The organism is Lactobacillus laiwuensis (genome assembly GCF_019972835.1).
In the GTDB taxonomy this organism is placed as follows: Bacteria; Bacillota; Bacilli; order Lactobacillales; family Lactobacillaceae; genus Lactobacillus; species Lactobacillus laiwuensis.
Genome location: NZ_BPPB01000003.1, coordinates 57,672 through 100,757 on the forward strand (window position 1 = coordinate 57,672; position 43,086 = coordinate 100,757).

37 protein-coding genes and 2 tRNA genes (1 of these 39 cut by a window edge) are annotated in these 43,086 nt (G+C 34.7%); 15 read left to right on the forward strand and 24 right to left on the reverse strand.

The window, feature by feature from the left end:
• Window positions 1–815 carry the 5' portion of a helix-turn-helix domain-containing protein gene (locus LDM92_RS02455; protein ID WP_223901904.1) on the reverse strand. Its footprint begins 256 nt before the window's first position, so 815 of the gene's 1,071 nt are visible here — the first part of the coding sequence; the start codon lies at window positions 813–815; its stop codon lies beyond the left edge, outside the window.
• A 125-nt stretch (window positions 816–940) separates the two neighbouring features.
• Between LDM92_RS02455 and LDM92_RS02460 the strand changes: the two genes are divergently transcribed.
• The 8 genes from LDM92_RS02460 to LDM92_RS02495 all read left to right on the forward strand — a co-directional run bounded on the left by LDM92_RS02460 (window position 941) and on the right by LDM92_RS02495 (window position 5,853).
• On the forward strand, window positions 941–1,120 hold the full coding sequence (locus LDM92_RS02460; RefSeq protein ID WP_223901905.1) for a helix-turn-helix domain-containing protein: 180 nt from the start codon (window positions 941–943) through the stop codon (window positions 1,118–1,120).
• A gap of 14 nt (window positions 1,121–1,134) precedes the next feature.
• The gene (locus LDM92_RS02465) at window positions 1,135–1,386 is read left to right on the forward strand and encodes a hypothetical protein (RefSeq protein ID WP_223901906.1); all 252 of its coding nucleotides are present in this window, start codon (window positions 1,135–1,137) and stop codon (window positions 1,384–1,386) included.
• Between the two features lie 5 nt (window positions 1,387–1,391).
• A complete protein-coding gene (locus tag LDM92_RS02470; protein WP_198213827.1) occupies window positions 1,392–1,643 on the forward strand; it encodes a hypothetical protein in 252 nt (83 codons plus the stop codon).
• Window positions 1,644–1,648: 5 nt separating this feature from the next.
• Entirely contained in the window at window positions 1,649–1,891 is a 243-nt protein-coding gene (locus tag LDM92_RS02475; protein WP_223901907.1) for a terminase small subunit, read from the forward strand.
• A 126-nt stretch (window positions 1,892–2,017) separates the two neighbouring features.
• Window positions 2,018–2,785 carry a bifunctional DNA primase/polymerase gene (locus tag LDM92_RS02480; RefSeq protein ID WP_223901908.1) on the forward strand — a complete coding sequence of 256 codons (768 nt, stop codon included), beginning with the start codon at window positions 2,018–2,020 and terminating at the stop codon, window positions 2,783–2,785.
• On the forward strand, window positions 2,785–4,221 hold the full coding sequence (locus LDM92_RS02485; RefSeq protein WP_223901909.1) for a DNA primase family protein: 1,437 nt from the start codon (window positions 2,785–2,787) through the stop codon (window positions 4,219–4,221). The genes LDM92_RS02480 and LDM92_RS02485 overlap by 1 nt, the downstream gene beginning before the upstream one ends.
• A gap of 380 nt (window positions 4,222–4,601) precedes the next feature.
• Complete coding sequence (locus LDM92_RS02490; RefSeq protein WP_223901910.1) at window positions 4,602–4,907, forward strand: hypothetical protein; 306 nt, start codon at window positions 4,602–4,604, stop codon at window positions 4,905–4,907.
• A gap of 124 nt (window positions 4,908–5,031) precedes the next feature.
• Window positions 5,032–5,853, forward strand: coding sequence for a hypothetical protein (locus tag LDM92_RS02495; protein WP_223901911.1), 822 nt, complete (start codon window positions 5,032–5,034; stop codon window positions 5,851–5,853).
• A 1,475-nt stretch (window positions 5,854–7,328) separates the two neighbouring features.
• Here LDM92_RS02495 and LDM92_RS02500 read toward each other — a convergent pair.
• From LDM92_RS02500 to LDM92_RS02525, 6 genes are all read right to left on the reverse strand, one after another.
• Window positions 7,329–7,721: a hypothetical protein gene (locus LDM92_RS02500; protein WP_223901912.1), complete on the reverse strand. Its 393-nt coding sequence runs from the start codon at window positions 7,719–7,721 to the stop codon at window positions 7,329–7,331.
• A gap of 386 nt (window positions 7,722–8,107) precedes the next feature.
• Window positions 8,108–8,179: transfer RNA gene (locus tag LDM92_RS02505), tRNA-Gln, on the reverse strand.
• An 8-nt stretch (window positions 8,180–8,187) separates the two neighbouring features.
• Window positions 8,188–8,259 (reverse strand) — tRNA-Glu (locus tag LDM92_RS02510).
• A gap of 158 nt (window positions 8,260–8,417) precedes the next feature.
• Window positions 8,418–9,269 (reverse strand): PRD domain-containing protein, encoded by an 852-nt coding sequence (locus tag LDM92_RS02515; protein ID WP_223901913.1) that lies wholly within the window; start codon window positions 9,267–9,269, stop codon window positions 8,418–8,420.
• 29 nt (window positions 9,270–9,298) lie between these two features.
• Entirely contained in the window at window positions 9,299–10,705 is a 1,407-nt protein-coding gene (locus LDM92_RS02520) for a glycoside hydrolase family 1 protein (protein WP_223901914.1), read from the reverse strand.
• Between the two features lie 39 nt (window positions 10,706–10,744).
• On the reverse strand, window positions 10,745–12,673 hold the full coding sequence (locus tag LDM92_RS02525; protein ID WP_223901915.1) for a beta-glucoside-specific PTS transporter subunit IIABC: 1,929 nt from the start codon (window positions 12,671–12,673) through the stop codon (window positions 10,745–10,747).
• Window positions 12,674–12,971: 298 nt separating this feature from the next.
• Between LDM92_RS02525 and LDM92_RS02530 the strand changes: the two genes are divergently transcribed.
• Window positions 12,972–13,982: a serine hydrolase domain-containing protein gene (locus tag LDM92_RS02530; protein WP_223901916.1), complete on the forward strand. Its 1,011-nt coding sequence runs from the start codon at window positions 12,972–12,974 to the stop codon at window positions 13,980–13,982.
• A gap of 41 nt (window positions 13,983–14,023) precedes the next feature.
• Here LDM92_RS02530 and LDM92_RS02535 read toward each other — a convergent pair whose 3' ends face one another.
• The 4 genes from LDM92_RS02535 to LDM92_RS02550 all read right to left on the reverse strand — a co-directional run bounded on the left by LDM92_RS02535 (window position 14,024) and on the right by LDM92_RS02550 (window position 18,387).
• Entirely contained in the window at window positions 14,024–14,191 is a 168-nt protein-coding gene (locus LDM92_RS02535) for a hypothetical protein (protein ID WP_223901917.1), read from the reverse strand.
• A 369-nt stretch (window positions 14,192–14,560) separates the two neighbouring features.
• Window positions 14,561–15,979: a glycoside hydrolase family 1 protein gene (locus tag LDM92_RS02540; RefSeq protein ID WP_223901918.1), complete on the reverse strand. Its 1,419-nt coding sequence runs from the start codon at window positions 15,977–15,979 to the stop codon at window positions 14,561–14,563.
• 2 nt (window positions 15,980–15,981) lie between these two features.
• Window positions 15,982–17,256 carry a PTS sugar transporter subunit IIC gene (locus LDM92_RS02545; protein WP_223901919.1) on the reverse strand — a complete coding sequence of 425 codons (1,275 nt, stop codon included), beginning with the start codon at window positions 17,254–17,256 and terminating at the stop codon, window positions 15,982–15,984.
• A 141-nt stretch (window positions 17,257–17,397) separates the two neighbouring features.
• Window positions 17,398–18,387, reverse strand: coding sequence for an AraC family transcriptional regulator (locus LDM92_RS02550; protein WP_223901920.1), 990 nt, complete (start codon window positions 18,385–18,387; stop codon window positions 17,398–17,400).
• Between the two features lie 155 nt (window positions 18,388–18,542).
• On the opposite strand from LDM92_RS02550, the gene LDM92_RS02555 reads away from it, so the two are divergent.
• The 3 genes from LDM92_RS02555 to pgmB are packed head-to-tail and all read left to right on the forward strand — an operon-like array spanning window position 18,543 to window position 23,724.
• Window positions 18,543–20,246, forward strand: coding sequence for a glycoside hydrolase family 3 protein (locus tag LDM92_RS02555; protein ID WP_223901921.1), 1,704 nt, complete (start codon window positions 18,543–18,545; stop codon window positions 20,244–20,246).
• A 12-nt stretch (window positions 20,247–20,258) separates the two neighbouring features.
• Window positions 20,259–23,078 carry an alpha-L-rhamnosidase gene (locus LDM92_RS02560; RefSeq protein WP_223901922.1) on the forward strand — a complete coding sequence of 940 codons (2,820 nt, stop codon included), beginning with the start codon at window positions 20,259–20,261 and terminating at the stop codon, window positions 23,076–23,078.
• A complete protein-coding gene (gene pgmB, locus LDM92_RS02565; protein WP_223901923.1) occupies window positions 23,059–23,724 on the forward strand; it encodes a beta-phosphoglucomutase in 666 nt (221 codons plus the stop codon). The genes LDM92_RS02560 and pgmB overlap by 20 nt, the downstream gene beginning before the upstream one ends.
• A gap of 124 nt (window positions 23,725–23,848) precedes the next feature.
• Here the strand turns inward: pgmB and LDM92_RS02570 are convergent, their stop codons facing one another.
• The 4 genes from LDM92_RS02570 to LDM92_RS02585 form a co-directional block, all read right to left on the reverse strand.
• Window positions 23,849–24,937, reverse strand: coding sequence for a PTS sugar transporter subunit IIC (locus LDM92_RS02570; RefSeq protein ID WP_223901924.1), 1,089 nt, complete (start codon window positions 24,935–24,937; stop codon window positions 23,849–23,851).
• Between the two features lie 357 nt (window positions 24,938–25,294).
• Window positions 25,295–26,683, reverse strand: a complete 1,389-nt coding sequence (locus tag LDM92_RS02575; protein WP_223901925.1) for an MFS transporter — start codon at window positions 26,681–26,683, stop codon at window positions 25,295–25,297.
• Window positions 26,684–26,865: 182 nt separating this feature from the next.
• Window positions 26,866–28,215, reverse strand: a complete 1,350-nt coding sequence (locus tag LDM92_RS02580) for a glucose-6-phosphate isomerase (protein WP_223901926.1) — start codon at window positions 28,213–28,215, stop codon at window positions 26,866–26,868.
• A 79-nt stretch (window positions 28,216–28,294) separates the two neighbouring features.
• On the reverse strand, window positions 28,295–28,921 hold the full coding sequence (locus LDM92_RS02585) for a VanZ family protein (protein WP_187154381.1): 627 nt from the start codon (window positions 28,919–28,921) through the stop codon (window positions 28,295–28,297).
• A 142-nt stretch (window positions 28,922–29,063) separates the two neighbouring features.
• Here LDM92_RS02585 and LDM92_RS02590 point away from each other — a divergent pair, with 142 nt between their 5' ends.
• Together LDM92_RS02590 and LDM92_RS02595 are read left to right on the forward strand one after the other, a co-directional pair.
• A complete protein-coding gene (locus LDM92_RS02590) occupies window positions 29,064–31,253 on the forward strand; it encodes an LTA synthase family protein (RefSeq protein ID WP_223901927.1) in 2,190 nt (729 codons plus the stop codon).
• Between the two features lie 35 nt (window positions 31,254–31,288).
• Window positions 31,289–32,155, forward strand: a complete 867-nt coding sequence (locus LDM92_RS02595; protein ID WP_223901928.1) for an SPFH domain-containing protein — start codon at window positions 31,289–31,291, stop codon at window positions 32,153–32,155.
• A 44-nt stretch (window positions 32,156–32,199) separates the two neighbouring features.
• Here the strand turns inward: LDM92_RS02595 and LDM92_RS02600 are convergent, their stop codons facing one another.
• The 6 genes from LDM92_RS02600 to glpK form a co-directional block, all read right to left on the reverse strand.
• Window positions 32,200–33,651 (reverse strand): sensor histidine kinase, encoded by a 1,452-nt coding sequence (locus tag LDM92_RS02600; protein ID WP_223901929.1) that lies wholly within the window; start codon window positions 33,649–33,651, stop codon window positions 32,200–32,202.
• Between the two features lie 8 nt (window positions 33,652–33,659).
• Window positions 33,660–34,379, reverse strand: a complete 720-nt coding sequence (locus LDM92_RS02605) for a response regulator transcription factor (RefSeq protein WP_198179474.1) — start codon at window positions 34,377–34,379, stop codon at window positions 33,660–33,662.
• A complete protein-coding gene (locus LDM92_RS02610; protein WP_223901930.1) occupies window positions 34,376–34,771 on the reverse strand; it encodes an SdpI family protein in 396 nt (131 codons plus the stop codon). The genes LDM92_RS02605 and LDM92_RS02610 overlap by 4 nt, the downstream gene beginning before the upstream one ends.
• Before the next feature lie 32 nt (window positions 34,772–34,803).
• The gene (manA, locus tag LDM92_RS02615) at window positions 34,804–35,772 is read right to left on the reverse strand and encodes a mannose-6-phosphate isomerase, class I (protein WP_223901931.1); all 969 of its coding nucleotides are present in this window, start codon (window positions 35,770–35,772) and stop codon (window positions 34,804–34,806) included.
• Between the two features lie 234 nt (window positions 35,773–36,006).
• Window positions 36,007–37,752 carry an FAD-dependent oxidoreductase gene (locus tag LDM92_RS02620; protein WP_223901932.1) on the reverse strand — a complete coding sequence of 582 codons (1,746 nt, stop codon included), beginning with the start codon at window positions 37,750–37,752 and terminating at the stop codon, window positions 36,007–36,009.
• A gap of 31 nt (window positions 37,753–37,783) precedes the next feature.
• Window positions 37,784–39,301, reverse strand: coding sequence for a glycerol kinase GlpK (glpK, locus tag LDM92_RS02625; RefSeq protein ID WP_046331936.1), 1,518 nt, complete (start codon window positions 39,299–39,301; stop codon window positions 37,784–37,786).
• A 145-nt stretch (window positions 39,302–39,446) separates the two neighbouring features.
• Between glpK and LDM92_RS02630 the strand changes: the two genes are divergently transcribed.
• Window positions 39,447–40,325, forward strand: a complete 879-nt coding sequence (locus LDM92_RS02630; protein WP_223901933.1) for a LysR family transcriptional regulator — start codon at window positions 39,447–39,449, stop codon at window positions 40,323–40,325.
• A gap of 21 nt (window positions 40,326–40,346) precedes the next feature.
• On the opposite strand, the gene LDM92_RS02635 is transcribed toward LDM92_RS02630, so the two are convergent.
• The 3 genes from LDM92_RS02635 to LDM92_RS02645 form a co-directional block, all read right to left on the reverse strand.
• Window positions 40,347–40,712 (reverse strand): hypothetical protein, encoded by a 366-nt coding sequence (locus LDM92_RS02635; RefSeq protein ID WP_223901934.1) that lies wholly within the window; start codon window positions 40,710–40,712, stop codon window positions 40,347–40,349.
• A gap of 53 nt (window positions 40,713–40,765) precedes the next feature.
• Window positions 40,766–41,539, reverse strand: coding sequence for an MFS transporter (locus LDM92_RS02640; RefSeq protein ID WP_223901935.1), 774 nt, complete (start codon window positions 41,537–41,539; stop codon window positions 40,766–40,768).
• 705 nt (window positions 41,540–42,244) lie between these two features.
• Window positions 42,245–42,460 carry a hypothetical protein gene (locus LDM92_RS02645; protein ID WP_223901936.1) on the reverse strand — a complete coding sequence of 72 codons (216 nt, stop codon included), beginning with the start codon at window positions 42,458–42,460 and terminating at the stop codon, window positions 42,245–42,247.
• Between the last annotated feature and the right edge of the window lie 626 nt (window positions 42,461–43,086).

Below are 43,086 nucleotides of genomic sequence, written 5' to 3' on the forward strand. Positions count from 1 at the left end.
GAAAATTCATTAATTTCGTATTTGTCCGGTTCATATATAGAATATATTGTTTCTTTAACATAATTTGCAAATTGTTTATTATAATCTTTTTCTTCAAAAGTATCTTTTTTAAAAGTATTTACTTGTTTCTGTAATTTCTTTAGTAGATCCACATATTGATTAATTGCTAATCTAGCAGAAGATAAATCAAGATATTTTATTTTATCGATTGCCTCTTTATGTAAATCTTTTTCTTTATCAAAATTCTCCATATAAAATTTGCCTAAAGACGTAAGATTATGGGGTGACTCAGGATAAAATATTTTATTTTTAATTATCTCATGTAAATTAAAAATAATTTTATATTTATCGCCTTTGTTAATATTTTTAAATTTTTCACCATTAAGTATTTGTTTGAAATGTGTTAACCAATAGTCCTTAACTTTTTGTGTTAATAAAAATGTTTTATCATCCCTTTTGTAAAGCTCTCTAGGTATAACATCTCTACTTGTCAACTTAATATAAATATTTACCTTATTAGAAAAATCATCATAAACTGAAAAAGCCATTTTAGGATCATAACCAGTAAAATAAAATTCATGAATTACTTTTATCATTTCAGACGTTGTGTAAGTCATTCCTTGAATATATGGAACAGATACTTTGAAAAAATCAGCTAATTTTTGCCATGTTTCAATTTTGGGTTCTCTATCCCCTCTTTCATATTTAGAAAGAGTATCTGAGGTTATAGAAATTAAGCCTCTGCTTTTAAGCTCTGTTACAGTTTCTTTTAAAGTTAATTTTTTTTTATATCTTTCTTCTCTTATCCTATTCATTGTGTATCTCCTCTTAGATAAATAATACCATTTTTTCCTAAATAATTATACATATTGTATTGAAATTAAAAAATACATATTGTATAATTTCGTAAAATACAAATTGTATAAACGAGGTGAGAAATGTGACAGAGTATTTTTCATACAAGCAAGCTATGAATTATTTGGGGTTTAATTCTTATAAAACCTTAAAGCAGTTAGTTACAGCAGGCTTACCAATTATTCAAGTTGGTAAAACAAAAAAAATTAGCAAGAGTGCAATAGATGAATTCATGAGAGATCATCAACAGACTTTTATTGATTAGAAAGGAAGATTAACATGCCACAAACAGCTACTATACCAAATTATCTTGACAATAAATTTATTCAAATGGCTTCAGAAAGTAGTACTTTAAATGAATGCTTAAGTTTACTCACAGACAAAATAGATGAAATTATAAGTCCTAGTGACTTAACGTTGGATAAATTGAATAAAATATCAGCTTTGGCCAAGTTAATTGAAAGTTATGCAGATAAACATAATAACTTGGTAAACCAAACTTATATGTTGGTTACTTGCGGAAAGGATTAACAAAAATGAAAACATTTGTTAAAAATACTAAAGCATTGAATACTGGCTTAATAGCTGCATCCCTTCAAAGCGAAAACATGTTAAGAGCTGCGGAAATAATGCTTGAAAAACTACATAGTATACAGGGTCCTGAAGACATGACGCTAGATGATTATGAACAGCTTTATGCGTTAACAGACTTAATGAAAGTTTACGCAAAATACCAGCGAGATGAAATATCACATACACAAATGCTAATTGAGTTTAAAGAGGAGTAAAACTTATGGAAGAAAAAGAGATTAAGACTGTTATTGTTAATACAATTAAAGAAACTCTTAGCAAACCCAAACCATATTTAAATCGCCGTGAAATTGCAAAATATTTTGGTGTAGCTGACTCAACTATTAGCAATTGGGCTTCTTTAGGGATGCCGGTAGCTGTTATCGATGGGCGCAAAATGTATGGCAAGGAAAGTATAACCAACTGGTTAAAGTCAAAAGAGCAAACAAAAAAAGCCCGTTACTAACCAACAGTAACGAGCAACAAGCAAAATAATCCATTAATAAAAATTAAAACCACAATAGGCAATGGTGGATTAATCAAAGTATTCTAAATGAAATATTTTCTTAATTATAAATAAAACGAGGTATTTATGCTAGTAGATTATGCTATTAAATATTCTGAACATGGTTTTTCAGTAATTCCAATTGGTCAAAATAAGCGACCATTAATTAAATTTGCTGATAGACCATCCTTAACAGTAAAACAAATTAAACAAATATGGGCTAAATATCCGAATGCCAATATTGCGATTAAGACCGAACAATTTTTTGTCATTGACGTTGATCGTCACGGTAATAACGTAGATGGCTTAAATTCCATTAGAGAACTCAATCATCCTGAGTGGTTTAGAAATACTTTAGCTGAGAAGACAGCACACAATGGCTTTCATTTCTTTTTTCAAAAGCCTATCAATGAAAAAATCACTCAAAACATTGGTTTCTTGCCTGGTGTTGATTTAAAAGCACATCCCAATAACTACATAGTTGTAGCACCTAGCCGAATTAACGGTAACCCTTATCAATGGCTTAATCATTGCCCTATTAAGACAGCACCACAAGGCTTAATTAATCTAATTAGGAGCAGACATCAAGCTAAAGACACCCTTTATAAAACTAACAGTAATAAAACCAAAACAGCACAGCTTTTTGAAATGATTACTACAGGTTTGGGGGAAGTTGGAAACCGCAATGATACCTTAACTAGCTTTATAGGTGGTTTGCTATTTCGTGGTGTTGACCCCTATTCAGTAGCAGAATTAGCACACATTGTTAATGAACACACTCCCGACCCTTTACCTGAAAAAGAAGTCATTAAGACTATTAATTCAGTAGCAAAGAAAGAAAACAGGAGGTGTTAATGTTAATGATCAAAGAAGAACTCGATACAGTAGAATTAGATAAAATTAAAGATCGGCAAAGTAATCCAACAATACCTTGGATTTATAGAGATGAACAAAGTGACAAACGCAAAGTTGACATCCCTAAACTAGGTAAAACTATCCTAGCTGAACATAACTGCTTAATCGTTGAAAACGGCAATAAAGAGGAGTTTTACGAATATAGCAAAAAATTGCATTATTGGGAACAACGCAATATTAAAAGCCTGAAAAGTGCTGTTACTAGACTATTAAATAGACAAGGAATGTGGAAAGATAAAACAGCTAGAGATGCCTTTCACTTTATCACTGACAGTATTAAGCGGGTTAAATGGGCTGATACACTTGGTAAAATTCAAGGCAACTACTTTAACTTTAAAAATGGGGTTTGGAATTGGGATGATTTCAAATTGCAAGAGCATTCGCCTAAATATTATTTCACTTCCTGCATAGATTATGACCTGGTGATTACTGATAAATATCCGAACGCACAAGCCGTTATAAATAGTTGGAAAAATAAAAATAGTTGGTTAGAAACAGAGAAATGGTTGGCACTTTCAGTAGGTGAAAACATGCAATCATTGATGGAATTCATAGGTTACATATTCTATCCCAGTTATGAACCAATTCAATTATTTGTTATCCTGTTAAGCCCAGGTGGTGACGGTAAAACCACCTTTATGAACCACCTTACCACCCTTGTAGGCAATGAAAATACTTCTTTTGTTTCTTTAATTGATTTAGCAGACAAGCGTCCTAATAATTTTAGTCATTCAGAATTATACAATAAGTATCTAAATGAATATGACGATATATCAAACGCGTACATCCCTGATACTACTGTTTTACAGAAGTTAACCGGTGGCAGTTCAATAACTGCACCAGTTAAAAATAGGCCAGGTATTACATTATTTAATTATGCTAAATTGCTATTTGCATCTAATGACTTGCCTAGTTTTAGCAATACAACCAATGCATTTTTACGCCGAATTAATGTAATTAAGTTCTTTAAGATAAATAATTTTGAACAGACTATAGATATGAAAAAAGTTAAAAAAGAACGTGGTGAGTTTGTTTATAAATGTATGGTCTTAGCCAGGGATGCAATGAAAAGAAAAGAAATCAAACAAACTGAGTCAATTATTGCACAGAGAAACAATTGGATAGAAGATAACGACCCCATAAAGCAATTTATTAATGAAGATTGTACCTTAGCTCCAACGGAAGAAGTTGATGAAAATGATTTATACGGTGCCTATAAAGTTTGGTGTATTAAATATAATTTCAAACCAGTTAGCAAAACAAAATTCAAGAAAGAGCTTGAGAACAAAGGAATTTTTAGAAGTGTTGAAAACAAGCGTATTGATGGAGAAAAACGAAAAAGGCGGTATTTTTATAAAGGTATCAGCTTAAATTAAAGACAGGTACAAACCACAGACTTTCAATAAACCCTTATGAGAGTAACCACGGTGCAAATGGAACTTTCAAGGTTCAGATAAAAAAATGCCTAACTCGTTGAGAGAGTAAGTAAGGTACTAGTGGTACACTCTTTTTTAAAATAAATAAAATAATATATATATATTGGACTACATACCCCTATATACAATCTCTATCAAGCTCAAAAAAAGTGTACATTTTGTGCCAAGCTTACAGGCTGTAGGTTAGAGGGGTATTTCCCGATTTGTACCAAATGTACCACATCCGCAAAAAAGTTGGTATACAAAGGATTTGTTGAATCAGTTATTTGTGCCCTGCCTTTGTACCGTATCACATGTATTAAGCAAAGGAATTAAATTATATGTATTACTCACTTGAAGATATAAACAACTTCGATAAATTAGATTTTGTTATGCAGATTGAAAGAAAGTCTGGTAAGCAAGCTGCAATTCATTTCTGCGATTGCATGACATTAATTTTAAATAAGGCAAAGCATAACGATTATTTTGATGAAATGAACGATGAGCTAACTTGGTCTAGGATAGCCGTTGAACATGATGGTACCCCTACACTATTCTGTGGTTCCTTTTCAACTAAGACATTTTATATTTATACCATAAAAGGTAATCAAATTAAACGTGAGATTAAGCAACTAGGAAACAATTAAGTACAGCTGTTGATGCTAACGTCGATATATATCGTTCTCATTTATATCCACTCAATATATTCATCTCAGAAAAACTAGCCTTAACAGCTAGTTTTTTGTATTATTGTGTTGAGGTGATTCTTGAATGAATAAAAAAATATTAGTATCAACTGAAAACGGAGAAAAGAGCTGTAGTAAATCTACACTCAATTTTATTTTATTTTATAAAAAGCATAAAGTAATAATAAATATTATGCTCTACCTTTTTGTTATGCTAGGCATACCTTTGATTCTTCAGTCGAATTTGGGAGGCCTAGGTGACAAATTAAAAAAGACCATTGGTATAGGTACACCTAGAGATTGGTTGGGCTTTTGGGGGACATATATAGGTACTATAATAACTATTATTTTCGCATATATAAGCACGATACATGAAGATAATAAAAGGAAACAAGAAACAAGGAAAACAGAAAATAAAGAAAATAAGAAGAATATTGATGAACTGCTTAAAAAAATAGACGTTTTAGTTGACGAGTTATATAAGAAAGCAGTTACAGGCAAAGAAATTAAAACTGCTATAAATGACTTAAAAAAAGAGAGACCATGCGCTAGAAAAAAAGTCTATAAAAAGTTACTTAGTTTTTTAAAAGAAAAAAATGCCCGAGTTGATAATTGTTATAATGAAATAAGTATTATTATGCCTTTTAAAAAGATAGATATACTAAGGAACTATAATTACTATGGTAAATTGGCAGAAATAAATAATAGCATAACAGATATTAATTTAAAAATTGATAATCTATCTTTAGTGGTATTTTTCGATAAAAAAATAACTGAAGAGGAAATAAATGGGCTTAATGAACTAATAGATATATTTAATGACTTAGCTAAAAATGTCACAACTTTAAAGAGACTTGTTAAAGTAGCAAAGAGTGCAAAAGAATTAGAAATTCTTACTGGTAATTAATTATTAAATTCTAAGCAACAAAGAAACAGATATGTCTTTTTGTTTACTCTATTTTAAATAGGTGCTGATTGCTTTAATGTCTAAGATTTATATTGATATTCAAATCAAATAGCTTGTGGCCATTCACGGCTGCAGTATTTAATCTTTGAGTAATTGGCAAGGACGGTGGTTTCTTTATCTCTATAATTATCAAAGTTATTGCCGATAGTTATCACGACATGCACTCCTTGGATTAGCAGTGATATACATGCTACCGTTCCCAACTCTGATAATAAATTGATCCCCGTCCCCAACTATCGTTAGGCAAGGAGCCGCAACATGTGGTGTTCGCTTGCGCGAGAGACTGAATTTTGAAATTTTTTTAATAAGGGGGGTAAAACACTGGCAAACATTGATTTAATAGCTTTTATGGTGCTTGAAACAGCAACTAAATGGCTTAATAATTACGGAAAACATGTAAAAAAACGAAGTTTTATTTGACGAAAAGTTCAGCCTTAAATGATTAAGCCCTTAGAGATTTTATAGATAAGTAGTTATGCTAACAACTGCTAACCATATTCATGATTTACTTAGCTGTGTAACCAAAACAGGTACACAGCTTATAGCATTACAAAGAATGATATAAAGAGAATGACAGACTTTTTCATACAATGAATAATACAAGTTATGAGTGTATTACCTGCAAAATTTTAGGGTGCGCTTTTGCACATCTTTTTATTTGTAATAATGCCTATACAATGGTACTGGTTGTGATTTCATTTGCACCCTAAATGTTGGAAAATGTTTGCTTTTTATTCAGAAGCAGTAACTAATTATTAATGTCAGGGATGCCAAAATGTCAAATTTTTGCTACAACTTTATGGTTATAGATATTTTTGGACGAAATGATAACGTTAAATTACACAAATATCTTAATAAATTTCGTATAACATTATTTCTAAAGAAAGTTTACATATATGAAGCTGTTCTCCAATCAAGACTGTAAATAACTCGGTTACTAAAAAGGGAGCCTTAACATGGGGCCCCCTTATTTATATTTAGTAATTAAAAAATGCTCTAAACAGTTTAATCACTTAAAACCAGTTTTGGCTTTAAAATATTTAGCAATCATGCTAATTTTTATGCCCAATCCACATTTGGTTTGGGGTGCAAAATAAGTTAAACAACCTAAATTTTATTTGAATTGCAATAACTACTGTGAAAGCACTAGGACAATCCAATTTTGGCTTTTCCTATTGATTAAAAAAGGAGTGTCCATTTCGTTCCCCCCTTTGAATAATTCATAAAAAGTGTGCAGTGACAAAATACGCTATATATCAGCATTTTTGACAGTTTTTGTTAAATAAATATCCTAGTAAATGCTAGTATTTGCTAGGATTAATTCTTTTTAACTAGTTGAAATAGACACATAATATTTAGATTAAAACCTGAAAAAACTTGAACATTTTTCTTAAAGCTACTGTGAAAATCGATCACTATTTTACTAGCTTAACGAAAGGTTCTATACCTATCTTCTTTTGATATGTAGCAAAGTTTTTCATAAATTCATTTATAGCTATCTGTTTCAGCTCCCAATACCTAGTTTTACCATAGCCCATTTTTTCCATGACTTCTTTATTAGTAAGGTCAAATAAATAAACACCAGTAAGAATTCTCTTTGATTTAATAGAACATTCCTGAATAGCTTTTCCCACACACCAAGTCACGTTCTCAGCAAATATTATTTCTTCAGTGGCTATTGCCTTATCCATTGTAGTAAGATTATCTATCTTATCAGCCGTTAAATCAGCTTTATGCCTACCTGAGTGCGCCACAAACATATCTAAATCTTGCTTAAGAAATACTTTTAGATTTTCCGTCACTTCCATAGGGATGGTTTCCTCCTTACATGTCCTTTTCTATCTCAAAAGATCTAATTTATTTACGCTAGTTGCAAAGTCAACTATTTATTCTACAAAAAATGAAAGTTTTGTATCGATTTTGCCGTTTTAAACAAAAAGAAAGTCCAAATAGACTTTCTTAAGGTAAATAAACTATAAATTATCAAAACTCTGAACACTTGATATTATAGCACTTTTCAGTATTCAACTATACCAATTTTAAGATATTTTGACTAATCCACCATTGCCAAAAATTTTGCACCGAATTTTGCACCTATTGGGCTAATTTCAGTTAATTTCAAAAAATGGCAAAAAATAAAAATGCCTTAGTACCAACACTTCAAGCTAGTTGAAACTAAGACAAATCATGAAAATTGGGATATCCGGGCTCGAACCGAAACATGCAGGAACCAGAAACCTGTGCCTTACCATTTGGCTATATCCCAGTGTTAAATCACCCGCACGAGAATTGAACTCGTAACTCCACCTTGAGAGGGTGGCGTCTTAACCATTTGACCAGCGGGCAAAATCAACAGTAATTATTATGCTTGAAGTGACAATTATTGTCAAGTACTTTCAGTCCAAAAACTAAATTTAACTAATGAGTATTTTTAACACAAAGAAAAACTTCCAGAATGCTATTCAATCTGAAAGTTTTTTATTATTGATCATATTTTTTACCAACTACACTTTTTTGCAGTTTTCTTCAACTACTTTGTGCAAATGAACAATTAGGTATATTTTCTCCTGTTTAGTAATTCTCAAGTTAATTTTTTTCCTAATAAACTCATCGAAAGCATTAATAATTTCAACTTCCTTAGGCATTTTTGCAGCCAGGTCTTGGTAAAGCCCCTCTTGATCTTCATCTGAAAACAGTTTGTTTTCATAAACTCTTTCACAAAAATAATTTAGATGAGTCAAAAAACGTGAATAAGTGAAAGTATTTTGGTCAATCTTGCCTCCGATAATCCTTTGAGCTATTTTTTCGAGACTACTTACCAAATCAGCTATTTCCCTGTTTTTCTGTTGGTCACCAACGTCAACTTCCGCATCCACAAAATGTAAACCAATGCCTGTTGCTTCGCTATTTGGTAACGAAACATGCATTTTTTTATTAATCAAATTAACTGCAAATAATCCTATCTGATATTCATTTCTATGGTGAAGTAAGACGTCAGGATAGTTGAAATTTTCACCAATATTTCCCTCTTTAACTCGCTTTACCACAAAAGAAATATGATCAGCTAACGATAAATAAAGGTAATCTTTAACTTTGATTTGATATTTTCTGGCGGCAAAATCTATTATCTCCCTAACCATATTTAGATAAGTTTCGTCTATTGCACCGGCTAGCTGAATAAAGTTTTTTAGCATTTTATTATCGGTTAAGACAAAAATCTTTTGAATTTCCTCTTTTTTAACAGGATAACCAATTGCTTTATGGTAGCCTAGACCCTTGCCCATTAGGATACACTCTGCACCTGATTTATCTAATGCCAAAATAAGCGAATTATTCAAAACTTTTAGCACTTTCATCAGCTCACCACCTAGTTGCATACAATTGCTTAGTTGACCAACCCATTATTTGCAATAACTTTTTGGTACCAGTAAAAACTGTCCTTGGGGATTCGACGTAAATCTTTTAGATCATTGTCAGTTCTATTGACGTAAATAAAACCATAACGTTTTTTAAATCCTTGATGTGAACTTAACAGATCCATAACCGACCAAGGACAATAACCGATTAGTTTTACCCCATCCTGAATTGCATCATAACAAGCCCGAATATGATCTGCAAGATATTTTATGCGGTATTGATCATGAATCTTGCCGTCCTTTGCCATAGTGTCTGGAGTACCTAAACCATTTTCGGTAATAATCATTGGCAAACGAAACTGACGATAATATTCATTTAGTACAATTCTCAAACCCATTGGATCGATTTGAGCACCATATTCCGTTGCGGACAAGTTAGTATTTTTTTCGATCTTAAAATAGCCATACAGATCAAAATCCACATCATTTTTCCTTGTACCAAATGGGTGCTTGGCATCGCTCGGCAAGTAACTGGCAACGAGCGTACGGTAATAATTGACTGCTATGAAGTCAGGCCGAGCATCCCGTAATACTTGCTCATCTTGATCCAGCATTGATGGCAAAATGCCAACTTTTTTAAGGTAATTGCTGTAGTACCCTGGATATTGACCATGACAATACATTTCTAGAGCATAATTAGTCTTAAAATTATCATTCATTTTAGCAGCCCAAACATCAAGTGGCTTAGTAGATGCCGGATAAGTCATGGTGGATGATATTGCTGGTCCTATTTTACCGTTTGGCACCATCTTATGACAATCTTGCATAACGTAGGCACTTGCTACAAACATATTGTAATCCATTTGTGCTCTGACACGTTCTTTATCCTTAGCTTCAACATTATACATGTTTAAGCGCTCGTCTACACGAACCATTAGGTTTTGTTCATTGATCACCTGCCAGTTTTTGACTCTGTCACCAAATTCTTTAAAACATATTTGGGCGTATCTTCTAAAAGCTGAAATGCAAGATCTGTTTTCCCAACCGTTGTATTTTTCTACCAAGGCTAGGGGCAAGTCAAAATGATATAAGGTAACAAACGGCTCAATCCCATTTTTGATTAGGCAGTCAATCACTTTATTGTAAAAGTCTATCCCCTTTTGGTTAACCTGACCATCACCATCAGGAATAATTCTCGCCCAGGCAATGGAAAAACGGTAAACTGTAAGACCTAATTCTTTCATTAAAGAAATATCTTCTCGATAATGATGATAAAAATCACTGGCTACCTTTGTATCAGCTAGTTCGGGACCAGCATGAACAAAAGAATTATAATCTGCTACTGATTCTCCCTTTCCATCTTCGTTCCAGCCGCCTTCAATTTGAAAGGCTGATGAGGACGCACCCCATAAAAAGTCTGAGTCAAATTTTTCCATATTTTACTCCTCTATTTAATCATTTTTTAGACTAAGATATTATGAATTTGATAACAAGTATAACAACTGGTCGTTATTAGTGACGTTATTCTTGTTCGTAGAACCAATCGCTGCATAGTTTTTCGAATTAGTTACAACAACTGTGGTGGTTAAGTCATAACCTGCCTGTTCAATCTTTTGCATGTCAAATGAAACTAACAGCTGACCCCTCTTGACATGGTCTCCATCCTGAACATGCTTTTCAAAATACTGTCCATTTAGTTTAACTGTGTCTATGCCAATATGGATCATCATTTCAATTCCATTGTCTAATATTAAACCAACTGCATGTAAAGTAGGATATATCATGCTGACTGTGGCGTCTGCAGGAGCCAAAATTTTTCCTGAAGTAGGTTGAACTGCAACGCCTTTACCCAAAACTCCGGATGCAAAAACTTCATCTGAAACCTGAGCTAGAGGTATCGTCTTACCTTCAACCGGAGAATTTACAGATAAATCACAGTCATCTGCAACTAAATCTTCATCAATGGTTTTAGCAGGATTTTCTTCCTGATCATCCTCAATCTGGTCAGTTTTTGAACTATTTTTTTCTGCAGGAGCTGCATCACTAGGTAAATCATTAAAACCTAATATAACTGTTAAAATGCAGGCGCCACCAAAGGCAATTAAACAACCCAAAATGTAACAAACGAAAGCCTTAGTCCCAGCAGAAGCATAAACAGGAATAGTTAAAACACCTTGATTGGCGAAAGCATTTCCGTAAGAGCCACCCCAGCCCATCAAAGCGCCACCTAAAGCACCACTAATTACCGCATAAACCATGGGCTTTTTCAAACGCAAGTTAGCACCATAAATAGCCGGCTCGGTAATACCAAACAATGCTGTCACTGTAGCTGAAGCTGCCACAGTTTTCAGATTTTTGTTTTTAGTTTTGAAGAAAACTCCCAAAGCTGCACCAGCTTGTGAAAAGTTTGCTGCACCGGCAAAAGCGAGCAGGTTTTGCCGTCCTGTTTTAGCAACATCGTTGATACCAATTGGAATGATTGCTCTGTGAGCACCAAAAATAACAAGCACACACCAAATACCACCAACAAAGGCACCCAACAAAATCGGACTTAAATTCATGATATAGTGATATGCCCAGTTAACAGCGTTACCAATATAAATACCAATTGGGCCGAAAATCATTAAGGTTGCAGGTACCATAATAAGTAAAGACAAAGTTGGTACCATAATAATTTTGAGCACATCCGGCATTATTTTTTTAACAAATTTTTCAACGTATGCCAGTACAAAAACCGCTATAATGATGGGAACAACCGAGGAAACATAATTTGCCTTGGTAATTCCGATCCCAAACAGCGTTACTGCTTTGTTTCCCGTCATCAACTCTACCAAAGTGGGATAACATAGCGTTGCTCCCAGAGTCATAGCTATGTATTCATTTGTTTTAAAAACTTTAGCAGCTGATCTTGCCAAAATCACTGGCATAAAATAGAATAGAGCATCTGACGCGGCATTCAAAATAATATAAGTATTAAATGTCTTTATATCAACGTGATAGAAATTTAAGCCAATTAATGCTGCAACAGCCAAAATGCCCTTTAACATTCCCGAAGCGGCAATCGCCGGAATAGTTGGCGTAAAAATAGCAGTTACAACATTTAAAATCTTTGTCCCAATACCAACTTTTTTGTCTTGCTTATCATTTTCGGTCTCAGTAGTTCCGAGCAGAGGCATGATTTCATCATAGATTGCTTCAACTTTATTACCTAAAACAACTTGAAATTGACCGCTGGCCTCTACGACCTGAATCACTCCCTCTATACTGGAAACTTTATCCGTACTAGCTTTACTTTCGTCTTTTAAAACAAATCTCAATCTGGTAAAACAATGAGTTAAACCAGAGACATTTTCTTTTCCACCTACACCATCTAAGATTCGTAGTGCGATTTTATGATTATCCATAATTTTCCTCTTTTATTTCAATAAAAAAGACCAAACATACGTAAATAAAACCGTTAATCTCGGTTATTAATTACATACATTTGATCTTGCCTGCATTACCAGTGACACGTCAAATAAAAGTTCTTTTATTTTACAAACTTAAATCTAACATTAGAATTCCATTTATGCAAGCGATTACATCAAATTTACCATTAAATCTGTTTTTTAACATTTAAAATTTCATTTGCACTTATTTGCAAAAATAAATCAATGAATTGTATATAATAGAGTAAGAAACTTTGAACAAAGGATAGTTTATATGATTGACTACTCAAACACCCAAAATTTAATTGAATCAATGGTTACGGAACGCATTGTACCGGGCGTTAACTATGCTTTTTTTAAAAATGACCAAGTTTTCACTTCAACTGTCGGCTTTGCAAGTACCTATCCGACAGTTACTCAACTTAGCCCTTTTGCTATTTATGATTTAGCCAGTCTGACCAAAGTAATTATTACTGAAAATATTTTTCTCAAATTATATCAAGATGGACAACTCAATTTTACTGAACCACTGCACGACTTTATTCCTGAATTTAAAGATGAACGTGTCCGCCTTTTTCATTTGCTTACCCATACCAGCGGAATCCGTGGCTGGATTGAAAAGCGCGATCAATTATCTCGCGACGAATTAATCAATGCCATCATTCATTTACCTGTCACAGACGAGTTTGAACATAAAATGCGCTATGCCGATACGAATTTTATCTTGTTGGGGTTGGTTGTTAAAAAAATATTTGGGCAACCAGTTCAAGAAGTTGGTCAAAAATTAATAATTGAGCCTTCGGGTTTAAAAAACACGACATTCAATCCTCCAAAGGACTTATGTGTGCCCACTGCTGTTTACCAAGGGAAAGTTTTGCAGGGTGAACCGCACGATCCTAAAGCACGCCAGCTGGGCAGTGATTGCGGTTCAGCAGGACTTTTCTCCACAATGAATGACTTGGTTAAATTAAGCAAAGGATACTTGGGCTTGGATAAACACATTCTGCCCTTCAGTCAAGAAATTGTCGCAATGTTATTCGATAATAAAAATCCAGCGGGTGTTAAGCCACGCTCATGGGGCTGGGACTTGCGCTTTGACCCTCAGTTGCACTATCCGCTGATTCTGCATACGGGCTTCACTGGTGTTCTGATGCTTCTTGACCGTGTGAAAAAGTCGGGCTTAATTCTTTTGACCAATCGGATCCACCCTACTGGCCATAATCAAGTCTTTCTAACTATGAGAGAAAGAATTATTCAGAGCTTTTTAAAAGAAAATGACGAGTAAAAAGCAGCTTCATATAATAGAAGCTGCTTTTCTAGCACTTTTTACGATTTTGGCCAAAAATGATAGACAAGGTCAACTACTGCTTGGGCCAGCATACCGCCTGCCATCCAGTACATCCCCATCATCATATTACCAGTAAAAGTAAAATAAGCGGTAATAGCATAAACGACTACCCACAAGATTTTAAAAAACAAATTATCACACATCATTTGTAAAAAAACTCCCTTCAATTCAATTCAAATTATACCTTGTTTTAGACAAAAATTGGGGCTTTTTTTAGTTATTTAATCCCTGAAAAGTCGAATTGCTAAAATTATTTACAATAATTGTTATTATATAAAAATGTTTACATTCGTAAGCGTTAATAAACTTTTTTAAAAATATTTTTTTGATGAAAGCATTTTACAACTTTTTATTTGTTATGTAATTTAATTGCTTTTCAAACTGAAAAAAAGGACTTTAATTTCATCATTTTAAAGTCCTTTTATTGTTATTAAAAATAATTAGATTGCTGTAGCTCTCTTTGACGCGATTTAAATATTGTTTTAAAAAGCTCCTTATCAAATTATAATCTATTTCTACTCATCAATTTCTATTTTAGTCACATTTTTTCCATTTGTAGCGATTACTTTTTGATAAAAGTAAAAACTATCCTTAGGATATCTCTTCATATCAAGCACTGAGTGATTATTTCTGTTGACATAAACCAACCCGTAGCGCTTGTCCATCCCATCGTTAACACTTAACAAATCTAAAAATGACCATGGATTAAAAGAAATAACATTAACTCCGTCTTTAATAGCTTCACGTAGTTCAAAAATGTGCCCATTGAGATACTTGATCCGTTTTGGGTCATGCACCTGACCGTTTTCAAGTTGATCACGTTCAGGCCAGCCGCATTCGGTAATAATAATGGGAATATTGGGATAACGATCATTGACTTTTTGCAGAGCAAAACGCAGACCAACAGGGTCATAAGAAAAGTCCCATTCTGAATTCATCAGACGGTCATCTGTTACTTTTTCCACATTGGAAATGACACCGGCAAGCATCTTGGGGCTTTCTTCATTGCTCAACCTAAATACTGACGTTGAGTACCAATTTAATCCCAAAAAATTAGCGCGACCGTTTTTTAAAATATCTGCATCCCCTTCATGGTAATCAAGAGTGATTTTGCTGTCTTCCAAGTAACGTAAATAATAGCTAGGCAGTTCTCCCCTTAGAGCCACATCCATATCAATAAATGAGATTAAGTCTTCCATGTTCTTACTTTTGAGAGCGTTTTTTGAAGTATGATCATAAGGAAAATTAGTCATATAAGAAACAGCTGGCCCAATCATCGAGTTAGGAAACAGATCGTGACAAAGCCGATATACTTTTGCCTGAGCTAAAAACATATTGTAATTAGAATTTTCACCCTTTTCCCTTAAACGGCGCAAATCCTCATCTTTAATACCATTCATCTCAGGGACATTTGCTAGCAGAGATTGTTCATTAATGGTTAACCAATATTTAACTCTATCTCCAAATTCATTAAAGAGCGTTTTGGCATAATTATAAAAATCACTAATGGCCTTGCGACTAGCCCAACCACCATACTGCTTCACTAAAGAAACGGGGCAATCAAAATGAAACATTGTTACAATGGGCTCAATTTGATTTTTGACTAGTAAATTGATCAGTTTATTATAAAAAGCAATTCCTTCTTGATTAGGTTCTTCATCATTGCCGTGAGGAAAAATCCGCGACCATGAGATTGAAAAACGATAACTTTTCAATCCCAATTTTGCCATTAAAGCGACGTCTTCTTCAACATGATGATAATGATCAACAGAAACTGAAGTATCCAAAAATTTACTTTTTTTAGATCTCAAATCAGCAACCGATTCTCCCTTGCCATCTTCATTTGCGGCGCCTTCAACCTGGAAAGCCGAAGTACTGGCTCCCCAGAGAAAATTTTTAGGAAAATCATCTTGAAGATGAAATTGATTGTCCATATTTACTTATTCTCCTCTTCAAATGCCTGCTTATCTGCAACCCTAAAGAATGGCAGATAAATCACAAACATCAGTAAAAAGTTAATTAACCAAACTACTGCCCCTTGCCAACCCATAATCATTGTATCAGCAATTATTTTCGGCATTGTCCATGGCATTCCCATTCCTAAGCTGGGGTTGTAATTAGTAATAAAACCGATCTTTACGGCTAACAAACCGATGCCACCAGAAATAAAGGTTGATAAAACAAAGGGTATAAACATCAGTGGGTTTAAAACAATTGGCATACCAAAGATAATGGGTTCATTTATATTGAATAGATTTGGCAAAGCAGAAACCTTAAAGAATTCCTTGTACCGCTTGGACTTACTCAAAAATAAGCCCATTATAACTAAACTAAGAGTAGCACCTGCTGCGTCATTATTTGAAAATGCAAAAACTACCAGATTGCTTAAGTATGGAATGGTCTTGCCAGCTTGAAAAGCGGGTGTACTGCCAACCATCATTGAGATAACTAATGGTATAACCACAGATTCGATAGCAGCTGGATGAATTCCAAATGTAAATAAAACATTGGACAGAGCAAAAACCAGGATTAAAGTTAATGGTGAACCACCGATGTGCATTAACGGTGCAGTTATTAGTTTATTAACAAAATCGAAAACATTCTTGAATTGAGAAAAATCAAAAATTGCTCTAATGATAAATACTGTAATAAATATAATTATACCAATTATCAGTGGCTCAATTGACGAACTGACCATACTAGGGACTGAATCTGGCAATTTAATAGTCAGTTTCTTATTTTTGCTTAATTTAACGTAAAATACACCGATTAAAATTGACAAAATAATTGCCACAATTATGCCTTCGCTACCCATATAGGTCATTTGAAAAGCATTAACAGGCTTTTTACCGGGAACAGTTTGCGGCATTAGCACGAAAAAGCTGGCCAAGCCGAATAAACCAGCAACAATTCCGTTTTGCTTGCAGCTTTTGGCATAATTATAAGCAATGGTAAAAGCTATAAAAACAGCCAAAATGTTCATCGTACCATTAACAATAGCAGACATTGACGGGGTTATTCCCACCTTGGCAAACCAATCTGCAACAGGTTTGATTGGAAAGCTGGCAAATATTGAGAACACCGAGGCACCAATAGTAACTGGTAATGTCATTACCATGCCGGAAGATATACTTTGCAGGACCTTATTTTGTCCTAATTTATTTGAAAACGGGACCAGATATTTTTCCAGCCATTTTTGAAAATTTTTCATTTTCTACGCTCCTATCCTATTAATTCGCTTTCATTTCTTAAAGTATATGTTCATTGAAATAAGCGAACAATATGCAAAAGCTAGACAATTTATGTTGATTTCACAGATTTTAGTAAAAAAAGAAGGCAAAAAAAGAGGCCATCATCTGGTATTAGAACGGTATTTTGCTGGAGAAATGCCAAAGTAATGTCTGAATATTTTATAAAAATAGGACGCATTTTCATATCCTACTCTGTTAGCAATCTTTTCGATTGGTGCCTTAGTGTAAGTCAAGTATTCTGCAGCTATGTTTATTCTTTGTAACTGAACTAATTTAATAAAGGACAATCCCGTTTCACTCTTTAAGTAATCTGATAAATAATTTGGATTAAAGCCAAAGTGCTGTGCCATTTGCTCCAATGTGATATCAGAATAATTTTTCTCAATATAAAGTAACAAAGAGAGCAAATTATTGTTTTTCTTTTTCGAGTCAGTTACTTGAGCCTCACGATAATAAGTTTTTCTGATTAGCAAGGAAAACATAGTCAGCATTTCTAATTTAATGATCTGATCAGACTGAATTTTGTCATCATAATATTCGTCAATGATATCGTAAATAATAGCAATAATTTTGGCGTCATGGTCAATTTCAAACAGACTATATCGCCCTTCACCATGATCTTCGTCTGATAATAAAGAAAAAAGTAAGTTAGAAATTGAAATACCCTTACCCTTTGATTGCAAAAAATTAAGTTCATTTAGAGAAAAAGCAGAAGTGCGTAATTCAATATTTAAAACCACACCATTCTTACCAATTGGTTCTACTTTGTGCGGAGTTTTGATACCGATAAAAATCATGTTATCCTGATTAACTTTAATACGCTCATGCTCAGTTACTACAACACAATTACCTACCAAAGGAATGTTGATTTCTACGTAATCATGGATATGAAATGGAATATATGATTTTACAGGCTGAACAGAAATTGTAATTGAACTACTGTTTAATACAAAGTTATCAGAATAGGTATTGAAGAATTCATAAACAGGTTCACTATTGATATGACCAGCAACTTTTAATTTAAACTCATTTGACTTAAAATCTTGCAACATCGTGTTCCAATCACGAAAGCTATTATTTTGACGTAACATTTGTATTATTTTTTCGTGCATTTTGATACCTTTAATTTATGAAAGAGATTCTGTGAAATAAACAGTTTTATTATGTAATTTAACAATAGTTTGCTTTTTTACATTAAGTTAAAATGAAGAACAAAGCAAGACTTTTCAAAATTTGGGAGGAAAATATGACTGATTTAACTCAAAGTCCGTACAACTTATCAGCTGCAGAGATCGCTTTTGTCAAAAATAAAGTAACTAACATGTCTCTTGCTGCTAAAATCGGACAGCTTTTCTTTGTTATTGGTGAAGATGATGATAAAAAAGATTTAACTAAATTTATTCAGAAATATCAGCCTGGCGGGATTATGTACCGTCCTGATAAAGCTCGCAAACTGCAGCGCGAAATAGCAGTTTCGCAGAAAGCAAGCCAAACTCCCCTTTTTGTTGCTGCCAATTTGGAAGCAGGTGGGAATGGATTATTAAGCGAAGGGACCTGGTTCGGCAGACCTTTGCAAATTGCTGCTACCAACAACGAAAAGAATGCATATAATTTGGGCTATGTATCTGGCTATGAGGCTAAACAAGTCGGCTGCAACATGGCTTTTGCACCAATTGTAGATCTTGATTTAAATTTTCGTAATCCCATAATGAATGTGCGCACATTCGGTAGCAATAAAGAGCGTGTGATTAGAATGTCAGATGCACAAATCAAAGGTTTTAAAGCTAATCATGTTATTCCTGTAGCTAAACACTTCCCAGGTGATGGCGTTGATGAACGAGATCAACATCTTTTGAGCTCAATCAACTCGTTATCCGCTGACAAATGGATGGAATCTTACGGACAAATCTATCATCACTTAATTCAAAATGGTTTACCAGCTGTCATGATTGCTCACATTATGCAACCGGCTTGGGAACGACATTTGCAACCAGGTATTGAAAATAAGAATTTGCGTCCTGCCTCTACTTCTAAACTGTTAACTGATAAACTTTTACGGACTGTTTTGCATTTTAACGGTCTCACCATTACTGATGCCACGCCAATGATTGGGTACAATGCAATTTTGCGACGTTCAGAAGCATTACCAGCCACCATTAATGCAGGTATCGACATGATCTTATTCAACAAGGATATCGATGAAGATTATCAATTTGTGACTGATGCAGTCAAAAGTGGCAAGATTTCAATGACGCGACTCGACGAAGCTGTTACCAGAATAATTGCCACTAAAGTTGCACAAGGCGTGATGGACACGGAAAATAATCTTTGTGAACCAGCATCGCAAGAAATTGATTTAAAATTGGCAGAACATGAAAAATTGGCCGCCAAAGTAGCACAAGAATCTGTTACTTTAGTTAAAGACCGCGATAAATTGTTGCCTATTACTCCCGAAAAATATCCTCGTGTTCGTTTAGTTGTTTTAGGTGATACAGACGATGGTGGCTTTAAAGAAGGCGGTAAGGTAACCGCAAAATTTAAGGAGAAACTAACAGAAAAAGGATTTAAAGTTACAGTTTTTGATCGGAAAAATCTAGATTTTAAAGAAGTTTTCGCAGGTGGAGTGCAATACGAAAAGGATCAATTTGACCTGGCATTTTATGTTGCTAACGTTGAAACGGCAAGCAATCAAACGACAACTAGACTTGACTGGATTCATCTAATGGCAGCGGACGCTCCCTGGTTCATGAGAAGCATCCCTACAGTTTTTGTTTCTACTTGCAATCCCTATCACCTCTTCGATATTCCAATGATTTCAACTTATATTAACGCTTATACAGGCAATGATGTAACAATTGATGCTCTTCTGGAAAAAATGATGGGACAGGACAAATTTATCGGGCAAAGCCCTGTAGATCCATTCTGTGGCCATTTTGAAACTCATTTATAATGAGGTAAAACAATGTTAAAAATTAAAGACATTTTAGTCAATCATTATACTGAACCTCTTGGTTATGATTTAGACAATCATTTAAGAATAGAATTCAGCGCTGAAGCCGATCATGATTCAAGCAATATGCAAAAAAGAATAACAATTGATGCAAATGAACCAATTTTCGACAGTCAGTGGCAACAATACAACAATAATTATTTTGACTTCGAACTGAAGCTTAAACCACGGACAAGATATAACGTCGCTGTTTGGCTAAAAAATGCTGATACCCAAACAAGTGCAAATACTTTCTTTGAAACTGGTAAGATGAATGAACCATTCACTGCAGAATGGATTGGTAACCAAGATAAAAACATTCAAAATACACTTTTAAAGAAAGAATTTGTTTTAAACAAAAAGGTAGTAAAAGCTCGCCTTTATATTAGCGGTTTAGGAGTTTACGAGGCCTATTTGAACAAGCAAAAAATTGGTGATGAGTTTCTTGCACCTGGTGTCACAGCTTATGACAAGCTAATACAGATTCAAACTTATGATGTAACTAAGAGGCTGAATGAAAAATCACAACAGGAACTTTTAATTTCCCTTGGGGATGGTTGGTATAAAGGCAACTTCGGTTTCGATGGCGGTAAAGATTGCATCTATGGCGACCAACAAATGGCTATCGCTGAACTGCATATCGATTATGATGATGGCAGCAGTCAAGTGATAAACACAGACTCTTCTTGGAAAACTTCTGCTGGTAAAATAACCAAATCAGCCATTTATTACGGAGAGGACTTTGACGATACCAAAAAAATAACTATTTGGCAGCCTGCAATTATATTGCAGCATTCTAAAAAAATATTGCATGATCGTCTAAGCTTGCCCTTAAAAACAAAAGAATATTTACCTGTTAAAGAAATTATACGTACTCCTAAAGGTGAAACAGTTCTTGATTTCGGTCAAAACCAGGCTGGTTGGCCAGAATTTTACAATCACGAATCAGCTGGCAAGGAAATTGACTTACAAGTGGGTGAAATTCTGCAAGATGGTAACTTTTACCGGGATAATCTGCGAGAAGCTCGTGCTGCCTTTCACTATGTTTCAAATGGTGAAAAAGAATGGGTTAGACCACATTTCACTTACTATGGTTACCGTTATATCAAAGTTTCCGGTAATTCTCACCCATTAAGAAAAAAAGATTTCAGAGCAGCGGTAATTTATTCTGATCTTGAAATTACTGGCGGTATCAAAACAACTAATGCCAAGGTTAATCGCCTGCTCCAGAATGTTTTATGGAGTCAAAAAAGCAATTTCTTTGATGTTCCAACAGACTGTCCCCAACGAGACGAGCGTTTAGGCTGGTCTGGGGATGCTGCCATTTTTGCCAGCACTGCCATTTTAAATATGAATGCTTACCCTTTTTTCAAAAAGTATGCTAAAGACATGAAAATCGAGCAAGCAGCACATAACGGTATGCTAACAATGTACGCGCCAGCTATGGGAAATGACAGTGGTGGTGCAGCAATTTGGGGTGATGCAGCGACTGTTATCCCGTGGACTGCCTATCAAGCAACAGCTGATCCCGCTATTTTAAGGCAAAACTATTCTAGTATGAAAAACTGGGTAGATTGGATCAGTCAAGCAACCACTACCAAGAACCTTTGGACTGGTTGTTTTCAATTTGGCGACTGGCTGTCTTTAGATGGTGAAAACCCTGCGGTTCCTGGTGGAAAGACCGATGAAGATTATATTGCCTCAGTTTATTATGCCTATTCCAGTTGGATTGTTGCTCAAGCAGCTCGCATTTTAGGTAATACCTCTGATGCAAAGAAATATGAACAACAAGCTCAAGCCATTAGAGAAGCTGTTAGAGATGAATTTATTACTAAAAATGGCCGTCTAGCAATTGATACACAAACTGCATATGCCCTAGCCCTTCATTTTAATCTGGTACCAAAAGAACAGAAAAAACGTGTTGTTAAGGATCTCGTTCAGAGGCTAAAAAAGGATCACAACCATTTGCAAACTGGTTTTATTGGAACGCCTTTTATTTGTCAGGTTTTATCTGAAAATGGCGAACATAAATTAGCGACACAAATTTTTCTAAACGAAGATTTTCCAAGCTGGCTCTATGAAGTTAATTTAGGTGCTACTACTATTTGGGAACGCTGGAACTCAGTCTTGCCAGATGGCTCAATGAATCCCGAAGGAATGAACTCGCTGAACCATTATTCAATCGGTGCCATTATGCAGTGGGTCTATCAACAAGTTTTGGGCTTAAGGAAACAGAGTAATGGCTACCAAGAAGTGCTTTTTGCGCCTCAATTTGATTATCGCTTTAAAAATATTTCAGGTCACTTCCACAGTTCATACGGTGATCTCAAAATGGCTTACCAACTTGAAACTGATGCCCAACACACTATCAAGATCAACCTTAGCATTCCTTTGGGTCAAAAAGTAACCGTAAAATTACCTAGAGTGAAGGATAAAGTAGAAATTAATGGTCAGCCAGCATCGATGCCATTGGAATTAACAAATGGTGACTTTACAATCTCTTATGTACCTGAAAGTAGTTATATCGAATACTACAATATTAATATGCCCGTAAAACAATTAATAAGCGATCCGGAACTGGTCAAACAGCTAAGACCAATCAATACTGTTTTTGACTTTTTGCAAGATTCTGATAATCTCAAAAATTTTGGTGAAAATTCTATGGTAGAATTGAATAGTCTGTTGCCATTTATCAATATTTCAGACAAAGATTTTAACCAAATTAACAAACTACTTGATACTACGCCAGTAACAAGTGAAAGGAAGTTTTTAAATGAAAGGCGTTCTCTTTGATTTAGATGGAGTCATTGCAGATACATCCGTATACCATTTCCAAGCTTGGAGGAAATTAATCAAAAATCATTTTAACCTTGAATTGCCAGATGAACTTGAAAAACAAACAAAAGGTGTCAGCCGAACAGATTCGTTAAAGGCAATCTTAAAATTTTTAAATATCTCCGTGTCACAAGAAAAATTTAATGAAATGACCACTGAAAAAAACAATATTTTTCGGAATTTACTAGCCAGTTTAACCCCCGCTAATATTTTACCTGGAATTAGTGAACTAATTTCAGCCCTTAAGAAAAATAACGTTAAACTATCTTTGGCTTCTGCTAGTTTAAATGGTCCATTTATACTAGAAAAATTACAGTTGACAGATGCATTTGATGCTATGGCAGATCCCAGTAAAGTGGCAGCTGGTAAGCCCGCACCCGACATCTTTATTGCTGCAGCTGAAGCAATTAATCTTAAACCACAAGATTGCGTAGGTATTGAAGATTCAATTGCAGGTATCACTGCTATCAACAAGTCAGGTGCTTTATCAGTTGGCGTTGGCTCTATAACGGATCTAAAAGATGCCAATGTACTTTTTGCTAAAACAGCAGCATTAAATTATGACCAAATCGAAACTGCCTGGGAAAAATTTAATTTAAATTAGTAACCTGTTTACAAATAAAAACTCGTGAATAAAACAAAATTTGTTTTTCACGAGTTTTTTGATGTTTAAAATAAATTAGTGTAAGTAAGGATTTGTTTTTTATGACAGATTTAAGTAATTACAATTATTCACCTAGATAGGCAAAGGCTACCTTTTCATCATAAACATGAAATACTTTTTCAAAGAGGAAACGGCATACCATTGCTACTAGAACTGGAAATACTATCCAGACAATCAAGGCCATTACAATATTAATACTTGCTTTGCCAGCATCTAAGGATGCCAGGGGCCCTACTAGGCCAACGAGACCGAAACCAGCAGAAGCTGGAGTGCCACTAACGTGAAATAGAGCCACTGGAATAGCGGAAAGTGCTGCTGTAATTAATGTTGGTAAAACAATAACTGGATGCCTGAAAAGATTGGGCATCATCATTTTCATTGCTCCTAATGCAATTGCAATAGTAACTCCTGATTTATTAGTTCGCCAAGAATGAACGACCAATACCAGTGTCGTTGCCGCGACTCCCATTGCTGCTGCACCTGCCGAAAGACCATTTAATTGTATAGCCATTCCAATTGCCACAGTTGATATTGGTGAAATTATCAAAATTGCAAACATACAGGAAATTAAAATACACATTAATATCGGCTGCAAATTAGTAAAGGAATTAATTACTGACCCAAGCCAGGTGGTGATTTTGCTTACATACGGCAAAATCAGCATGCCAATCCAACCTGCTCCTCCACCAACAACGATCGGTGCGGCAACAATTTTGACAGAGCCAAAATGTTGACCGACTAATAATAAAAGTCCCACAGCTAAACCTGCTGTAATCATGGTATTAATAAGATCGCCTGTCCCTGCTGAAACAAAGACACCTTGAGCTTTAGTAGCAGGGTTCACAATTTGTGGTACGAATTTTGTAACACCAGAGCCAACATAAGCGGCGGCACCCACAATGGCAACGTCCAGTGGAACCATTTTAAATTGAATGGCAATTAATGCCCCAATTAGCAAAGGTGTAGCACATTGAAAAATCAATAATGCTTGATTAATAGATGCCGTCACCGGATTTTGACCAAATAACTTTAAAATCGCACTGACAACTGCATTTGGAATCAAGCCTACGATAATTCCAGTTGCAGTCCCAGCTAAAATGTTGTTAAGAAAAGTTTTTACTGTTAGTTTGTTAGTTTTGGTTGTATCAGCCATATTTGTACTCCTTTAATATAATAGTGCTTAGGTATACATTGTCGGCAAAATGATTTGTGACAAAATCGAAATATGCTGATTGCTAATTCGCCTCATTGCTTTTTCCTCCTTAAAATTAATTATTAAGTATTTTATCATCTTATTTAAAAAAATACACAAAAAAGTTAAAAATAATTTAATTTTTTATTTAAATATCACCCTAAGCACAAATCAATAAAGTTTTCCTTTCTAAACAACATTTTCTACACCTCTATCATGACAAATTTTTGAAAATGCTTAAATTAAAGATTTGCACTAGAGAGGTGAAAAAAAAGCCTCGTCAATTGTAACGAAGCTTTCTATAGCCATTTTATGATTTTATTTCAATTTCTTCTCAAGTCTGAATAAGTTTAAATAACTTAGCAAAATTATCACACTGACAAAAGTCAAAAATAAGAATGCTTCCTGACTCCCCTGGGCTGTAAGTGCTGCGTAATTACCAGGTCTTTTTTGCCAAGATGAAATAATAGCTGCCATTACGGTTGTTCCCATTGATCCAGCATATTGTTGGCCAGTTTGAAAGACTGCAGTCGCATCGGTATGCAATTCTTCAGGTTGCAATTTCGATGCTTCAGCCATAGTGTTATTAAACGCCATCTGGCGACCAATAATCATAATGCCATAAAAAACGCCAACCATCGTTGTACTAATTTTCAAACTAAACAAAGAAAAAAGCAAACAAGCCGTTAAGCAGAATACTGTTCCAGTAAGTAGTGGCAATGGTGCACCCTTTTTATCATAAATATGACCAAACCAAGGGTTTAAAATTCCACTGATAATACAACCGGGAAGTAAAACCAAGCCACCGATTAAAGAACTGGCATGATTAACAATTTGCACATAATTAGGTACCGCAAAACTGGTGCCGATATTGATAAACTGTAATAAGAGATAGGAAATCATGGCAAAAATAAAGGGTTTATTTTTGAAAATACTCAAGTTTATCAGTTTCTTTTTACTTGAGCGTGACAGTTTAATAAACGTGTATACCAAGATTGCCACGATAATCATGCTGAGCCAAAAACCAATATCAGTAAAACCATTGCTGATGCGGTTAAAACCCAGGTTAAAAATTACCATTGCACTAGCTATAACTATGTAACTTAACCAGTCAAAACTAGGATGCTTTTTCTCATGATATTGTTCTACAACAAATAAACCTAAAATCATAATAACCACAGCAATTACTGCTACAATTTCAAAAATTAATGGCCAGCCAAAATAGTAAACAACTGTGCCGCCAAATGTAGGGCCTAAAGATGGTGCAAGAATAATGACTAAACCGGTCAAGCCCATATAAAACCCCCATTTTTCTTGTGGCATTAGTTCTACAACCATATTAAACATTAGTGGTATTGACAATCCTGCTCCAATTGAAGAAATTATCCGACCTGCAAGTAAGATCCAGAAATTAGAGGCAAAAGCAGCTACAATTGAACCAGCAATGAATGCAATTGCAGCGGTTAAAAACAACTGTCTTGCTGAAAAACGGTCATTTAAATATGAGCTTGCAACCATAATCACAGAAATTGTTAGTAAATACCCTGTTGTCGTCCACTGGACTAATCCTAAACCAATGTGAAATTGTTTCATCAATGTGGGAAAAGTAACGTTTAAACTTGTTTCTGTCAAAATGGAAACAAAAGCCATTAAAGCACAACTGATAATTGCCAAAACCCGTTTGGGTGTCTCTTTCTTTTCTGCCATAAAATTAATTCTCCTTAATAAAAAAGGCTAAAAGCCAAAAACTTTTACCCTTTCCATAATGGTTAATATGAATAAATACAATGTACAGGATGATATGTCTTTTTCTGATATAAACATATCTCATGTAAAGTAAGCACATATTTATCTTAATCTTATTTTAAAATAGTTTCAATAATTAAAAATTATTTTTCCTGCTTAAATCTATTTGCTAGGTCATCGTGTAATTCTTCGTAACCTGGTTTATTAAGTAAACCAAACATGTTCCGTTTATATTCTTCAACACCAGGTTGGTTGAATGGATTAATGCCATTAACGTAGCCAGAAACAGCAATTGCCAGTTCAAAGAAGTAAATTAAGTAACCTAAAGTGTGTTCTGTTTGATCAGGAATATTTACTGTCATAACAGGAACACCACCATCAGTATGAGCAAGAACAACACCTTCATAGGCACGCTCGTTTACAAAGTTTAAGCTTTTGCCAGATAAGAAATTTAACTGGTCTAAATTACGATCATCAGAAGGAATTTTGACATCATTTGTCGGATTTTCAACTCTAATAACTGTTTCAAAAAGATTTCTGCGGCCTTCTTGAATATATTGGCCCAAAGAATGCAAGTCAGTCGTAAAGTTGGCACTTGCCGGCCAAATACCTTTATTATCTTTTCCTTCTGACTCTCCCATTAGTTGTTTGCACCATTCACTAAACATTCTTAAAGTTGGTTCATAGTTTTCAACAATTTCAGTGGTATAACCTTTGCGATAAAGAATATTACGCAAAGCAGCGTATTGATAAGGGGTCGCGTTATTTAAATCCGTATTGGTATACTCTGCTCTGGCATCAGCAGCACCTTTCATTAACTGGTCAATATCGGCTCCTGAAACTGCAATTGGCAACAAACCAACAGCTGACAAAACACTGTAGCGGCCACCAATATCATCCGGCACAACAAATTCTTCATAACCTTCGGCATCTGCTTCAGTTTTTAAAGCGCCTTTAGCACGATCTGTTGTAGCAAAAATTCTATTCTTAGCCTCATCTGCGCCATACTTTTCAATTAATTTATCTTTAAAAATGCGAAAAGCAACAGCCGGTTCAGTAGTAGTACCAGATTTAGAAATGACATTAACACTAAAGTCCTTTTCACCAAGCCATTCAATCAAATCATGTAAATACGAACCAGATAATGAGTTGCCACAGAATACAACAGTAGGATATTTTTCTTTACCCCTGCCATAGAAGGCTCCATTTAAAAACTCAATAGCCGCTTGAGCGCCTAAATATGAACCACCAATACCAATACAAACTAAAACTTCAGAGTCACTTTGAATCTTTTGGGCTACTTTTTTGATTCTGGCAAATTCCTCTTTGTCATAATTAACTGGCAAATCAACCCAACCCAGAAAATCATTGCCTGCACCTGAACCATCTCTAAGTTCCTTGTCGGCAACGTTAACTAAAGCTTGCATCTCGCCTAGTTCATTATCATGAACAAATGGTGTTAGTTTTGTGCCATCAAATTTAATTAAACTCATAAACACGCTCTCCTTACTGAATTAAATATTTATTTCACAAGAATATTTTAGCAATCTTAATTTACAAATACCAGTGCTTTTAGTTAGTTTTACGCGTCTTTCTCCTGATTATCATTACAAGCCAGTAGCAGAAATATCCAATTACCGTTCCACAACTGTTAAAGAACACATCGTCAATATCGGTCACGCCAGTTTCCAGTAAAAACTGCATCCCTTCAATAAATACTGAAAAAATGATGCCGGCCAAAACAACACGCCAGAAAGTTTGTTTTTTTGAAAACACAAAGGGTGACAAAAAGCCAAATGGAATAAAGCACAAGATATTGCCTAAAGAATTGTATACAAAGTCTAGCCTGCTCGGAGCATGATACATTTTCCAAGTTTCCCTTAAGAAGACAAAATTTATTTCGTTTAAAGGCCTGTGCAGATTAAGTGTTAGATTCCAGGGAAAATAAGTATTACGAAAAGTAGTTAACATCAGTACTAAAATTAAATAAAAAGCAAATAACCATACTGACGCCTCGGACTTAATTGTACGCCGACTTCTAATAGTCATTAGCCAGATTAAGCGTATTACCATAAAAAACAGAAAATAAAAGATAGTTTTATCAAGTGCTAGTACAATTAGCTTAATCAAAGCAAAATGATTAATTTTAGTAGCATAAAGTTGCGAAAGCAGGTTATATAGTGGTCCTAAAAATATCATTCTGATTCAATTCCTAAAATATAGTTCATTTAAATTATACTCAAGTTTCCGCAATTAATTATTAAAAAAGGTCTAACAAAACGGAAAAGATTGTCTAAAAGCACAGAAACTTTTAAAATAGTCTGATAAGGGAGAGTTCATATTGAATAAAAAAAATCTGACCAACTTCATTCAGACTCGCATAGGCTTTTTCTGCCTTCTGCTTGTGTTATTTGCGCTCAAATACATTTTTGCAGCCTATCATGATTTCAATTTGGGTATTTCAGATCCTTATCAACATATTATCATGTGGCTAAGCCCTGTTGGTAGTGCAATTTTACTCATGAGCATTGGATTATATTTTTCCAAGCCTCTTGTTTCATATTGTGCAATGATCCTGCTTGATGTAGCAAATTCTGGACTGTTATTTGCTAATGTTCTTTACTATCGCCAATTTTCCGATTTTATTACGGTGAAGACCATTACTAATGCTGGTAAAGTTGCCCCTGGCTTAGGAAAAAGCGCAGTCGCATTGCTTCAACCTTCTGACTTATTATTGTGGCTTGACCTTATCATCATAATCATATTACTGCTTGCTCATAAAATCAGAATTGATCAAAAATCCTTTGGCCTTCTTACACCATTTGCTGTTACATCAGTTGGCGCTCTGATTTTAGTGCTGAATGTCTTTTTGGCTGAATCTTCTAGGCCACGATTGTTAGGTACCACTTTTGATCGTTCATACATTGTTAAATATCTTGGTATTGATACCTACACAGTTTATGACGCCGTAAAAAATGAACAAACTGAGCAGGTAAATAAGAATGCCAATACAGCTGATTTAAATAAAATTTTAGCTTATACCAAAAAAAATAAATTACCAGTAAATACAGAATATTTTGGTAAAGAAAAAGGTAAAAATGTAATAATAATCCATTTGGAAAGCTTTCAACAGTTTTTAATTGATTTAAAAATTAATGGTCAGGAAGTTACCCCCTATCTCAATTCACTTTATCACAACAAACATACATTAAGTTTTGCCAATTTTTACCACCAAGTAGGCATTGGCCGCACCAGTGATGCAGAAAACATGCTGGAAACCAGCACTTATGGTATTTCTGACGGGTCTTTGTTCACTGCCATGGGCAGCTCAAATACTTTTCAGGCTGCACCGCAAATTTTGCGTCAACATGGCAACTACACTTCTGCCGTATTCCATGGTAATGTCGGTACATTTTGGAACCGTGATGATGTTTATAAAAACATGGGCTATAACTATTTCTTTGATCAAAATTATTTTAGTCATGATAAAAATGACCATATTGGCTATGGCATCAAAGATAAAATTATGTTTGCTGAAAGCATCAAATATTTAGAAAGGATACAGCAGCCTTTTTATACTAAATTTATTACCGTCACAAACCATACTCCATTTGACATGGATGAAGAAGATTTGGATCCGAGTTTTAAAACCAGTGATACATCAGACAAATCAATTAACAATTATTTTGAAACTGCTCATTATCTGGATCAATCTATCCGCGAATTTTTCAATTACCTGAAGAAATCAGGTTTGATTAAAAATACTATGGTTGTAATCTATGGAGATCATTATGGATTAACTAATTCTGAAAATGAAACCTTGGCACCAATGGTAGGTGAAAGTTCTGATACTTGGAATGCCTATAATAATGTCCAAATGCAGCGTGTACCTTTTATGATACATGCTCCGAATTTAAAGGGAAAAATCAAACAGGAAGTCGCAGGCGAAATAGATGTATTGCCGACTTTGCTCCATCTTCTGGGAATTTCAAATCGTAACTATATTCAATTTGGCAGTGATCTGCTATCTCCAAAATATCGCCCGTGGCTTACTTTTAGGAACGGCACTATTGTTAGTCAGAAATACGTTATTGGAGGTAAGGGGTTAAAGGGCATTGTTTACGACCGTAAAAGTGGCAAGCAGATCATTAATTTTACTGAACAAGAAAAATATGAAATTACAAAATTAGCAAAAGAAGGCAAAATGTCACTGAAATACTCTGACTTACTAAATAATCATAATTTGTTGCGTTTATATACTCCCAGTGGCTTTAAACCTGTTGACCCCACACAGTTCGACTATTTAACTAATTACAGACAGATGGAAGAGCTCCGGCAGAAATTGAAAAATAAATCCACAGCTCTTATAAGCAAACAACGCAAATCTACTACCAGATTATACAAAACAGACGCTACAGAACTTAAAGGTCGTGAAGAAGAAATCACAACAATTCCAGAATCTGTTTCTGGCAATCATTTAACTGAAAAGCAGACTAAACCTAGTAAAAATCACAAAAAGTCATATAATTAAGAAATAAACATAATTTTTTAATTTTGGAGGATAAAATGAAATTTTTTATAATTTTAGTGCTGCTTGTGTTTTTATTACTCTCTTGCTGCCGGGTTGTCCCGCAAAATAATGAAGGTTTAATAGAAACATTAGGAAAATATTCCAGAACCGTAAAAGCTGGTTTAGTGCTAATCATCCCCGTAATACAGAGGTTGCGTAAAGTTTCCTTGGCAATGTTTCCGGCAGAAATTTCAAAATATTCAATTATTACTAAAGACAATGCAGAAATTACTACCAGCTTAACCTTAAATTACTTAGTAACTGATTCCTATAAGTATTTTTACAATAATACAGATTCAGTTAAATCAATGGTTGAGCTTATCCGTGGCCATTTAAGGGACATTATTGGACGGATGGATCTAAATGATGCTTTAGGCTCAACAAGTAGTATTAACAGTCAGCTCTCAGATGCTATTGGTGATTTAACGGACATTTATGGCATTCGTGTAGTCAGAGTCAACATTGATGAACTTTTACCTAGCACCGAAATTCAAAAGGCCATGGACAAACAGCTAACTGCCGATCGTGAAAAAATAGCTGCTATTGAAAAAGCTGAAGGTGAAGCTAAAAATATTGAACTGACTACAAAGGCTAAAAATGATGCTTTAATTGCAACGGCTAAGGCTAAAGCTGAAGCTGTCAAAACAGAAGCTGAAGCTGAAGCATATCGGATAGATCAATTGCAAGCCAGCCTGGCTAAAGCAAGTGACGGCTACTTTAAAAATCAGAGTTTGGACAGTTTCAATAATTTAGCTAAGGGACCTAACAATCTAATTGTAGTTAATAAAGATGACCTTACGAATTTGGGAAGCATTCCTGCGACTGCAAAGATCTGGCATGAAGCAACAAAAGAAAGCGAATAAATTCTGCAAAACAAAAATCATTTCCGAACTTGGAAATGATTTTTTTAATTTTCGAGGTATTGTTCATATCCACGATCAAATAAAATAATTGTAAATTCAGCCCCCTGATTTATTTCTGACTGCACACTTATTTTGCCACCATGTTGTTTGATCAAAGAAGAAACTATTGACAAGCCTAAGCCATACTCTCCTTTGCCAGAGCGGCTACGAGAAGGATCAGCTTTAAAATATCTTTCAAAAACATATTTGATTTGTTGTTGATTCATCCCAATACCATTATCCTCAACAACAATAGTTGTTGCATGAGCAACGCGGTAGCCACTTATTTGAATTTCGCCATCAGAAGTAAACTGAATTGCATTCTGAACCAAATTAACCATTATTTGAGTAAAACGATCTTTATCAGCATAGATAGGCAAATCTCTTGGTGCATTGATAGTAATTGTGTCATTGGCCTTGGCAGCATTTTGTTTAAGCTGCATTGTCACATCGTCTAGCGTTTTTCTAGCATTAAAAGTGGTTTTAACTAGGTTTATTTGATTATTACGAATTTTTTCATAATCCAAATTTTCGTTAACTAACCTGATCAGACGCTTAGTTTCCCTATTCATTAAGGCAATAGATTTAGGCTTAGCTTTATCAGGAATGGCATCATATTGCAAGCCCTCTAAAATACCATTAATAGTAGTCAGAGGGGTTCGCATTTCATGAGCCGCATCAGCCATAAATTGATCACGCCTTTTTTCTTGCTCCTTAAGCTCTTGGTTTGATTTTTTTAAAGCGCGAACCATTTGATTGAAATTATCAGCAAGCTGAGTTATCTCATCATTTCCGCTATAGTTTGTTTGGACATCAAAATCACCAGCAGCAACTTTTTTAGTGGCAAGTGATAGCTTTTTTATTCTGTCAGTTGCATAAAAAGAAAGAATAAAGCTAAGCATCAAACCCACAATTATTGCCGAGACAAGAGCACTAAACAAATTTTGCTTGGCTATTGTCACCGGTCTTTCAACCTTGGCCACCCGGACTCCTAACCAAATTGCCCCAATAAATTTACCATTGTCTTTCCACGGTAAAAGAACGCCAGTACAGGCATCCTTTTTATGCCCCAAGCTGGAAAGTGCTTCATTATTATTTTTGATGTGAAGTTTCTTTCCCTGCTTTAATTGCAGAACCCTCTTTGAAGTTAGGTGGATGTCGTCATTTTTCTCAGGATAAATCTGAGCACCTTGCTTATCAAAAACACTAAGATACACCCTATCACTATGGAGGACGAATTCTAATTTATGCAAAAATTTGGGGTTTAACATGGCCGAGCCCTTTTTTTCATCGCTTGCGGCTAGTGTGCCTAAAGCTGAAGCAAAATCTTCCATTCTCTGATAATTATATTCATATGATTGTTTAGTTGTATTATTTATTTCAGAAAAACCGATTATTGATACCGTAGTAAGAATGATTAGTAAAAAACTAAGCATATGCTGATAAATTAACTTCATGTTAAAACCTACGAATCATCAAACTTATAGCCGACGCCCCAAACGGTTTGGATAACATTTGCACCTACTTTTTCCAATTTTTGGCGCAATTTTTTAATATGTGCATCCACGGTGCGATCTTCACCATAATAATCATAACCCCAGACAGACTCTAACAATTGTTCACGAGAAAATACTTGTTTGGGCTTCTGTGCCATAGTATAGAGCAAATCAAACTCTTTAGGTGTAATATTTTCAACATATTGACCATCATAAAGCACCTCACGCCGGCTTTTAGAAATTTTTATGTGATCAGTTTCGACATCAAATTTTTCAGTATTTTTTACCGCTTTCGTTTGTTCCTGCTTATCATCAATTCTAATCCTACGTTGTAAAGCCTTGATGCGGGCTATTAAAGCTAGTGGACTAAATGGTTTAGACACATAGTCATCAGCACCAGCATTAAATCCTTGGATTTGCTCTTCTTCACTGCTTCTAGCAGTCAACATGATAATTGGTATGGTAGGTGAAATTGCACAAACTTCTTTAGCAACTTCTATGCCATCTTTTTTTGGCAAGTTAAGATCTAATGTTATTAAATCATACTGATCTGGATTTTTAGCAAACATTTTAACGGCTTGTTCTCCATCAGTTGCAATATCCGTGGTCCATCCTTCTTTTTCGAAGAACATCTCCATCATTTCTGCAACTGACTGATCATCCTCGACCATTAAAATTTTCAGTTTCATTTTCGGTCCCTAAATCCTTTTGTTCTCTCCTTTTTTACTTTGTCAGGATCTATGTAATCTGCTGGCAATTCATGACGTTTTTGCAAAAAGCTTTTTAAACTTTTTTCCGTAGCCATGATTGGAAAGATAATGAAAAGATAAAATGTCAGCAGCCAAAGTAAAAAATATCGATCCCATTTAAGTAAATGGATTCCAATCCCTAATACTAATTGGATTAAACCAAATATAATAAAATAGCAACTTGCCTTATGCTGAGCAAATTTAAAACTAGCTTTATTAACTTGGGCCAAGTAGGAATAATAACTATAAAATGGACGTGGTCTTTTGGGAGGCGATATCAGCCATAACAGTCCAACTACCATAATAATCGAACCGCATGCAATATAAATCATTCTCTTTTCCTTTCCATCTTAAGACTTAAGAATTAATCCTGATTGCCAGGAGTAGAAATAACCATTTTCATATTTCCTGAAAATTTAAATTCCTTAATATTATTCGGAATTATCATATTTGTGCCAATAGATAAATTAAAAATTTTATTTTCACACTCAATTGTACCTGAACCATTAATAATTGTTACTAATAAGAAAGGATGCTTATTTAAGCCGGTATGCCACTGACCGTTTAAATCTATTTGCCACAAATAAAAATGAGGAGACAGTGGCGGCTTAACCAACGTCTTAATGATGGCATCTTCTTTTTCACTAGTTGTTATTTTAAGTTTAGGATCAACATGAGGTACTTGAGTGACGTCAATAGACTTCTGTGTATGCAACTCCCTTTTTTTGCCAGTTTTTTTATCTACACGATCGTAATCATATAAACGGTAGGTAACATCACTTGACTGTTGCGTTTCAATGACTAAGATTCCTTTAGTCAAAGCGTGAATTGTTCCTGAAGGAACATAGAAAAAGTCTCCGGCTTTAACGGGAACCTTGCGCAATAATTTGTCCCATTCGCCCTTGTGAATCATTTCAGCAAGTTCTGAGCGTGTTTTAGCAGTATGGCCATATATTAGATATGATCCTGGATCCGCTTGTAACACATACCAGCTTTCGGTTTTTCCACTGTCATTTTCTACTTTACGAGCATATTCATCATTGGGATGGACTTGCACAGATAGATTATCATTGGCATCCAAAAACTTAACGAGAAGTGGAAATTCCTTACTCTTGGGGTTACCAAATAGTTCCGGGTTTTCATGATATACTTTACGTAAACTTTGTCCTTTGAAGTCGCCGTTTGTAATAGTTGAAGCATCATCCTTATATCCGGAAATAACCCAAGCTTCTCCTACTTTACCATCAGGTACGTCGTAATTAAAAATAGTTTTTAATTTGCGCCCGCCCCAAATTTTGGGTCTAAAATACGGGGTAAGAAAAAATGGCTCCATTATGATCACCTCACTATTAGTTTAATCTTTTAAAGTATAAATTTAAAACTATTTTTTCAAATATGAAAACAATTGTTATTATTTTAAGAGCTGATTTCCGAATAAAATACTTATATTTAATAATTTCATTTATTTTAATATATTGCTTAGAAAACACCAAAGAAAAAACCTGTCATATTGTTTTGACAGGTTTTTAGATGGGGAATAATTTACTACTATTTTTATTGTTATCTGCTACTTTCTTTTACTCTTCAATCCCTCCAGTCTTGATTCTGCAATCTCATGCTCCAACTCGTTTTCATATTGTTCTCTTTGAGCATTATCCCAGCCATAATAATCAGACATGCGCTTAATCACGCCATTCTTTACTTGGTCTAATGTATCACTCTTGAATAAAATATGATAAGTACGTCTTAATAGATAGTCAACTGGTGTTAATGTCATTTCCTCTGCCAGCGAGTAATCAAGAGCTGCAGTTTCACCAATACTCAATCCTTTTTCTGGTTTGATTGTTTGGGCATAATCATAAATTTGCTCCGCCTGAGAGCCAAATAAGTTTGCAATCTCTTTTGCATCATCAGCTGCAAGGCCGGCAGCCACACCATCTTTAGCAATGCGAGCAAGTTCAGCTTCTGCGTTGTCAGAATCGAAATCGCCACCAGCAACTTTAATTTCTGCTGAATCTTGCAACGTAAAGTTTTTAGAAAACTCGTCATGAAATTTTTGCTGGATTTTCTTCATTGCACCATTAGCCATGATCCGGTAATCTGTCAACTTACCGCCGGCCAAAGTGATCAACCCATCTTCTGCTTCAGTTAACGAACTACCACGTGATACGGCAGATGGCGCTGAAGTACTGTCAGAAACGCTGGCACCAGTTGCTGCATCTGCAGCTTCGTTACCTTCAACTTCTACTTCGATTAAAGGACGTACACCAGCCCAGCTGGCTTCGATATCATTAATTGTTAAATGAGCAGCAGGATACTTTTTATTAATGATATTTAACAAGTAGTCTACATCGCCTTTTTCAACGGTAGGATGAGCATAATCACCGGTAAAGTCAGTATCCGTTGTGCCGAAATAGGTTTTACCTTCCCGAGGAATAGTGAAAATCATTCGGCCATCAGCCGTACCCGAGCCAAAATATGTTGGCTGTGGCACAGTCAAGCGGGATTGGTCAACTACCAAGTGGACACCTTTTGTAGGACGCAAACGCGGTTTTTTGTAAACTTCTTTATCTTCTTGTCTTACCAAATCTGACCAAGGCCCAGAAGTGTTAATAACAACATCGGCATGAATATCAAATTCTTCGCCTGTTAAATTGTCATGAACGCGAACACCATTAACTTGTTTTTGATCATTATGTAAAATTTCGATGCTCTTCAGGCGACTAACAGCTAGGCACCCTAATTCATGGGCCTTTTTAACATTTTCTACTACCAAGCGGGAATCGTTATTTTGATAATCCAAGTAAACACCTGCACCCTGCAAGTTCTCACTATTTAATTGTGGTTCTCGTTTTAAGGTTTCTTCCTTATCCATCATGTAGTTGGCATATTTAATTAAAGGTGAATCTCCTTCAATACCTGCTAAATGATCATAAAGATCCATCGCTACTTTTACCGAGAACATAGTAAACGTTGTCCCTGGTTCGTCATAAATTGGCAAAATCATAGGATCGGGTTGTGTCATATGTGGAGCGATATGCTGGATAACAGCACGTTCCTTGACTGTATCAGAAACGACTTGGACATCAAAAGTCTTCAGATAGCGAATACCACCATGTACAAGTCTAGTAGACCTTGATGAAGTGCCTCCACCAAAGTCTTGCATATCAATCAAGCCTGTCTTCATTTTGGCTGCACTGGCCTGAAGAACAACGCCTGCTCCGGTAATGCCGCCTCCGATAACCAGCAAATCTAATTTTTCATTTTTTAAACGTTCAATTTCTTCTTTTCTGGTTTCAATTGAAAACGCCATGATTTGGCCTCTTTCTTTTTAATAAAAATTTCTAATTGTTTTTCTGGTATGGCTTATATGAAAAGCTCTGAGCAGCTTTAACAGCTGATTTCCAGCCTTCATAAAGGTGATCTCTTTCTGCACTGCTCATTTGCGGTTTAAAGGTTTTACCTACTTTTTGAATTTTCTTGATTTCATCAAAATCCTTCCAAAAGCCAATTGCTAAACCAGCAAGAAAAGCTGCACCTAATGCCGTTGTCTCGAGGTTGGCAGCACGCTCAATTTCGATACCCAAGATATCAGCTTGGAACTGCATTAAATAGTCATTATTAGCAGCACCACCATCAACCTTTAATTTTGGAATTTGAATTTTAGTATCTTCGTGCATCGTATCAATAACATCACGACTCTCATAAGCCAAAGACTGTAACGTGGCTTTGGTAAAGTCATCACTGGTTGTTCCCCGAGTCAGACCGAAAACAGCACCTCGGACATTAGAATCCCAGTACGGAGCACCTAGACCGGTAAAAGCAGGAACAACGAAAACTTCATTATTATCTTTTGAGCGCTTGGCAGCTTCTTCTGATTGAGGAGCGTCATCAATAATGCCCAGTTGATCACGCAGCCACTGAATAGCTGAACCAGCTACGTAAATACTACCTTCTAAAGCATAATTTACTTTGCCGTTTATGCCATAAGCCACAGTAGTTAACAAATTATTAGCTGAAAATTTAGGTTTTTCGCCAGTATTCATAACGGTGAATGCACCGGTGCCATAGGTGTTTTTAACCATTCCCGGCTCAAATGCTAACTGCCCAAACAAAGCTGATTGCTGGTCACCTGCCATGCCGGCAATTGGTACTTGACTACCATAAAAGTGAAATTCAGCCGTAGTACCGTATATTTCAGAATTAGACCGAATTTCAGGCAGAATTTTTCTTGGAATGTTTAATAACTTAAGTATTTCATCATCCCAATCCAGTTTGGTAATGTTAAAAAGCATTGTCCGGCTGGCATTAGTGTAATCAGTGACATGGACTTTGCCACCAGTTAATTTCCATACTAACCATGAATCAATAGTACCAAACAATAATTCACCGTTTTCTGCACGTTCTTGAGCTCCTGGAACATGATCAAGAATCCAGCGAATTTTGGTAGCTGAAAAGTAGGCGTCAGGAATTAGTCCCGTTTTTTCATGGATCATATCTGTATAGCCATCAGCAATAATTTTATCGGCAATATCTGAAGTCTGCCGTGATTGCCATACAATTGCATGGTAAATAGGCAAGCCGGTCTTCTTATCCCAAATAACAGTCGTTTCACGCTGATTGGTGATACCGATAGCCGCAATTTGGTTGGGCTTAATCCCTGAGTTAATAAATGAATTGGCAATTGTGGATAAAACTGAGTTCCAAATTTCATTGGCATCATGTTCTACCCAGCCAGGTTTAGGAAAATACTGATTAAACTCTTTCCGTGAGTCAATTACTTTTTTACCAGAATGGTCCAAAATAATTGCCCTTGTACTAGTAGTACCTTCATCAATCGCTAAAATATATTTTTCAGCCATTATACTTTCTCCTTTTTAGTCTTAAAACTAATTTAGTAAAGGTAACTGTCGTTACAATTCAATTTTACCCTCGCTTTTTGGGAAGCGCTAACATATAATGATAATAACTTATTAGTTAAAGTTATAAGCAAAAGGACATAGTGCGATGAAATACAGTTTATTAACATATAAGTACTTTATTGACGTAGTTGAAACTCAAGGATTTACCCCTGCTGCAAAACGAAATTTTGTCTCTCAAACCGCAATTAGCAATGCGATTAAAAATTTAGAAAAAGACTTAGGCGTTCAGCTAATTGATCGTTCAACTTCCCATTTTAAGGTCACTTTAGCCGGAATTAATTTGTACCATTGTGCAGTGCCCGTGCTAAACAAATATTACGAATTTAGCGAAAAAATCAGTCAGTTGAACAATTCTTTTCAAACGTTAAGAATACATTATTTGCACGCTTTTGATTATTGGGCTGTTGAACTGGCACATTCTCTTGCAAAAAACAATCCTGATTTACAATTACAACTTGATACTGAAAATTTTGCCGCTAGCATCCCTAAACTTGATGCAGGCGATTATGACGTATTGATTGGGTTTTCCACTGCCGTCAGTAAAATTAAAAATATCCATGTTAGAAAAGTTGGCACTGCCAATTTCGGCATTTTGTTGAATAAAAAGGCTATTGACCAAAAAGGCATTCTGAAGAAAGACGCTATAAAAAAGCAGCCCCTTTTCTTACAAAAATGGACTGCTACTGATAATAATGACGTACAAACAAAAATTAAAAATATTCTGGATAAAATGAATATCAGTTATGAACAAATAATTTACCTAGATAGTTTCGACGCTGCTCTAGCAAACGTTGTGTTGAATCATGGAATGGCAATTTATCCGGAAGAACTGCCACTGCCGAAAATGTATGATAATCATGTTACTTTTTTGCCCAACTTGCCTAAATTAAAATACGACGTTGTTGCGATATATAAAAATCCAGCTATTTGTAATATTTTAGATCGTTCCCTGGCTAAAAAATAGATATTAAACTGCTTTCTATAATTAGTCCAGTTTTCCCAATTTACCTAAACCAGTAACTACAGTTATAAGCATTGAAAAAAACATACAGACAGCGGCAACAATAAATATTGAATGGACTTCTGCTTTGATTAGAAAACCACTAATTAGTGACATAATTGGCCCTATAATCCTGGTTAACGAAGTTGAAATCGAAGTTATTGTTCCTTTAAATTTAGATGAAGTTTCTGCTTGAATAACAGTAAAGAAGTTGGCTTGCGACCAGACGCTACCAAACGAAACCATTGCGTAACCAAAAGTGACTAAAAAGTAAGATTGAACATTGAGCATGATCATGAAACCGATCATTATAAGTGAAGCAATCAGAATCATTTGCGTACCAAGTCTCATGTTTTTATTAATACGTAAATAAATAAAATTGCCTAGAATACTTGCAATCGCTGCTACCGTGAAAAAGTACTGACCAAATTAACAGAAACATTCATTTCTTGTTTTAACAAAAAAGTAAGCATGGGAACAACTGCTTGAAAGCCAATGTTTGCCACGAAAAAACTTGCGATCAGCCATTTAATATCATGATGTGCAAATAAAAAGGTGATTCCCTCTTTTGCACTTTTATTAAAAGACTTTTCACCCTTTACTGACTTTTTTTCTGTATGTAAAGGTTCATAATCTTTAATAACATAAGTTAAGTAACCAAAGCTTAAGGCATCCAGTAAAAAGCCACCAATATAATTAATTAAATTAATAATGACAGCTGCAATACCTGGACCAAAAGTTTTTTGAATCGATGAAATTAATCCCATTTGTCCTGAAACAGATGAAAGTTCTTCTTTTTTAACCGACTCGGCTATGAAAATTTGATATCCGGTCCAAGTAATTAAATCAAATGTACCAAGTATAAAGACTACCAATAAAAGCCAATATAATGAAATGTTTTTTATAACCAAAAATGGTGCAATTATAATTAGCACCATTTGCATTATTAAAGAAAAGAGCATGATTTTCTTACGAGAATATATATCAAAAATGGGCCCAATTGTTAGTCCAAACAATGCTATGGGCAGATATTCAACTGCAGTTAACAGTCCCATTATGACTGATGAATGGGTTCTAGACAGCATCAGCAATGGGATTGCAAAAGTGTAAAATTGATCACCCAGTCCTGAAATGGCATAGCCTAAAAGTAGTTTGTTTTTTTGTGTTAAATTTTTCATTGTGACTTCTTTTTAAATTTACGACAGACTATGTACTTAACTATTAAAACGCACATAATTTGCCTTTTTTAAGTTCAAATTAATTTAAGTAGTTTTATTGTTAGTAAAATAGTTTTTAAATCAGATCGTTTTTTGATTTATTTTTAGTATAATAAATATATATAAATAGAATAGCAGATTTTCTCAAGATTTGTCCATATTGCAAGCGACCTAAAACCTAAGGTAAAAATTAAGGAGTGTAATAATGAAAGCAAATTTAAAAAGTGATAAAACGGGAGTAATTAAACAGGTAAAAGTTGGGGCAAGTTGGACAGCCCTTTTCTTTGGTGCGTGGGTACCAATCTTCAGAGGAGACTAGAAGTTTGCCATTCTTTTTGGAATTATTCAATTACTTGAATTTTGTTCTTTTGGAATTATAGGACTAATTATAAGAATTGTAACCTGTGTCAAATATAATTCTTGGTATATCAGAACTACTAAATAATAGTTATTCTCCTGCTGATAAAACATCTGAACAGGTATTAAGACAAAAAGGTCTTTACCTAATTTGATTGGATTTTAAATAAGCAGATTTATAATTACAAGTGGAATGGTAAACTTTAATACAACTAACTAAAATTAAACTATTCAATTAAAATACAATTATTTCAAAATGTGACCTCAAAATTCATAAAATATTTGGAGGTCATTTTTTTGATTAAAATTTTATTTCTTGATTTCACATGCAGTCACAATTTCTGAGATGCGAACTTCATTTTCTTCAGAACCTCTAATAAAAGTTAATTTCGGTTCATCATCTTCTTCATTCATAATATCTTGGACAAACATTGTTTTCGTTTTACCATTTTTTAACTTAAATTGAACAGTTCTACCGTAAAAATGTTTTCCTAACTCTTGCAATGTCATTTTATGTGGATCCATTTCATCAACTTCTTAGTCATCAAACAATTTTTATATAATTTTGATACGGTAATAGATAAGCTTGTAAATCATCATTTTTAAATACTCAGTGAATAACAAGTAACATTTATTTTCACTTTTTTCATTTTATAACACTTACTTATTGTTTTTTACTGCTTCCCCTTTATCATAAGACTCTATTGATTCCATTGTCTATATAGTTAATAAGCATTTTTGCTACACGATTAATTGCTTCATATTATTTTTACTGAATGATCTTTCACAGAAAATGTTTATCAAAAAATGAATTGTTATCTATTAACAAACACTTCACTTTGGTTTCCATATTCAAAGAATAAAATATTTAGATTATTTATTCTTTTATGCCGTGCGAAGACAAAATAAAGCCCTATGAATGCTTTATTCATAGGGCTTTATTTAAATATTTATGGCTCTATAATTTATCCTGTTGATGACTTATTCATGTGGTAAGCTGTTAATAGGTTTTTTATTGCATAAAAAAGGAGGACATCTTCCTCTTGCTTCTTGTAATAAAATATTAACTTCACCCAATATTTTATAGAAGGTTTGAATTATGTCCTCTTTTAATAATTATATTAAATTTGCTCTTGATATTAAAGATCAAA

Excerpts from the sequence above, each read along its gene's own strand:
- LDM92_RS02635 (WP_223901934.1), bottom strand. The coding sequence starts at position 40,712 with ATGAGACTTGGTACGCAAATGATTCTGATTGCTTCACTTATAATGATC.
- LDM92_RS02605 (WP_198179474.1), bottom strand. The coding sequence starts at position 34,379 with ATGAAACTGAAAATTTTAATGGTCGAGGATGATCAGTCAGTTGCAGAA.
- LDM92_RS02490 (WP_223901910.1), top strand. The coding sequence starts at position 4,602 with ATGTATTACTCACTTGAAGATATAAACAACTTCGATAAATTAGATTTT.
- LDM92_RS02475 (WP_223901907.1), top strand. The coding sequence starts at position 1,649 with ATGGAAGAAAAAGAGATTAAGACTGTTATTGTTAATACAATTAAAGAA.
- LDM92_RS02600 (WP_223901929.1), bottom strand. The coding sequence starts at position 33,651 with ATGAAGTTAATTTATCAGCATATGCTTAGTTTTTTACTAATCATTCTT.
- LDM92_RS02550 (WP_223901920.1), bottom strand. The coding sequence starts at position 18,387 with ATGTTACGTCAAAATAATAGCTTTCGTGATTGGAACACGATGTTGCAA.
- LDM92_RS02495 (WP_223901911.1), top strand. The coding sequence starts at position 5,032 with ATGAATAAAAAAATATTAGTATCAACTGAAAACGGAGAAAAGAGCTGT.
- LDM92_RS02630 (WP_223901933.1), top strand. The coding sequence starts at position 39,447 with ATGAAATACAGTTTATTAACATATAAGTACTTTATTGACGTAGTTGAA.
- LDM92_RS02540 (WP_223901918.1), bottom strand. The coding sequence starts at position 15,979 with ATGGACAATCAATTTCATCTTCAAGATGATTTTCCTAAAAATTTTCTC.
- LDM92_RS02575 (WP_223901925.1), bottom strand. The coding sequence starts at position 26,683 with ATGGCAGAAAAGAAAGAGACACCCAAACGGGTTTTGGCAATTATCAGT.
- LDM92_RS02520 (WP_223901914.1), bottom strand. The coding sequence starts at position 10,705 with ATGGAAAAATTTGACTCAGACTTTTTATGGGGTGCGTCCTCATCAGCC.
- LDM92_RS02485 (WP_223901909.1), top strand. The coding sequence starts at position 2,785 with ATGTTAATGATCAAAGAAGAACTCGATACAGTAGAATTAGATAAAATT.
- LDM92_RS02480 (WP_223901908.1), top strand. The coding sequence starts at position 2,018 with ATGCTAGTAGATTATGCTATTAAATATTCTGAACATGGTTTTTCAGTA.
- LDM92_RS02465 (WP_223901906.1), top strand. The coding sequence starts at position 1,135 with ATGCCACAAACAGCTACTATACCAAATTATCTTGACAATAAATTTATT.
- LDM92_RS02640 (WP_223901935.1), bottom strand. The coding sequence starts at position 41,539 with ATGAAAAATTTAACACAAAAAAACAAACTACTTTTAGGCTATGCCATT.
- LDM92_RS02545 (WP_223901919.1), bottom strand. The coding sequence starts at position 17,256 with ATGAAAAATTTTCAAAAATGGCTGGAAAAATATCTGGTCCCGTTTTCA.
- pgmB (WP_223901923.1), top strand. The coding sequence starts at position 23,059 with ATGAAAGGCGTTCTCTTTGATTTAGATGGAGTCATTGCAGATACATCC.
- glpK (WP_046331936.1), bottom strand. The coding sequence starts at position 39,301 with ATGGCTGAAAAATATATTTTAGCGATTGATGAAGGTACTACTAGTACA.
- LDM92_RS02595 (WP_223901928.1), top strand. The coding sequence starts at position 31,289 with ATGAAATTTTTTATAATTTTAGTGCTGCTTGTGTTTTTATTACTCTCT.
- manA (WP_223901931.1), bottom strand. The coding sequence starts at position 35,772 with ATGGAGCCATTTTTTCTTACCCCGTATTTTAGACCCAAAATTTGGGGC.
- LDM92_RS02585 (WP_187154381.1), bottom strand. The coding sequence starts at position 28,921 with ATGATATTTTTAGGACCACTATATAACCTGCTTTCGCAACTTTATGCT.
- LDM92_RS02560 (WP_223901922.1), top strand. The coding sequence starts at position 20,259 with ATGTTAAAAATTAAAGACATTTTAGTCAATCATTATACTGAACCTCTT.
- LDM92_RS02515 (WP_223901913.1), bottom strand. The coding sequence starts at position 9,269 with ATGAAAGTGCTAAAAGTTTTGAATAATTCGCTTATTTTGGCATTAGAT.
- LDM92_RS02525 (WP_223901915.1), bottom strand. The coding sequence starts at position 12,673 with ATGGATAATCATAAAATCGCACTACGAATCTTAGATGGTGTAGGTGGA.
- LDM92_RS02620 (WP_223901932.1), bottom strand. The coding sequence starts at position 37,752 with ATGGCGTTTTCAATTGAAACCAGAAAAGAAGAAATTGAACGTTTAAAA.
- LDM92_RS02470 (WP_198213827.1), top strand. The coding sequence starts at position 1,392 with ATGAAAACATTTGTTAAAAATACTAAAGCATTGAATACTGGCTTAATA.
- LDM92_RS02535 (WP_223901917.1), bottom strand. The coding sequence starts at position 14,191 with ATGATGTGTGATAATTTGTTTTTTAAAATCTTGTGGGTAGTCGTTTAT.
- LDM92_RS02500 (WP_223901912.1), bottom strand. The coding sequence starts at position 7,721 with ATGGAAGTGACGGAAAATCTAAAAGTATTTCTTAAGCAAGATTTAGAT.
- LDM92_RS02580 (WP_223901926.1), bottom strand. The coding sequence starts at position 28,215 with ATGAGTTTAATTAAATTTGATGGCACAAAACTAACACCATTTGTTCAT.
- LDM92_RS02555 (WP_223901921.1), top strand. The coding sequence starts at position 18,543 with ATGACTGATTTAACTCAAAGTCCGTACAACTTATCAGCTGCAGAGATC.
- LDM92_RS02645 (WP_223901936.1), bottom strand. The coding sequence starts at position 42,460 with ATGGATCCACATAAAATGACATTGCAAGAGTTAGGAAAACATTTTTAC.
- LDM92_RS02610 (WP_223901930.1), bottom strand. The coding sequence starts at position 34,771 with ATGATTTATATTGCATGCGGTTCGATTATTATGGTAGTTGGACTGTTA.
- LDM92_RS02530 (WP_223901916.1), top strand. The coding sequence starts at position 12,972 with ATGATTGACTACTCAAACACCCAAAATTTAATTGAATCAATGGTTACG.
- LDM92_RS02570 (WP_223901924.1), bottom strand. The coding sequence starts at position 24,937 with ATGGCTGATACAACCAAAACTAACAAACTAACAGTAAAAACTTTTCTT.